The 56416-nt window shown below is 65.9% G+C and carries 50 protein-coding genes and 1 tRNA gene (2 of these 51 cut by a window edge); 33 read left to right on the top strand and 18 right to left on the bottom strand.

What is annotated here, in order from left to right; translation table 11 throughout:
- From ABD050_RS11825 to ABD050_RS11865, 9 genes are all read left to right on the top strand, one after another.
- Window positions 1-232: the end of an RNA polymerase sigma factor gene (locus tag ABD050_RS11825; protein WP_343889542.1), read on the top strand. It extends 314 nt beyond the left edge of the window; the window shows 232 of its 546 coding nt (coding positions 315-546); its start codon lies beyond the left edge, outside the window; its stop codon occupies window positions 230-232.
- Between the two features lie 244 nt (window positions 233-476).
- Window positions 477-2288 carry a vWA domain-containing protein gene (locus ABD050_RS11830; RefSeq protein WP_343889543.1) on the top strand — a complete coding sequence of 604 codons (1812 nt, stop codon included), beginning with the start codon at window positions 477-479 and terminating at the stop codon, window positions 2286-2288.
- A 198-nt stretch (window positions 2289-2486) separates the two neighbouring features.
- On the top strand, window positions 2487-3647 hold the full coding sequence (locus tag ABD050_RS11835; RefSeq protein ID WP_343889544.1) for a tetratricopeptide repeat protein: 1161 nt from the start codon (window positions 2487-2489) through the stop codon (window positions 3645-3647).
- 185 nt (window positions 3648-3832) lie between these two features.
- Window positions 3833-6694, top strand: a complete 2862-nt coding sequence (locus ABD050_RS11840; RefSeq protein ID WP_343889545.1) for a TonB-dependent receptor domain-containing protein — start codon at window positions 3833-3835, stop codon at window positions 6692-6694.
- Between the two features lie 169 nt (window positions 6695-6863).
- Complete coding sequence (gene htpG / locus ABD050_RS11845; RefSeq protein WP_343889546.1) at window positions 6864-8747, top strand: molecular chaperone HtpG; 1884 nt, start codon at window positions 6864-6866, stop codon at window positions 8745-8747.
- 59 nt (window positions 8748-8806) lie between these two features.
- Window positions 8807-9190 carry a VOC family protein gene (locus ABD050_RS11850; protein ID WP_343889547.1) on the top strand — a complete coding sequence of 128 codons (384 nt, stop codon included), beginning with the start codon at window positions 8807-8809 and terminating at the stop codon, window positions 9188-9190.
- A gap of 64 nt (window positions 9191-9254) precedes the next feature.
- On the top strand, window positions 9255-9941 hold the full coding sequence (locus tag ABD050_RS11855; RefSeq protein WP_425542444.1) for a peptidylprolyl isomerase: 687 nt from the start codon (window positions 9255-9257) through the stop codon (window positions 9939-9941).
- Between the two features lie 111 nt (window positions 9942-10052).
- Window positions 10053-12623 carry a TonB-dependent receptor gene (locus ABD050_RS11860; RefSeq protein WP_343889548.1) on the top strand — a complete coding sequence of 857 codons (2571 nt, stop codon included), beginning with the start codon at window positions 10053-10055 and terminating at the stop codon, window positions 12621-12623.
- Between the two features lie 90 nt (window positions 12624-12713).
- Complete coding sequence (locus ABD050_RS11865; RefSeq protein ID WP_343889549.1) at window positions 12714-13244, top strand: superoxide dismutase family protein; 531 nt, start codon at window positions 12714-12716, stop codon at window positions 13242-13244.
- Window positions 13245-13250: 6 nt separating this feature from the next.
- Here ABD050_RS11865 and thpR read toward each other — a convergent pair whose 3' ends face one another.
- Window positions 13251-13793: an RNA 2',3'-cyclic phosphodiesterase gene (gene thpR / locus ABD050_RS11870; protein WP_343889550.1), complete on the bottom strand. Its 543-nt coding sequence runs from the start codon at window positions 13791-13793 to the stop codon at window positions 13251-13253.
- Window positions 13794-13974: 181 nt separating this feature from the next.
- Here thpR and ABD050_RS11875 point away from each other — a divergent pair, with 181 nt between their 5' ends.
- The 5 genes from ABD050_RS11875 (at window position 13975) to ABD050_RS11895 (ending at window position 17296) form a co-directional block, all read left to right on the top strand.
- Window positions 13975-14718 (top strand): Bax inhibitor-1/YccA family protein, encoded by a 744-nt coding sequence (locus ABD050_RS11875; protein ID WP_343889551.1) that lies wholly within the window; start codon window positions 13975-13977, stop codon window positions 14716-14718.
- 98 nt (window positions 14719-14816) lie between these two features.
- Window positions 14817-15596, top strand: coding sequence for a transglutaminase-like domain-containing protein (locus tag ABD050_RS11880; protein WP_343889552.1), 780 nt, complete (start codon window positions 14817-14819; stop codon window positions 15594-15596).
- 108 nt (window positions 15597-15704) lie between these two features.
- Window positions 15705-16094, top strand: coding sequence for a GlcG/HbpS family heme-binding protein (locus tag ABD050_RS11885; RefSeq protein WP_343889553.1), 390 nt, complete (start codon window positions 15705-15707; stop codon window positions 16092-16094).
- Between the two features lie 81 nt (window positions 16095-16175).
- Window positions 16176-16484, top strand: a complete 309-nt coding sequence (locus ABD050_RS11890; RefSeq protein ID WP_343889555.1) for a hypothetical protein — start codon at window positions 16176-16178, stop codon at window positions 16482-16484.
- A 260-nt stretch (window positions 16485-16744) separates the two neighbouring features.
- Window positions 16745-17296, top strand: a complete 552-nt coding sequence (locus ABD050_RS11895) for a hypothetical protein (protein ID WP_343889556.1) — start codon at window positions 16745-16747, stop codon at window positions 17294-17296.
- Between the two features lie 40 nt (window positions 17297-17336).
- Here the strand turns inward: ABD050_RS11895 and ABD050_RS11900 are convergent, their stop codons facing one another.
- The 3 genes from ABD050_RS11900 to ABD050_RS11910 form a co-directional block, all read right to left on the bottom strand.
- Entirely contained in the window at window positions 17337-18059 is a 723-nt protein-coding gene (locus ABD050_RS11900) for an extensin-like domain-containing protein (protein ID WP_343889557.1), read from the bottom strand.
- A complete protein-coding gene (locus ABD050_RS11905) occupies window positions 18059-18817 on the bottom strand; it encodes an NUDIX hydrolase (RefSeq protein WP_343889558.1) in 759 nt (252 codons plus the stop codon). The genes ABD050_RS11900 and ABD050_RS11905 overlap by 1 nt, the downstream gene beginning before the upstream one ends.
- Window positions 18818-18923: 106 nt before the next feature.
- A complete protein-coding gene (locus tag ABD050_RS11910) occupies window positions 18924-21872 on the bottom strand; it encodes a TonB-dependent receptor (protein ID WP_343889559.1) in 2949 nt (982 codons plus the stop codon).
- A 200-nt stretch (window positions 21873-22072) separates the two neighbouring features.
- On the opposite strand from ABD050_RS11910, the gene agaR reads away from it, so the two are divergent.
- On the top strand, window positions 22073-22852 hold the full coding sequence (agaR, locus tag ABD050_RS11915) for a transcriptional repressor AgaR (protein ID WP_343889560.1): 780 nt from the start codon (window positions 22073-22075) through the stop codon (window positions 22850-22852).
- 1 nt (window position 22853) lies between these two features.
- Here the strand turns inward: agaR and ABD050_RS11920 are convergent, their stop codons facing one another.
- Window positions 22854-23921, bottom strand: coding sequence for an amidohydrolase family protein (locus ABD050_RS11920; protein ID WP_343889643.1), 1068 nt, complete (start codon window positions 23919-23921; stop codon window positions 22854-22856).
- Window positions 23922-24108: 187 nt separating this feature from the next.
- Between ABD050_RS11920 and ABD050_RS11925 the strand changes: the two genes are divergently transcribed.
- From ABD050_RS11925 to ABD050_RS11945, 5 genes are all read left to right on the top strand, one after another.
- Complete coding sequence (locus tag ABD050_RS11925; protein WP_343889561.1) at window positions 24109-26202, top strand: glycoside hydrolase family 36 protein; 2094 nt, start codon at window positions 24109-24111, stop codon at window positions 26200-26202.
- Window positions 26199-27116 (top strand): EamA family transporter, encoded by a 918-nt coding sequence (locus ABD050_RS11930; RefSeq protein WP_343889562.1) that lies wholly within the window; start codon window positions 26199-26201, stop codon window positions 27114-27116. The genes ABD050_RS11925 and ABD050_RS11930 overlap by 4 nt, the downstream gene beginning before the upstream one ends.
- Window positions 27117-27187: 71 nt before the next feature.
- Window positions 27188-28471, top strand: a complete 1284-nt coding sequence (locus ABD050_RS11935) for a D-tagatose-bisphosphate aldolase, class II, non-catalytic subunit (RefSeq protein WP_343889563.1) — start codon at window positions 27188-27190, stop codon at window positions 28469-28471.
- Window positions 28464-29606 (top strand): SIS domain-containing protein, encoded by a 1143-nt coding sequence (locus ABD050_RS11940; RefSeq protein ID WP_343889564.1) that lies wholly within the window; start codon window positions 28464-28466, stop codon window positions 29604-29606. The genes ABD050_RS11935 and ABD050_RS11940 overlap by 8 nt, the downstream gene beginning before the upstream one ends.
- Window positions 29603-30544 (top strand): N-acetylglucosamine kinase, encoded by a 942-nt coding sequence (locus tag ABD050_RS11945; protein ID WP_343889565.1) that lies wholly within the window; start codon window positions 29603-29605, stop codon window positions 30542-30544. The genes ABD050_RS11940 and ABD050_RS11945 overlap by 4 nt, the downstream gene beginning before the upstream one ends.
- Window positions 30545-30671: 127 nt before the next feature.
- Here the strand turns inward: ABD050_RS11945 and ABD050_RS11950 are convergent, their stop codons facing one another.
- Both ABD050_RS11950 and ABD050_RS11955 read right to left on the bottom strand, forming a co-directional pair.
- Window positions 30672-31529, bottom strand: a complete 858-nt coding sequence (locus ABD050_RS11950; RefSeq protein WP_343889566.1) for a hypothetical protein — start codon at window positions 31527-31529, stop codon at window positions 30672-30674.
- A gap of 211 nt (window positions 31530-31740) precedes the next feature.
- Window positions 31741-31816: transfer RNA gene (locus ABD050_RS11955), tRNA-Ala, on the bottom strand.
- Between the two features lie 250 nt (window positions 31817-32066).
- Here ABD050_RS11955 and ABD050_RS11960 point away from each other — a divergent pair.
- Window positions 32067-33059, top strand: a complete 993-nt coding sequence (locus tag ABD050_RS11960) for a DUF2171 domain-containing protein (RefSeq protein ID WP_343889567.1) — start codon at window positions 32067-32069, stop codon at window positions 33057-33059.
- A 163-nt stretch (window positions 33060-33222) separates the two neighbouring features.
- Here ABD050_RS11960 and ypfJ read toward each other — a convergent pair whose 3' ends face one another.
- The gene (ypfJ, locus tag ABD050_RS11965) at window positions 33223-34134 is read right to left on the bottom strand and encodes a KPN_02809 family neutral zinc metallopeptidase (protein WP_343889568.1); all 912 of its coding nucleotides are present in this window, start codon (window positions 34132-34134) and stop codon (window positions 33223-33225) included.
- A gap of 143 nt (window positions 34135-34277) precedes the next feature.
- Between ypfJ and ABD050_RS11970 the strand changes: the two genes are divergently transcribed.
- Genes ABD050_RS11970 through ABD050_RS11980 form a run of 3 tightly spaced genes read left to right on the top strand, consistent with a single transcriptional unit; the run spans window position 34278 to window position 37029 of the window.
- Window positions 34278-35435: a patatin-like phospholipase family protein gene (locus ABD050_RS11970; RefSeq protein WP_343889570.1), complete on the top strand. Its 1158-nt coding sequence runs from the start codon at window positions 34278-34280 to the stop codon at window positions 35433-35435.
- Between the two features lie 20 nt (window positions 35436-35455).
- The gene (locus tag ABD050_RS11975) at window positions 35456-36241 is read left to right on the top strand and encodes a 3-hydroxybutyrate dehydrogenase (RefSeq protein ID WP_343889645.1); all 786 of its coding nucleotides are present in this window, start codon (window positions 35456-35458) and stop codon (window positions 36239-36241) included.
- 59 nt (window positions 36242-36300) lie between these two features.
- A complete protein-coding gene (locus ABD050_RS11980; RefSeq protein ID WP_343889571.1) occupies window positions 36301-37029 on the top strand; it encodes a DUF4893 domain-containing protein in 729 nt (242 codons plus the stop codon).
- A gap of 10 nt (window positions 37030-37039) precedes the next feature.
- Here the strand turns inward: ABD050_RS11980 and ABD050_RS11985 are convergent, their stop codons facing one another.
- On the bottom strand, window positions 37040-37984 hold the full coding sequence (locus ABD050_RS11985) for a cation diffusion facilitator family transporter (protein ID WP_343889572.1): 945 nt from the start codon (window positions 37982-37984) through the stop codon (window positions 37040-37042).
- A gap of 88 nt (window positions 37985-38072) precedes the next feature.
- Here ABD050_RS11985 and ABD050_RS11990 point away from each other — a divergent pair, with 88 nt between their 5' ends.
- The 4 genes from ABD050_RS11990 to ABD050_RS12005 all read left to right on the top strand — a co-directional run bounded on the left by ABD050_RS11990 (window position 38073) and on the right by ABD050_RS12005 (window position 42098).
- Entirely contained in the window at window positions 38073-38318 is a 246-nt protein-coding gene (locus tag ABD050_RS11990) for an AbrB/MazE/SpoVT family DNA-binding domain-containing protein (RefSeq protein ID WP_343889573.1), read from the top strand.
- Between the two features lie 30 nt (window positions 38319-38348).
- On the top strand, window positions 38349-38711 hold the full coding sequence (locus tag ABD050_RS11995; protein ID WP_425542446.1) for a type II toxin-antitoxin system death-on-curing family toxin: 363 nt from the start codon (window positions 38349-38351) through the stop codon (window positions 38709-38711).
- A gap of 267 nt (window positions 38712-38978) precedes the next feature.
- Window positions 38979-40361: a helix-turn-helix domain-containing protein gene (locus tag ABD050_RS12000; RefSeq protein WP_343889575.1), complete on the top strand. Its 1383-nt coding sequence runs from the start codon at window positions 38979-38981 to the stop codon at window positions 40359-40361.
- Between the two features lie 141 nt (window positions 40362-40502).
- On the top strand, window positions 40503-42098 hold the full coding sequence (locus ABD050_RS12005; RefSeq protein ID WP_343889576.1) for an isocitrate lyase: 1596 nt from the start codon (window positions 40503-40505) through the stop codon (window positions 42096-42098).
- A gap of 60 nt (window positions 42099-42158) precedes the next feature.
- On the opposite strand, the gene ABD050_RS12010 is transcribed toward ABD050_RS12005, so the two are convergent.
- Window positions 42159-42608 (bottom strand): hypothetical protein, encoded by a 450-nt coding sequence (locus ABD050_RS12010; protein ID WP_343889578.1) that lies wholly within the window; start codon window positions 42606-42608, stop codon window positions 42159-42161.
- Window positions 42609-42796: 188 nt separating this feature from the next.
- Between ABD050_RS12010 and ABD050_RS12015 the strand changes: the two genes are divergently transcribed.
- The gene (locus ABD050_RS12015; protein WP_343889579.1) at window positions 42797-43237 is read left to right on the top strand and encodes a polyketide cyclase; all 441 of its coding nucleotides are present in this window, start codon (window positions 42797-42799) and stop codon (window positions 43235-43237) included.
- Here ABD050_RS12015 and ABD050_RS12020 read toward each other — a convergent pair.
- From ABD050_RS12020 to ABD050_RS12040, 5 genes are all read right to left on the bottom strand, one after another.
- Entirely contained in the window at window positions 43232-44596 is a 1365-nt protein-coding gene (locus tag ABD050_RS12020) for a carbohydrate porin (RefSeq protein WP_343889580.1), read from the bottom strand. The two genes, ABD050_RS12015 and ABD050_RS12020, sit on opposite strands and share 6 nt — an antisense overlap.
- A 128-nt stretch (window positions 44597-44724) precedes the next feature.
- The gene (locus tag ABD050_RS12025; RefSeq protein ID WP_343889581.1) at window positions 44725-48141 is read right to left on the bottom strand and encodes an acyl-[ACP]--phospholipid O-acyltransferase; all 3417 of its coding nucleotides are present in this window, start codon (window positions 48139-48141) and stop codon (window positions 44725-44727) included.
- Between the two features lie 24 nt (window positions 48142-48165).
- Window positions 48166-49035 (bottom strand): DUF6999 family protein, encoded by an 870-nt coding sequence (locus tag ABD050_RS12030; RefSeq protein WP_343889582.1) that lies wholly within the window; start codon window positions 49033-49035, stop codon window positions 48166-48168.
- The gene (locus ABD050_RS12035) at window positions 49028-49717 is read right to left on the bottom strand and encodes an iron-containing redox enzyme family protein (RefSeq protein WP_343889583.1); all 690 of its coding nucleotides are present in this window, start codon (window positions 49715-49717) and stop codon (window positions 49028-49030) included. Before ABD050_RS12035 ends, ABD050_RS12030 begins: the two co-directional genes overlap by 8 nt.
- Window positions 49714-50856 carry a 3-oxoacyl-[acyl-carrier-protein] synthase III C-terminal domain-containing protein gene (locus tag ABD050_RS12040; RefSeq protein WP_343889584.1) on the bottom strand — a complete coding sequence of 381 codons (1143 nt, stop codon included), beginning with the start codon at window positions 50854-50856 and terminating at the stop codon, window positions 49714-49716. Before ABD050_RS12040 ends, ABD050_RS12035 begins: the two co-directional genes overlap by 4 nt.
- Window positions 50857-50973: 117 nt before the next feature.
- Between ABD050_RS12040 and ABD050_RS12045 the strand changes: the two genes are divergently transcribed.
- Window positions 50974-51582, top strand: a complete 609-nt coding sequence (locus ABD050_RS12045) for a TetR/AcrR family transcriptional regulator (RefSeq protein ID WP_343889585.1) — start codon at window positions 50974-50976, stop codon at window positions 51580-51582.
- A 461-nt stretch (window positions 51583-52043) separates the two neighbouring features.
- On the opposite strand, the gene ABD050_RS12050 is transcribed toward ABD050_RS12045, so the two are convergent.
- Genes ABD050_RS12050 through ABD050_RS12060 form a run of 3 tightly spaced genes read right to left on the bottom strand, consistent with a single transcriptional unit; the run spans window position 52044 to window position 53486 of the window.
- Window positions 52044-52997, bottom strand: coding sequence for an aldo/keto reductase (locus ABD050_RS12050; protein ID WP_343889586.1), 954 nt, complete (start codon window positions 52995-52997; stop codon window positions 52044-52046).
- Window positions 52994-53185, bottom strand: coding sequence for a hypothetical protein (locus tag ABD050_RS12055; protein WP_343889587.1), 192 nt, complete (start codon window positions 53183-53185; stop codon window positions 52994-52996). The genes ABD050_RS12050 and ABD050_RS12055 overlap by 4 nt, the downstream gene beginning before the upstream one ends.
- A 22-nt stretch (window positions 53186-53207) precedes the next feature.
- The gene (locus tag ABD050_RS12060; RefSeq protein WP_343889588.1) at window positions 53208-53486 is read right to left on the bottom strand and encodes a hypothetical protein; all 279 of its coding nucleotides are present in this window, start codon (window positions 53484-53486) and stop codon (window positions 53208-53210) included.
- Between the two features lie 202 nt (window positions 53487-53688).
- Here ABD050_RS12060 and ABD050_RS12065 point away from each other — a divergent pair, with 202 nt between their 5' ends.
- The 3 genes from ABD050_RS12065 to ABD050_RS12075 form a co-directional block, all read left to right on the top strand.
- Window positions 53689-54648: an ArsR/SmtB family transcription factor gene (locus ABD050_RS12065; RefSeq protein WP_343889589.1), complete on the top strand. Its 960-nt coding sequence runs from the start codon at window positions 53689-53691 to the stop codon at window positions 54646-54648.
- Window positions 54645-55586, top strand: a complete 942-nt coding sequence (metF, locus tag ABD050_RS12070) for a methylenetetrahydrofolate reductase (RefSeq protein ID WP_343889591.1) — start codon at window positions 54645-54647, stop codon at window positions 55584-55586. Before ABD050_RS12065 ends, metF begins: the two co-directional genes overlap by 4 nt.
- Window positions 55587-55699: 113 nt before the next feature.
- Window positions 55700-56416 carry the 5' portion of a homocysteine S-methyltransferase family protein gene (locus ABD050_RS12075; protein ID WP_343889592.1) on the top strand. The gene runs 330 nt beyond the window's last position, so 717 of the gene's 1047 nt are visible here — the first part of the coding sequence; its start codon is at window positions 55700-55702; its stop codon lies beyond the right edge, outside the window.

The raw sequence follows: 56416 nt of genomic DNA on the forward strand, positions 1-56416 counted from the left end.
GGCCGGGCTCGCGCGCGGGCCGGACGGGCGCGACCTGCATGACGCGATCTGGGTGAGGAGCGCGATCGCGCGGCTCAAGCCGGCCTATCGCGAGGCGGCGGTGCTGGTGGCGGGCCAGCAGCTCACCCATGGCGAAGCGGCCGAGATATTGGGGGTGGCTGAATCGACCGTGTCATGGCGGATGCACGAGGTACGGCGGATGCTGTCGGGTGGCGGGGAGGGCGGGGGGTAATCCTCTTTGCTTCCCCGGCGAAGGCCGGGGTCCGGTTGGGGGACGTTAATGCCGACCCGCACCGCCCGTTTTCTTCTGTCTCCCAACTGGGTCCCGGCCTTCGCCGGGAAAGAAGGAGGGCGAAAATCCCGGGTAGCGCTCTCTATCCGGAAAATATTTTACGCAGGACCCAAGGATATCCCGCCCACCCGCGTCCCAGTGACATGCGGACGATAGCGCGCCGCTGTCACCAGGGAGAATATCCATGCCCCGTTTACGCCAGGCACTCACGACCGGGCTGGCCGTCATGCTCGTTTCCTGCACTCAATCCGACAACAGGGCGCCCGCCTCAGCATCGGGAACGCCGGCTCCGACGCAGGAGGAGGCCGACGCGAAGGATATCGTCGTGACCGGCGCGCGTGCGAATGACGAGGACGCGCCGAGGGTGCGCAAGGAGAGACGGGCTGACCGGATGGCCTATGCACCGCCTCCACCGCCGCCGTTGCCGCCGTTCGTCTCGGCGCCGTCGCCGGTCACCGGCATGACGATGCCGATGGCCAGTGTGCAGGGTTATGTGGCGCGCACCGAACCGCGCCCGCCCGTCGCCTATCACGATGTCGGTCGCGACAAGTTCACCGCCGCGCCCGAGAACCCCTTCAAGGTGGCGCGCGAGGAGCCGGTTTCGACCTTCTCGATCGATGTCGACACTGCCTCCTACAGCTTCGTCCGCGCCTCGCTGAACCAGAATGTCCTGCCGCAGCCGGCCGCGGTGCGGACCGAGGAGCTGGTCAATTATTTCCCTTATGACTACGCCGCCCCGCGCAGCGCCGAGCAGCCCTTCACCACCAATGTCGCTGTGTTCCCCAGCCCCTGGTCGCCGGGGCGCCAGCTCGTGCGGATCGGCATTCGCGGCTATTCGATCCAGCACGCGACCCGCCCGCGCGCCAATCTCGTCTTCCTGATCGACACATCGGGGTCGATGTACGCGCCGAACAAGCTGCCGCTCGTCAAGCAGTCGCTCGACATGCTGGTCGACCAGCTCGACGCCAATGACCGGGTCGCGATCGTCACCTATGCCGGCGTCGCCGGCACGGCGCTCGAACCGACCCGGGCCAGCGAGAAGACGCGGATCAAGGCGGTGATCGACGGGCTCGGCGCGGGCGGCAGCACCGCGGGTGCCGAAGGCATCCGCCAGGCCTATGCCTTGGCCGAGCAGAATTTCGATTCCGCCGGCGTGAACCGGGTGATCCTGACCACCGACGGCGACTTCAATGTCGGCATCACCAACCAGGACGAGCTCAAGGGCTATGTCGAGCGCGAGCGCGGCAAGGGCGTGTTCCTGTCAGTGCTCGGCTTCGGCATGGGCAATTACAATGACGCGATGATGCAGGCGCTGGCGCAGAACGGCAACGGCGCCGCTGCCTATATCGACACCGTCAACGAAGCGCGAAAGACGCTGGTCGACGAAGCGAGCTCGACATTGTTCCCGATCGCCAAGGACGTGAAGATCCAGGTCGAGTTCAACCCGGCGGCCGTCTCCGAATATCGGCTGATCGGCTATGAGACGCGGATGCTCAACCGCGACGATTTCAACAACGACAAGGTCGATGCGGGCGATGTCGGATCGGGCCAGACGGTGACCGCTTTGTACGAAGTGGTGCCGGTTGGCGGGCCGCGCACGATCAGCGATCTGCGCTATGCGACCCCCGCACCGCCCGCGGGTCTCGATGACCGGTGCGCGCCATGCGGCGCCGCGATCAGCGAGCTCGGCTTCGTCAAGATCCGCTACAAGCTGCCGAAATCGGACACGAGCCGGCTGATCTCGATGCCGATCAATCGGGCAGCGACGGTCGCCCGCTTCGAAGATGCGCCGCGGGATGCGCGGTTCGCGACCGCGGTCGCCGCCTTTGCCGAGCTGCTCCGCGGCGGCAGATATAGCGGGGCGATGCGTTACGACGATGTGCTGAATATCGCGATCGGCGCGCGCGGCACCGATGAATTCGGCTATCGTTCCGAGTTCATCCAGCTGGTGCGGGCGGCCAAGGCGGCGGAGCCGATCGCGCGGCTCGGAGAGTGACGCCGGGAGCGTGAAGGCGTGGGCGGCGGCGCCGGGTTGCCGGTGCCGCCGCTCCGTCAGGACGGTTTTGGATCATGGCTTCGACGGACGCGCAATTCCGACTATAAGGTTGGCCGATGCCTTTGCCGTCTTCCCGTAGCACGATCGCGTCGCCGCTCAGCCAGGACGCTGCAGGCGACGCTTGCCGGGGGCGCGTGAGTGGCTGACGACAACGTCGCGCCGTCGCTGCCCGAACCGCCGCCGCCGCACCCGGGGCGGCGGGAGGCGGCGATCGAAGCGGCGCTGCAGCGCTTCGACGCCCGGGGGAGGCCGCCGCGCGCCGCTCAGCCCAGGCCGGCGGCGCGGCCGTCCTCATGGTGGACCGAGATCAGCCGGCCTCACTTCGGCGCGCTGGTTTCAGCCGCGCTGGTTGTCCTGATCGGCGCGCCGCTGGCCTGGATATCGCTCGAACGCGGGCACCCGGTCATCAGCGGCGAGGTGCCGGTGCCCGGCTCGTCAACCGCTCCCGCCGCCCCGGCCGCGCCTGGCCCGAGCGCGCCCGGGCCGATCGCGGGGACGGTGCCGCCGGTCCCAACCGCCCCGGCCGCCCAGCAAGCGACAAGAGCAGCACCGCCGCCCTCTCTGCCTCCGCCGCCTCCTCCGCCTCCGCCTCCTCCTCCGGCACCGCCGTCGCTTGCCGACGCTGCGCCCGGGGCCGAGCCGAGCGCGGGCATGCCGGCGCAGGCTGTACCGAAAATGGCGGGGCGAGTGGCGGAGGCCGGGCGCTATACCGCCAATGATTCGCGCAACGACAGGTTTGCCGCGCCAGCGCCGCCGCCGCCCCCTGCCGCCGCGGTGGCGCCGCCCATGGCGATGGCGAAAGCCGAGAGCGAGGAAGGCGCGAGCGGCGATATCGTGGTGACGGGCGCGCGGGCCTCGCGACGGCGGGATGCGGGCCGCGGCGACTGGAACGCCTGCACGCTGGACGATCCGAAGCGCAGCCTGAGTGGCTGCAGGAGCCTGATCAACCCCGGGGCGAAAGGAGCTGCCGGGCAGGCAGCGGCGCGTGTTTCCGACGGGTTGTCGCTTGCCTGGCAGGGCGACATGGACGGCGCGATCACTGCCTTCGACCAGGCGATCGCCCTTCAGCCGCGGCTTTCGATCGCCTGGCTCAACCGGGGGCTCGCCTGGCAGCGCAAGGGCGATCTCGACCGCGCCATCGCCGATCTCGACCAGGCGGTGCGCTACGCGCCCGATGCGGCGCGAGGCTATTATCATCGCAGCCTTGCGCTGCGCGAGCATGGCGACCGCCGCCGCGCCGCCGCCGACGAGGCGCGCGCCGTCGATCTCGATCCGGATTATGAGGCGGTGGTGCGCTGAGCGGGGGCGCCTGACGACCGATCGGCCCGATAAGACCAGATCGACATGCATGTGTCACCCGCGGGGCACAGTCCCCCGAAGAACGCCCACCCCGGCCCTTTACCGCTTGCAATTCCCGGGCTTTGTTTCACTTTCGAGACAACCAGGGGGGGATGTTTCGGGGGCGTGATTCAGGGGATGAACTCATGCACGACATCAAATTGGCTAAACTCGCCGGCATCGCAACGCTGGCACTCATTGCAGGGCTTTCGGCTGTGCCCGCGCAGGCGCAGGAAACACCGGCGGCCGACAGCACAGCGCAGGGAACAGCGCCGGTCGACGATGTCGTCGTCACCGGATCGCGCATCCGCCGCAGCCCGCTCGACCAGGACAAGCCGGTCACCACGGTGGACGAGGCGGCGATCGCCAAGACCGGCCTGAGTTCGATCGCCGATGTGCTGCAGCGCCTGCCGAGCGCTGGTGGCGGGCTCAACACCAAGGTCAACAATGCAGGCAATATCGGCGGCCCGCCTGACGGCACCGGCGTCAGCTCGGGATCGGCCGAGATCGACCTGCGCTATCTCGCCGCGAAGCGGACGCTCGTGCTGGTCGACGGCCTGCGCTTCGTCAACGGCTCGGCGGCCGGCGGCATTCCCGCCTCGGTCGATCTCAACGAGCTGCCGACCAACATGATCGAGCGGATCGAGGTGCTTCAATCGGGCGCGTCGCCGCTTTACGGTTCGGACGCCGTCGCGGGTGTCGTCAACATCATCACCAAGCAGGCCCAGGTCGGGCTGAAGGCCTCGGCCCAGTTCGGCACCTATCGCCAGGGCGACGGCCATACCCAGAATTACGAGGCGAGCTACGGCATCCAGGCGCCGGATTCGGGCACTTCGGTCGTCTTCGGCGGCTATTATACCAAGCAGGAGGGGGTGAAGACAGCTGACCGCTCGACGTCGCAATTCCCGACGCCCGGCGCGACGAGCTGCGCCGCGGGCGGATGCTCGAGCGCGATCCCCAATGGTCGGTTCGACGTTCTCGGCATGAGCCTGACCCTGAAGGCGCCGGTTGCCGGCAAGCCGGTCTATCCGACCGATTTCAAGAATTATTCCTCGGCGACCGACTCGTTCAACTTCGCGCCGTACAATTATCTGCTGACACCGTCGGAGCGCTATGGCGGCTTCTTCAACTTCAAGCAGGCGCTGACCGACAATATCAACATGCGGGTGAAGCTGGTCTACAACCATCGCCATTCGCGCACCGAGGCGGCCTTTCTCCCGCTGTTCATCGGCCCCGATGCCGGCAACGGCAATCTGCTCGACACGATCTCGGTGGACGTGACCAACCCGTACAACCCGTTCGGCGTGACCTTGTCCTCGGGCGCTGACGGCACCCCGGCCAATTATTCGACGATCAGGCGCCGCTTCGTCGAGGGCGGGCAGCGCATCTTCACCCAGAATGTCGACACCATGTCGGCGACCATGACCTTTGACGGCTCGTTCCATATCGGCGACCATAAATGGTATTGGGACGTGAACGGCGTGTACGGCATCAACGACGCGCACCAGATCTTCACCGGCAACCTCAATGCCGCCAAGCTGACTCAGGCGCTCGGGCCCGTTTCGGCCTGCACCGCGCCTTGCGTGCCTTTCAACATCTTCGGCGGCGCCGGCTCGATCACCAAGGCGATGCTCGATTTCGTCACCTTCGACGAACGCGACAGGAGCTCGCAGCGGCTGGCCGATTTCACCGCCAACCTGTCGGGCGACCTGTTCGAGCTGCCGGCGGGGCCGGTGGGGATCGCGATCGGCTATGAGCATCGCGATCAATATGCCAGCTATGATCCCGATCCGATCATCGTCGCCGGGCTCGGCGCCGACGTGCCGACCAGCCCGGCGCGCGGCGGCTTCAATGTCGACGAATTCTACGGGGAGCTGCACGTCCCGATCCTCAAGGAGATTCCGTTCATCGAGAAGCTCGAGTTCGACGGCGCGGTGCGCCATTCGAACTATTCGTCGTTCGGCAGCAACACGACCTTCACGGCATCGGGCCTGTGGAAGCCGGTGCCCGACCTGCTGTTCCGCGGCGGCTATGCCGAGAGCCTGCGCGCGCCGAGCATCGGCGAGCTTTATGCCGGGCTGTCGCGCTTCGACGCGACGATCAACGATCCCTGCACAAGCGCGGCCGGCGGTTCGTTCCAGACCAATGCCACCGTTCGGGCGAACTGCATCGCCAATGGGGTGCCGGCCAATGGCAGCTATGCCGAGCCGCAGGGCGGACAGCTCGGCGTCTTCTCGCAGGGCAACACCGCGCTGAAACCGGAAACCGCGGTGACCTGGACAGCGGGCGGCGTCTACAGCCCGTCCTGGGCGCGTGGCGGCTGGGCGAGCGCGCTCAGCCTCGAGGTCAATTATTACAGCATTGCCCTCAAGAACGCGATCGACTCGGTGCCGGCGACGCTCACGCTCACGCGCTGCGCGTTCGACGCCGATCCGATCAGCTGCGCCGCGATCAAGCGCAACTCGAACGGCAGCATCGCGGGCATCAATGGCCGGTTGCTCAACCTAAACGCCATCAACACGGAAGGCGTCGATGCCTCCTTCATCTATCGCTCGCCCGAGTTTTCGGGTGGGACGGTCGGGCTGACGGCCAACGCCGCCTGGCTGATCAGGTATGACGTGCTGCCACCCGCCGATCTCGGCTCGCCGCCGGTGAAGCTGGCGGGCACCGAGCGCGGCAGCCCGGACCAGGCCTATCCCCGGTTCAAGCTCAACGCGACGATCGACTGGTCGACCCGGGCTTATGGAGCGTCGTTCACCGGCCGCTATATCAGCTCGGTCGCCGAGCGGGACGGCGTGCACCGGATGGGCAGCACCTTCTATGGAGACATCCAGCTTTATCTTTCGCCGAGCTGGATGGACAATCGCTGGCGGTTGACGCTCGGCGTCAACAACCTGTTCAACAAGAACCCGCCGGCGTGCTTCACCTGCGACAGCGCGAACTACGATCCGACCACCTATGACGTGCCGGGCCAGTTCGGCTATGCGCGCCTGTCCTTCGGCCTCTGAGGCGGAAGGGCGATCTGCAAAGGGCCGGGCGTAGGGACCACGCCCGGCCCCTTGTTTCCACTTTCCCGTGACGCCGGCGCCCGCTCCGGCGACGCGATCGTCTTGAAACTATGCGAAGCCCCGGCCATGTGGCGTCCTGATTTTCCCTTCGGAGAATATTGGGCCCATCATGACCATCGCACCTGACGCTGCCCCCGAAACCCGCTCGTTCGAAGCCGATGTCGCCCAGCTGCTCAAGCTGATGGTGCACTCGGTCTATTCGGACAAGGACGTCTTCCTGCGCGAGCTGATCTCGAACGCGGCCGATGCCTGCGAGAAGCTGCGCTACGAGGGTCTCGCCGACCCGTCCCTGCTTGGCGAGGACGGTCAGCCGCGCATCACCGTGACGCTCGATGCCGAGGCGCGGCGGCTGACGATCGAGGATAACGGCATCGGCATGAGCGAGGCCGAGATGGGCGAGGCGCTCGGCACGATCGCGCGCTCGGGGACGAAGGCGTTCATCGAGCGGATCGCCGGATCGAAGGACGCCGAGGGCAGCCAGCTGATCGGGCAGTTCGGGGTCGGCTTCTATTCGTCCTTCATGGTGGCCGACACGGTGGAGGTGGTGTCGCGCCGCGCGGGCGCCGACAGTGCGGCGGCCTGGTCGTCGGATGGCCTCGGCACCTACACGATCAAGCCGGTCGAGGTCGCCGACGCGCCAGCGCGGGGCACGCGGGTCGTGCTGCACCTGAAGGAGGATGCGGCCAGCTATACCGAGAGCTTCACCGTCGAGCGGACGATCAAGGCGCAGTCGGCCCATGTCCCGGTGCCGATCTTCCTGAAGGACAAGCCCGACGCCGAGCCGAAGCAGATCGCTGACGGCGCGGCGCTCTGGACGAAGCCGAAAGCAGAGATCACGCCGGAGGAATATACCGATTTCTACCGCAGCGTCGCCGGCCAGTTCGACGCGCCGGCGCTGACCCTCCACTACCGCGCCGAAGGGCTGCACGAATATTCAGTGCTGGCGTTCATCCCCGAAATGCCGCCGTTCGACCTGTTCGATCCTGACCGGACCGGGCGGATGAAGCTCTATGTGCGCCGCGTGTTCATCACTGACGAAGCGCAGCTGCTGCCGCGCTATCTGCGCTTCGTGCGCGGGCTGGTCGATTCGAACGACCTGCCGCTCAACGTCTCGCGCGAGATGATCCAGGAAAGCCCGGTGCTCGCGGCGATCCAGAAAGGCGTGGCGAACCGCATCCTCTCAGAACTCGACAAGCTCGCGGCGAGCGATGCCGAGCGCTACCTCAAGATCTGGGATGCCTTCGGCGCGGTGCTCAAGGAAGGGCTGTACGAGGATTATGCCCGGCGCGAGACCCTGCTCGGGCTGGCGCGGTTCAGGACGACGGCGGGCAGCGAATGGCGCTCGCTCGCCGACTATGTCGCAGGGCTTAAGGAGAACCAGACGGCGATCTATTACGCGACCGGCAGCGATCTCGACCGGCTCGCCGCCTCGCCTCAGCTCGAGGGATTCCGCGCGCGGGGGATCGAGGTGCTGCTGCTGACTGACCAGGTCGACAGCTTCTGGGCGCCCTCGGGCATCGATCATGGCGGCAAGCCGTTCAAGTCGGTGACCCAGGGGCTTGCCGACCTCAGCCTGATCCCGCTGCCGGAAGGGCAGGCGCCGGCCGCTGAGGCGTCGGGCGAAGTGACCGGCTTCATCGATTATGTGAAGGCGACGCTCGGCGACGCGGTCTCCGACGTGCGCCCCTCGGAGCGGCTGACCGAGAGCGCTGTCTGCCTGGTCGCGCCCGAGCATGGCATGGACCGGCAGCTCGAGAAGCTGCTGGCCGGGGCGGGGCGCCTCGACATGGCAGCGAAGCCAGTGCTCGAGATCAACCCCCGCCACGCGCTGATCGAGCGGCTGAGCGCGCTGGGAGAGGCCGATCCGTCGCTGCGCGAGGATGCCGCGCACCTGTTGTTCGACGAAGCCAGGATCGCCGACGGCGAGCTGCCGGCCGACCCCCGCGGCTTCTCGGCGCGGCTCGCGCGCGTGCTGGGGCGGGCGATCGGCTGACCGGCCGGGCTTGACCCGTCTCCCCCGCTGGGCGAGCGTGCGCAGCGAAGGAGACAGGAATGTACAGCCACATGATGGTCGGCAGCAACGACATCGCCCGATCGAAGCGCTTCTACGACGCGCTGTTCGGCGCCATCGGGGGAAAGCCGGCCCTGGAGGACGACCGGGGACGCCTCATCTACATGCACAATGGCGGTGTCTTCATGGTGACCACGCCGATCGACGGCGCGCCGGCCGCGCCCGCCAATGGCGCCACGATCGGCTTCGCGATGGAGGGCCCCGCCCAGGCCGATGCCTGGTACCGGGCCGGCGCCGAGAATGGCGGCAGCCCGATCGAGGATCCGCCCGGGGTTCGCGAGGGCGGATTCGGCGCCTTGTATCTCGCCTATCTGCGCGATCCGGACGGCAACAAGCTGTGCGCGTTGCACCGCATGCCGGCCTGATCGGACGGCGGACGTCCGGCAGGCGCTTGCGCGGGGTGGCGCCGGCCTTTAGCGCCGGGGCACCATGATCCTGCCGGAGTCGTCGCCGATGCGCCCGTTCCTTTTCGCGCTGCTCGCGCTCGCCGCCGCTTCCGCCGCCCCGGCTGCACCCCAGCCAGCGTCGAAGCCGGCGCCGGGCATGGTGCGGGTCCGCATCGTCACGTCCGAAGGGCCGATCGTGCTTGCGCTCGACGCCAGGCATGCGCCGCTGACCACGGCGAATTTCCTTGCCTATGTCGATGACGGCCGCCTCGACGGCACGACCTTCTACCGCGCTGCGCGCAGCAAGGGCGCGCCGAAATTCGGCTTCATCCAGGGCGGCGTCGGCACCGATGTGCGCCGCTTCCTGCCGCCGGTGCCGCTCGAGCCGACCAGCCGGACCGGCATCCGCCATCTCGATGCCACCGTCTCGATGGCGCATGGCGACAACCCCAATTCAGCGACGGCCAATTTCACGATCAGCGTCGGCGCCGACCCGAACCTCGACGCGAAGGGTAGCCGCCTCGGCTATGCGGCGTTCGGCCATGTCGTTTCGGGGATGGATATTGTCCGCAAGATCCTGGCTGCGCCCGCCGGCGGCGGCACTGGCTCGATGCGCGGGCAGATGCTGGTCCATCCCGTACGGCTGATCAGCGCGCAGCGCCTGGATGGCGTCGCCAAGCCCTCGGGTCACGTGAAGCCCTGGCTGCTCGGGCGGCCGGGCGGGAGATGAAGTAGCGGAACGCAACCTTTTTTGCGTTGCAACAACAGTGTCATCATATCGCAACCGAAGCGACGCGGTCTCCGCCTAGGCCCCCGGCAACAGACAAAAGGGGCCAGTAACATGACGATCCGCTCGACGATTCTCACGCTCGGCTGCTGCCTGCCGGCGCTGGCACTCGCCGCCGCCGCGCATGCGCAGACCGCGCCAGAGGCTCCATCGGCGGCGCCCGCTGCGCCGGAAGCAGGCGAGGGCGACATCGTCGTCACGGCTCAGTTCACCCGGCAGGGCGCCCTCGAGGTGCCGATGGCGCTGACCGCCTATTCAGGCAGGTTCCTCGACGATTACGGCATCACCGATTTCGAGAAGCTGTCGCGCTATGTGCCGGGCTTCGTGGTGCAGAACCAGTCGCCGAACAATCCCGGCTTCGTGATCCGCGGCATCACTTCCGACAGCGGCCAGGCGTTCGTCGAACCGCGCGTCTCCGTCAATCAGGACGGCGTGTCGATCTCCAAGGCGCGGGGCTCCTATGTCGAGCTGTTCGACATCGACCGGGTCGAGGTCGCCAAGGGGCCGCAATCGACTCTCTATGGCCGCGGCGCGCTGATCGGCGCGGTCAACATCGTCGAGGCCAAGGCCGATCCGCACGCCTTTTACGGCTATTTCTACGGCAGCTACGGCAATTTCAACGCGTACCGTGTCGACATGACGGCCAATGCGCCGATCACCGACACGCTTGCGATCCGGCTCGCCGGCCGGATCAAGAAGCGCGACGGCTATGTCAAGAATCTGCTGGTGGCGGGGAGCGACCAGGATTTCGATTCCGTCGACACCCAGGCGGGGCGCGCGTCGCTGCGCTGGCAACCCGGCGCGCTGACCGTCGACCTGATCGGCAATTATCAGGAGGATCACCCCAACGGCACCTCGTTCAAGTCGATCGCCTATAACCCGACCGATCCGGTGACGGGCGCGGTGATCGGCGATCGCGGCCGCAATTCGGGCGCGGCGCTGGCGCCGCAGCCGGGGTTCGAGCATGGCGCGCCGCTCGGCCTCGACCGGACGGTCTGGGGCGTGACCGGCATCGCCAATTACGAGATCGACGATCACTGGTCGATCAATGCCCTGGGCTCGTACCGTCGTTTCAAGGCGCTCGAGATCTTCGATGCCGACGGCATCTCGCTGCCGGCGCTGACCGCGGCGGAAGACGCGCGGGGCAACCAGACCATGGAAACGCTGAGGCTCTCCTACAAGAGCGACCGGCTGAGGGCGTTTATCGGCGGCACCTATTTCCACGAGGATGGTTCGCAGCGCACGCCGGCCTCGTTCGACGAGCGCGTCGCGCTGGCGCGGGTGGCGGGCGTGCTGAACGGCGGCGGGCTGATCCCGGGCAGAGCGGCGGACGATCCCGCACCGCTGAGCGTGCTCGCCAATCCGGGCTTCGATACGCTGCTGCTGCAGGGCGTCGCGGCCGCCAGGGGTGTTGCGCTGAACGGCGCGACCGCTGCCGGGATTGCCGCGAATCTCAAGGCCAACCACCTCGAAAGCTCGACGAACTTTGCCCGCACCAACAGCGTCGACGTCTTCGCTGACGCGACCTTCCATGTGACCGACCGGTTCGAGCTCGGCGGCGGCGTCCGCTACACGCATGACGACAAGTCGAGCGGAATCACCGCGGCGGTGCTCAACGGCCGCTCGATCCTGGGCGGCTTTATCGGCGCGCTCGGCCTGCCCTCTGCACAACGCGACGCGCTGCTCGGCGCGCTGGCGTTGCCCGGCGCGGTACTCAACACCCTGCCGGCGAGTGTTGTGCCCTATTTCGGGCTCGGCCTGCAGCCGACGACCGGCAACGGCACACGATTCGACCAGGATCTCAGCGACGGCGGCCTCACCTGGCGCGCGACCGCGCGGTACGCGCCGAGCGCCGATGCCAGCATCTATGCGACCTATGCGAGAGGCCGGCACCCCAAGGTGCTGAGCGTCGGCGCGCCGAGCGTGCCCTATGGCGCAGTCAGCTTCCAGGTGCTGCCGGCGGAGACGGTCGACAGCTATGAAGCCGGGGTGAAGACGGCGCTCGCCGACCGCAAATTGTTCGCCGACGGATCAGTCTATTATTACCAGTACAGCAACTTCCAGACGACTCAGCAGGTCAATACCCAGTTTGTCACGATCAATGCCGGCAAGGCCGAGAGCTACGGGTTCGAGGGCCAGCTGCGCTATGTTCCGTTCGAGGCGCTCAGCCTGTTTGCGACCTATGCCTATAATCACGGCCGCTTCACCGAGGGCGCGCGCAAGGGCAACCAGTTCCGCCTCTCGCCCGATCATGCCGCCTCGGCCGGCTTCACCTTCAAGCAGCCGGTCGGGCCGGGCAAAATCGATCTCACCCCGAGCGTGACCTGGCAGTCGAAGACCTTCTTCGACGACGACAACGACAAGCCGAGCCTGCAGACGCAGAATCTCATCCCCGATCTCGTCCAGGACGAATTCCAGAACAGCTATGCGCTGGTCGATGCGCGGCTCGGCTTCGAGCCGGCGAACGGTGTGTGGCGGATCGAGGGGTTCGTCACCAACCTGCTCAACAAGAAATATATCAAGGATGCGGGCAACACCGGCGATGCGCTCGGCCTGCCGACCTTCATCGCCGGCGAGCCTCGCTTCTACGGAATCTCGCTGACGGTGCGCAGCGGCGGCAAGTGAGGCGCGTCATTGATAGGGGGGCGCAGGATCCGCGTTGCGCAATCGCCGGTTCGGGTCCAGCATCGCCACTTGGCACGAAGGAGATTGGGCATGCGAATCCTGGGCTTGGGAACGATGGCGCTGATGCTGGCGCTCGGTGCCTGCCATGACGACGTGCGCACCGGCGCGCCGGTCGCGAACGGCGCGCGGGCGGTGGCTCTCTTGCACGGCGCCGACGGCGCCGCGGCGGGGCAGGCGACGGCGACCGAGGTCGCCGGCGGCCTGCGCTTCACGATCGACGTAAAGGGCCTGCCGCCCGGCACGCACGGCGCTCATGTCCACACGATCGGCACCTGCACCCCGCCCGATTTCGCGAGCGCGGGCGGCCATTGGAACCCGACCGGCATGAAGCACGGCTCGATGAACCCGCAAGGGCCGCATGAGGGAGACCTGCCCAATCTCGTCATCGGCACTGACGGACGCGGCGCGATCGGCATCACCATCCCGGGCGCCACGATGGCCGGCTTGCTCGACGGGGACGGATCGTCCTTGGTGGTCCACGCCAATCGGGACGACATGATGACCGACCCTTCGGGCAATAGCGGGCCGCGCATCGCCTGCGGCGTGTTTGCGGCGGGATAATCCCGCTCAGCCCAGCGGCCAGCGTTCGACCACCTCATAGCGTGCCGCCTCGCCACCGAGATGGCTCTCGAACAGCGTCAGATAGTCGAGGCGGAATACCGGACTGGACAGCGCGGCATGGGTGGCGAGCCATCGCTCGATCTCGGGGCCGAAGCCTGCATTGCGGCTCAGCCGGGCAAGGGTGATGTGCGGAAGATAGGCGCGCCCCTCGGGCGCCAGGCCAACCCGGATCAGCGCATGGTCGACCTTGCGGTGAAGGGCGGCGAGCGCATCATGGGGCGTGACGCCCGCCCAGAGCGCATCGGTGCGGCCCTTCTTCTCGAACCCGCCGACGCCCGCCAGCGCGACCTCGATCGGCGCTGCATGGACATGGCCGAGCGCCAGCACGATCTCCTCGGCTGCCCGGCGATCGACCTCGCCGATATAGCGCAGCGTGAGATGGATCTGCTCGTCGTCCTGCCAGCGCGCGCGCGGTACGCCCTCCATCGTCGCGGCAAGGTGAGCGCGGATCGGCGGCGGCGGGCGCAGGGCGACGAAGAGGCGGTGCATCGGCCGACTCTATCGCGCTGCTCCGGCTTGTCATCCCGATACCGACAGCGCGGCGGCACCGCGGGGGCTGGTGTATTGACCCTTTATGACACCGCTGCGCCGGATTCGCTTGAAAACCCTACCGCGAAAGCCGATATTCCCGTTATCCGGCATGATGCCGGGTCAAAGGAGCTTTTTCGCAATGGCTAACTGGTCCGACCCACGCTCAGGCGCGACGCGGTTCGCGACGGCCTCGGGCGCGCATTCCGAGGCATTCGACGCGGGTCTTCGCCGCTATATGCTGTCGGTCTATAATTTCATGTTCTCCGGGATCCTGCTGACCGGCCTGGTCGCCATGTTCTTTTCCTGGGGCGGCGTGGATTCGCCTGCCGCGCACATCCTGACCGGCGGCGGTCCGCTGCGCTACCTGATCATGTTCGCACCGCTCGCCTTCGTGTTCGGCATGAGCTTCGGCGGCGCCCGGATGTCGTCCGGCGCATTGCAGGCGATGTTCTGGGGCTTCGCGGTGGCGATGGGCCTGTCGCTGTCGACTGTGTTCCTCGTCTATACCGGCACCTCGATCGCACAGGCCTTTTTCGCGACCGCCGCGTCGTTCGCGGGCCTGAGCCTCTATGGCTACACCACCAAGCGTGACCTGTCGGCGTTCGGCACTTTCCTGGTCATGGGCCTGGTCGGGCTGATCGTGGCCATGGTGCTCAATATCTTCTTCCACTCGGGCCCGCTTGATCTCGTGATCAGCTTTGTCGGCGTGCTGATTTTCGCCGGCCTCACCGCCTATGATACGCAGCAGACCAAGAGCCTCTATGCCCAGGTCGCCGGCACCGGCGCCGAGCAGCATGTCGTGATCATGTCGGCGCTGAACCTGTATCTCGACTTCATCAACATGTTCCTGTTCATCCTGCGTCTGTTCGGCAACCGGAACTAGATCGCGGTCTGATCGCTTCAGGAAGAGGCCCGGCGGGGAAACCTGCCGGGCCTTTTTCATATCCTCGCCTGCCCGGCGAGGGCTTTACGGGAATTCGGATGCGCCTCGCGATCGACGTCATGCTCGACTATTGGATTGCCGAGCCGTGCGACGTGCTGTTGCTGGTCGAGGTGGCGGCGATGGCCGACCAGCGGCTGGAGCGCCAGAACCTCCATATTTATTCCCCCGAGCCGCTCGGCGCCGTCGCGGGCGAGGAGGGGATCGGCCAGCGCAGCTGGGCGCGGGGCGAGGGCAATTTCCGGGTTGAATATCAGGCGTTGGTGGCAATCGACCGCCTGGGCGTCGATCTCGGCGCGCTGCCGGCAACGCCCCTTCGCATGCTTCCGGCCGAGACAGTGCAGTATCTGCTGCCCAGCCGTTATTGCGAGTCCGACCGGTTCGAAGGGTTTCTCGGCCAGGAATTCGCCGGGCTCGAAGGCGGCGCGCTGGCGGCGGCGCTGAGCGAATGGGTGCGCGCGCACCTCTCCTATGAATCGGGTGCGAGCAGCGGCGTCACCACGGCGCTGATGACGTTCGCCGATCGCCGCGGAGTGTGCCGCGATTATGCGCATCTGCTGGTGGCGCTGGCACGGGCAGGCGGGATTCCGGCCCGGTGCGTTTCGGCCTATGCCCCCGGGGTCGATCCCCCTGATTTCCATGCCGTCGCCGAATTGTGGCTCGGCGGGGCATGGCGCCTGGTCGACGCGACCGGCATGGCGGCCCCGGCCGAACTGGCGCGGGTCGCAGTCGGCCGCGATGCGACGGACATTGCCTTCATGACCGTGTTCGGTCGCGCGACGATGAACGAGCAGCGCGTGTCAGTGACGAGGATCACCTGATAGCCCGGCCGTTGCGGGGCGGGCGCCGATGGTGATATTATAAGAAACCATGTGGCTGCCACCGGGGCGGCCATGTGGCGCTGCAGCGCCAGAATCGGAGATGTGGCGATGTACAGCAGCTTTTCCCTCGATTTCGACGACGCCAGCACAATCGCCGCGGCGTGTCTCGCGTCCACGCAGCAGCTGCGCGCGATGGTGAGCGTCGCTGTGGTGGATAGCGCCGGCCACTTGCTCCATTTCAGCCGGATGGACGGTGCGCGCGGCTTTTCGGTCGAGCTGGCGATGAAGAAGGCGCGGCTTGCCGCCAGCGTCGGCGTGTCCACCGCGACCATCGCGGCGATCAAGGGCGCCGCGGCCGCGCAAGCGACCGCCGGGGGCTTGCCGGTGTTGCTTGATGGGCAGTGCGTCGGCGCGATCGGCATTTCCGGGGCCTCGGCTCAGGTGGATGAGACGATTGCCGCGGCCGGCATCTCGGCGTTCGGCAGCCGCCGAACATGATCCGTCGCGCTCCGGCGCAGACGGCAGGAACGCTTCACCCTGCCCAGTCGTTCTATCATCGTAACAGCCAGGAGAGCGGCGATGACCGAGACCCAGAACCCGATCGACCAGAAAGCGCTCGACAGCCTGTCGGTGGCGCCGGGCGATCCTGAAGAGAATCAGGCGATCCACCACCCGCGCCAGGAAGCCGGGCAGGACGCCTCGATCGCGGAGCGCCTCGAGCGCAACCCGGAGAGCAAGGAAGCGCGGCTCGACGCGGCGCTGGACGAATCGATGGATGCGTCCGACCCGCCGTCCTCGACTCAGCCGGTGCACAGCCAGGAGCCGCCGGAATCGTCAGGATATGACGCAGCCGAAGAGGCGCGGCGCAAGGATCAGAAACCCGACTGAAGGCGCCTTCGCCTTCCTTTCCGCAATGCTATCGGCCCTTTTCCCATCCGGGAGGAGGGGCCTGGTTTGTGAATGTTGCGCAAGTATCGCACCTGTCCGCGCTTTTGATGCGGTGGACACCATTCGTCGCAACCTTTGTTGCATCGCAACACGAACTGTGATTCGATGCTGAATGCCGGACGACGGCGCGTTAAGGAGGCTGTTAACCATCTTGGCGCATCATCGCATCCGGTTCCACGATTGCGGGTGGGGTGAGTGTTATGGGTGCTCGTATGAAGCCGGCCAATGGCGCGATGACCTTGGCTGAAATGAAGGAATTCGCGGGGTTCAGTTCGGCGACCCAGCGTTATGTGCGGCGCTCGCTGGATATCGGGCTTGATCGCGACGATGCGATGAGCCGCTGGTCGCGCGATGTCGTCGAAGCCGCCAGCATCCGCGCCCAGGCCAGACTCTATGTCCGCCTTCCAGACATCCGCGCGATGATCCCCGATGACAGCGGCCTCGATTCAGTCGAACCGTTCCTCGCGCCGCTGACGACGGTGACAGCATTCGACCTCGGCCAGGGGCGGCTGACGACCTTCTCCGCCTATCGCTTCCTGTACGAGCGGCTGATCGGCGCCGAGATCCGGCCATGGCTGCCGGCGGCGTTCTGCGCGGCGGCGGCGCTGCCGCATCTCCATCCCGATCTGCGGCGGAAATTGCTGCAGTCGATCAGCGAAGCGGCTGCGACTGCGTCGGGCTGGTCGAACCGCCAGCCGGCCTTTTTCCCGAAATGGGTCGAGAAGGTTGAAGCGGCGGCATTGCCGAACTGACACATGATCGGCCCCTCCTCGCAGGGGAGGGGCTGGATCATTACCGGCAAGCCCGCCAGCCGAACTCCCCGCGTGCCGCCTGATCGAGGTGCAGGTGGTTCCAGTGCGCAGCGTTATAGTCAGGCGACAAGGTGGTCGCGAACAGCCTGCAGGCGCCGCTTCTCGCGTCGTGGAGGAAGGTCGCGTCCGGGCCTTTTCCTTTCCAGTCCCCGGCAACCGTGATGTGCCTGCCATCGGCAAGGCGGAAGCCCGCAATGTCGATCGCGTCGGCGGTCGCATGCTCGCTCCAGCTGCTTTCGCCGGCGATGCGGCGGCAATTATAGCTGCCATAATGCTCGATCGCGACGACGGGGCTGCCGAGCAGCCGGCGCGCGGCGGGTTGCACCACGTTCCATTCCCACATCGAAAGGCCCGCGGCGACCGGACAGGCCATGCCGACATCCCCGGGCATATAGGCAGCGCCCCGCGATCCGCCGGCATCGAAGCGGACGCCGTCGGCATAGCCGCAGACCCCGGCATGGAGTGGCGGCACGACGGTATAGCGAACCCCCGCCTTGCGAAGCAGCGCCCGGCATCTCGGGAAATCATGGCCGAGCCCCGCCAGCTTGCGACCCGTGAACAGGCCGGTCGGCTCGCCGAGATCGAGCTGAGTCCAGGGCAGGTCCTGCGGCCTGTCGCGCAGCGTCGCGAGCAGCACCAGGCCGAGGGCGAGGAGGATCGCGGCGATCGTCGCGCTGCCGAGCGTCAACCGCACAGCCCGCATCAGCCGCGCAGCGCGCTCGTGATCGGCTCAGCGGTTACTGGATAGCCGAGATCGCCCGGAATGCAGAGATGCGGGATGCCGTCGCGATCCTCGGCCCAAGGCGTTACAGTGCGGATCGGGTAGCGCGCCGCGTCGACGGCGGCTTCGTCGAAGCTGGCGAAGCCGGCGAGCCGTTCGAGATTACGGCGGGTCGGGAAGATGATCCGGACCCGGCCGGCATCGGCATCGTCGAGAACCGCCTGCGCGGTCGCCCAGAAGACGCGGACATTCTCGGTATCGTCGACGACAGGATCGGGCGCGTCCCCGGGCAGGCGGGCGAGATAGAAGCGGGTATCGAAGATGCGCATATGCGCGTGCGCCGGAAGCCACCGGGCGAAAGGGACGAGCGGATCGGGGTCGAGCGCGAGGCCGGCATCGTGCAGCGCGTGGCCGAGCGCAGCGCCGGCATGAAGCGCGGCGCGGACGGTGCCGAGCGTTTCGGCGTCGGGCGTCGGCACGAGGCCGATCGGCACGCCGACTTCCTCGATCGTCTCGCGGATCGCGGCGATGCGTGCGGCGATGTCGTCGGGGTCGCCGGGGAAGGTCAGCGCGAGCGCGCGGTCGCCCGGATCGATCCGCCCGCCGGGAAAGACCAGCGCGCCACCGGCGAACACCATTGCCTTGGCGCGCTCGACGAACAGCAGCTCGGGCGCGCCGCCGGTTTCGCGGAACAGGACAAGGGTGGCGGCGGGGATCGGGGAGGTTGCGGTAACGGGCATCGGCCCGGTGTAAGGACAGCCCGCGCGATTGTCATTCCCGCGCATTCGGGCCTTGCCCGGATCAGCAACGGGACGCCGCCTTTCGGGGGCGCCCGTCATCCGATCGTCAGAAGGCGAACCGGATGCCCGCCGTCAACGTCCGCCCATAGGCGCTGTAGCCAGCCCCGACGCTGCTGCTGGTGCCCGTCGCGCCCGAGGCCCAGATCGCATAGGGATTCTGGTTGAGATAGGTCCGCACGATCGCGTTGGTGAGGTTCTTCCCCTCGACATAGACCCGGAGCTGCTTGGTGATGTTGTACGACGCGCTGGCCGTCACCCAGTCATAGGATTTCGCATAGGCTGACCAGCCGGTGATCTCGGTGAAGGTCGCATAGACGAACGGGCTGGTGTGATCCCATGACACGCTCAGCGACACCGGACCGTGCTCGTAGAAGGGGTTGATCGAGAAGGTCGTCGGCGCGACGCCGGCTTCGGGGCCGGCATTCTGGCCATCGACCCGGGTTTCGCTCCAGGTGTGGGTGAACTGGGAGCGGATGCCGAGGCCGTTGGAGAGCATATGCTGCCAGCTGAGCTCGACACCGTAGATTTTCGCGGTGTCGCCATTGACCGGCTGGATCACGCTGAACAGCAGCGGCGCGCAGGCATTGCCGTTGAAGCAGCCGACCGCGCCGATATCGACTCCGTTCAGCTCGCGGGTAGTGATGTCGTTGCGCAGCTTCTTGCCGAACAGCGCGACCGAAATCATGTCGTTCGGATGGTAATACCATTCGAGCGACGCATCGAGCTGCCAGGCAGTGATCGGCTTGAGCGATGCGTTGCCGGCATAGGAGACGACATAATCCTGGTTGATCGCATTGTCGGTTTCGGTCGGTGCGAGCTGGTTGAGGTTCGGGCGCGACACCACCTCGGCGACGGCCGCACGCAGCTGGAGGCGGTCAGTGATGTGGTAGTTCAGGTTCGCCGAGGGCAGCGCCAGGGTGTAGCTGCCATGCTCGACCAGCGCGGTAGGCGCCGAATAGTCGACGACGCCGGCGTTGGTGGGGTTGGCGGTGTCGGCGACCGTCACCTTCAGGATGTTGTCGACCGCGGTGGCGGCGGTGGTGGTCGTATGGACGAGGCGCACGCCGATGTTGCCGGACCAGCGCGGCCCGCCGAGCGTGGCCTGGAGATAGCCAGAGATCGTCTTCTCGCGCACCACATAGGAATTCACCGCATTATATTGCGGCAGGGTGGCGGAGAAGAGATAGGTGCCCGAACCCGCCGTGTAGTTGGGCGTGCCGTCCAGCGTCTTCAGGCCGGCGAGGAGAGCCGGGATGTCGAGCAGCACCTGGGTGTGCGGGAAGCTGCCGCCGGCGCCCGCGAAATAATTCGGGAAATTGAACGTGGAGATCACGTTCGCGCCCATCGAGGCAAAGGTGATCGGGGCCGGCTGGCCGTCAAGCGTGTTGTAGAGCGAGCTGTACTGGTTCGATCCGCCGGTCCAGTCGTTGCTGATGTCGCTGCGCGACTTGGAGCGGGTGACGTAATTCACCCCGACGTCGAGATGCTTGAGGATGCCGTCGAAAGCCCAGGTCGCGTCGAACTTCGCGCCTGTTACCGTGTCCTCGATCGAGTATCCGGACAGGCCGACATAATGGGTGCTCCAGAGGCTCTGGTTGTTGAGCCGGCCCGATGCCAGATCAGTCGCATAGTCGCTGCCGTCCGGCAGCGTGACGCTGATATCGGGCATGGCGTTCTTGTTCGCGCTATAGGTGATGATGTTCTGGTTATAGGGCGTCGGCGAGACGAGACCGGCAGTCACGAATGCATCCTGGCCGCCTTCGGGCCGGCTCGCGTGCGAGCGATAGACGTCTCCCTTCAGCGTGAGGCGCGGAGTGGCCTCCCAGGTTCCGTTGAGGCCGATCAGATAGGTGTTCACGGTGCGGTCGATCGTCTGGTTGACCACCTCCGGCGTGAAATTAGTGCCGGTGAATTTGGTGATGATGCCGTCGTTGATGGTGACGTTCGACCATTCCGGATTGCCGTTCTGGTCGTAGGTGAAATTGGGATAATAGGACTGGTTATAGGCGACCTGGGGGTCGCGCAGCCTGGTGTACATGCCGTCGATCACGATGTGGAGCGTGTCGCTGGGCTTCCATTCCACCGCGCCCGTGACCGCGAAGCGCTTCTTGCGATCGACGACCGAGCCGAACTGGATGCAGCACAGGCCGACAACCGGCTGCGCGCCGGGCGGTACGACGCCACCGGCGGTGGCCGGCGGCCAGACGCCCGGATTGTTGGGATCATAAGTGGCGTAGTTCAGCGAGTCAGTGCGGAACTTGGTGTCCGAATAGACGATTCCGACCAGGAAGCCGAGGGTCTCCGCCTTGTTGGTGTCGCTGACGAAGCCCGAGACCTTGAAGCCCTTGTCATGCGACATGTCGTTGTAGCTGCCCTCGCCGCGCACGACGGCGTGAAAGCCGGGATGCTCGAACGGCCGGGCCGAGCGCAGGTTGACGGTGCCGCCGATACTGCCTTCCTGGGCGGAAGCCTCGGGTGACTTCAGCACATCGGCGCCGGAAATCACGTCGGACGGCAGGATGTCGAAGGCGAAATCGCGGCCGTCATCGTCGGTGGCGAGGATTCGGTCGTTCAGCGTGGTGATGTTGTATTGCGAGCCGAGCCCCCGCACGCTGACATATTGGCCCTCGCCACCGGTCGTGCGGTTGATCGTGATGCCGGTGATGTGCTGGAGCGAGTCCGCCACATCGCTGTCGGGGAAGCGGCCCAGCTCGGTTGCGTTGACTGAGTCGACCACCACGGCCGAGTCCCGCTTGATCCGGAGCGACTTGTCGAGGCTGCCCCGGATGCCGGTCACGACGACATCCTGCTGCGTCCCGCCGTCGAGGACGGCGCCGGTCGAATCGGGCGCCGCGGCGGACGTCTGGTTGCCCGTCTCGGTCGGGAGCGCGGGTTTTTCCGCAGCCGCCTGGGCAAGGCAGGGCATCGCCACCAGCATCGCGAGACCGCTCGTGCCCGCCAGTTTAGCCAGACGCACCTTCACTGCGTGTGCCATCGTCAATTCCCCTTGTCCGCCCCCGCCTCGCGGAGGCCATCCCTGATCGCGCCTGTTTCGCTTTGACGCGAAGTTTCGCAACATTGCTATCGCTTAGTCGCAATACCTGTCAAACCGAAATTAAACGAAACCATAAAAGGGCCGATTGATAGCGGTTGGGCAAGTTGATACAGAGAGGGCTTGAAGCCGGGATTTAATGCTTGTCAGTCACACGCGATACCAGCGAACGCCGCCAGATCATCACCACGCTCGTCCGTGAGCGGGGCAGCGTCCAGGTCACCCCGCTGGCCGAGCGCTTCGGGGTGTCGATGCAGACGATCCGCAAGGATCTTCACTATCTCACCCAGCGCGGCGTCGCCGAGCGTTCCTATGGCGGCGCCATCCTCGCGGGCACGGTCAACGTCACGGCCGAGCCGGCGGTCGAAGCCAAGCGCTCGATCCACAGCGAGGAGAAGAGCCGGATCGGCCGGCTGGCCGCCGCGATGGTGTCGCCCGGCGAATCGATCGTGCTCGATTCGGGCACCACGACCCTCCAGATCGCCCAGCATCTGGCTGACGACGAGGACATCACGGTCCTCACCAACGATCTCGACATCCTCGCCGTCCTGGCCCGCAAGGACCGGATCAACGTCGTGATGCTGGGGGGCGCCCTGCGGCGCAAGAACCGGGCTTTCTACGGTGCGCAGACGGTGGGGGCGCTCGACGATCTGCGGGTCGACAAGCTCTTCCTCGGCGTTGACGGCTTCGATATCGAATGCGGCATCACCACCCATTACGAGCCCGAGGCGATGCTGAACCGCAAGATGGTCGAGGCGGCGCGGGAAGTGATCGCGGTGACTGACAGCTCCAAGTTCGGCCGGGTCTGCCTTCACCGCATCATCGACATCGCCGAGATCGACGATCTGGTGACTGACGAAACCGTGCCGGACACGATCCGGGCGGCCGGGGACCGGCTCGACTTCCGCATCCACCGCGCCTGAGTCAGCTCCCGAGCCGGAAGACCCGGCGGGCGTTGCGATAATAGAGCTTGTCGATCACCGTGCGCGGCAAGGCGAGGCCCTTTACGTCGGCCTTGATCGCGCCGACATGCTCGCTGCCGTCCGTCGCCAGATAATGCCAGTCGGAGCGCCAGGCATCGTCAGCTTCCTTGGCGAAATCGCCGGTCGCCGGCGGATTCTGGGCGCGCGCATTGGGGTCGGGCGGGTTCTGGGTGAGGTCCGTCCCGTACATCAACCTGTCCTGATATTTCAGGAAGAAGGCGCGCACCTTGCCATAGTCGTCGCGCGACTGCGCCTGCACCTGCGTGATGCGCGCGGCGATATCGACAGTCGCATTGGGGAAACGATCGAGGAATTTGGCCAGCGCGTCCACGCTCCACTCGAGGCTCGCCATATGTGCGCCGACGAAGGAGAGGTGCGGATGGCGGGCCACGAAACGGTCGCGCGCCGCCATCAGGCTCTCGTAGCTCGGCTCCTCCGGGTGGAGATACATGTAATATTCGGGATGCTCGCGGAAATAGCTGCGGTCATTGTCGGTCGACATCTGGTCGAGCGGCAGCCAGCAATTCTTCGGCTCGCCCTGATGCGCGATCAGCGGGACATGCCGCTCCTCGAGATGCTTCATCACCCCGTCGAAGCGCGGATCGTCGAGGAAGATGCGCTTGCCCTCGGGATCCCGCTCCACCATGCCGATATTCTTCCACACTTTCACGGCGACGGCGCCCCTGGCCAGCGCAGCGTCGATCGCCGCGTTGGTCCGCTCGGTCCAGCCCGGCGTGCCGAAGCCCTTCATCGAGAAGGTGGTTGCATAGTGGAAGCGCCCGGGATCGGCGGCGCGCTTCTTCTCGGCGATCGCCGCCTGGAGAGGCAGCGGCGGAAAGTCCGGATAATCGACGTTGATCGACAGCAGCTCGAAGCCGTCCTTCGCGGCGATTGCAAGGAAGGCCTGGTCATCGACATTGGCGTGCACATGCGCGTCCAGCTTGGGCACGCGCGCGAAATCCGCGTCGGCATAGGTCGATTGCGCGTGCGCGGAGGCGGCCAGCATCATTGCCACCAACCACGCAGAAAAGGGCCGTCCGACCTTCATGGCAATCACCTCCGAATGAAAACGAAATGAAACGCGCCAATATGTTGCGTTTTTGGTTTGCGTTGCTCGGGCCGATCAGGCAAGTCTTTTCCGCACGCGGCGCGTCGGACATCGAACGCCGCCGGATGCGACCGGGAGGAGCCTCGTGATGCACAGCCCCGTGACACGCCGCGGCGCGATTAGCCGCCTGATGGCGGGCGGAGCCCTGCTGACGGCCGCGATCGCCCCCGCCCGGCTCTGGGCCCAGGCTGCCGCCGCTGCGCGTCTCTCGGACGGCACGCTGACGATCGAGGTCGATTCAGCGATGCGATCGAGCCTCTCGATGGGGTCGCTGGCGTTGACCGCGACCGACGCGGCCGACGCGTTGCGCCTCGACGATCACAGTATCATCGATCGCTTCCTGCTCCTCGACCAGAAGGCCGAGGCGGTCTCGGGCGACCATGGCGCCGGCCGGCGGCATGTCCTTCGCGGTTCAGCCGGGGGGCGGATCGAGAAGCAGCAGACCTTCACCTTTCTCGATCGCTACCCTGGCCTTGCGCTGATCGAGACCCGCTACCGCAACACCGCCGACACGCCGCTCGCCATCGCCGGCTGGCATGCGGCCACGCACGATCTCCTCGCGCATCCCGACGGCGCGTGGAGCTTTGCCGGCGCCTCCTATCCGGATCGCCGCGACTGGATCCAGCCGGTCAGGGCCGGCTTCCAGCAGCTCAATTTCATGGGAATGAACGGTGCCGATTATGGCGGCGGCACGCCTGTCGCGGTGGTCTGGCGGCGCGACGCGGGCCTCGCCGTCGGGCATGTCGAGACAGTGCCCAGGCTGGTGGCCTTCCCCGTCGCCGCCCAGCCGACCGGGACGCGGATCGGCATGACGGGCGCGGAGGCGGTCCTGCTCGCGCCCGGCGAGGCGCTGACCCTGCCTACCGTTTTCGTCATGGTCCATGGCGGCGACCATTTCCGCCCGCTCGACGCCTATCGCCGGATCATGGCCGAACGCGGCCTCGCTGCCCCCGCCGTCCCCGAAGCAAGCTACGCGCCGATCTGGTGCGCCTGGGGCTATGAGCGCAACTTCACGACGGAGCAGATCCTCGCCACGCTGCCCAAGGCCAGGTCGCTCGGCCTTGAATGGGCGGTGCTCGACGACGGCTGGCAGACCTCCGAGGGCGACTGGAAGGTCGACCGCGGCAAATTCCCGGGCGGCGACGCCGACATGAAGGCCTTTGCCGATCGGGTGAAGGCGGCTGGCATGAAGCCCCGCCTGTGGCTCTCGCCGCTCGCGGTCGATCCCGGCACTGACCTGCTCCGCGACCATCCCGACATGCTGCTGCTCGATCGCGACGGCGCCGCGCAGAATGTGAGCTGGTGGAACAGCTTCACGCTTTGTCCGGCCTATCAGCCCACCATCGACTTCTTCCGGGGGCAGGTGCGCCGGATCGTCGGCGACTGGGGCTATGAGGGGCTGAAGCTCGACGGCCAGCATCTCAACGGGGTCGCGCCCTGCTACAACCCGGCGCACCGCCACGCCCGGCCCGAGGAATCCTATGAGAAGCTGCAGGATTTCTGGAAGGTGCTCTATGACGAAGCAATGGCGATCAACCCGCAGGCGGTGATCGAGATCTGCCCGTGCGGCGACAGTTTCGCCTTCCACAACATCCCGGCGATGAACAACACGCCGGCCTCGGACCCCGAATCCTCCTGGCAGGTCCGGCTGAAGGGCAAGACGTTCAAGGCGCTGATCGGCCCGTCCGCGCCCTTTTCCGGGGACCATGTCGAGCTCAGCGACCGGCATGACGATTTTGCGTCGAGCTACGGCATCGGCGCCATCCTCTCGACCAAATTCACCTGGCCGAAGGATACTGACCATCCGACCGACACTCTGCCCCCCGGCGGCTTCGTGCTCACCCCGCAGAAAGAAGCGCTCTGGCGCAAATGGATCGCGCTCTATCGCGCGCGCATGCTGCCCAAGGGGCGGTATCTCGGCGGGCTTTACGATATCGGCTTCGACAAGCCCGAGGCCCATGTCATCGCAAAGGACGGGCGTCTCCACTACGCGTTCTACGCCGACAGCTGGGACGGGCCGGTCGCCCTGCGCGGGCTCGACAGGCGCCGCTACCGCCTCACCGACGCCTTTGCCGGGCGTGCGCTCGGTACCGTCAGCGGGCCCGACGCCACCCTTGCGGCCAGCTTCACGCATTTCCTGCTCGTCGAGGCCGAGCCAATCGAAGGACCCGCCACCGCATGACCGCTTCCTCCTCGTCGGGCCGGGCCTGGCTGTTCAACGCGCTCGCCACGGTGGTGCTCTGGGGCATATGGGGCGCCTTTTCGGGCCTGTCCTCGGAGCACGGCTTTCCCGAGACCCTGGTCTATTGCGTCTGGGCGCTCACCATGATTCCGCCGGCGCTCGTCGTGCTGGCGCAAAGCGGCTGGAAGCTCGACCGCAGCCCCCGCGCGATCGCCTATGGCGCGGCGGTCGGCCTGCTCGGGGCGGGGGGACAGATGGTGCTGTTCTACGCGGTGACGCGCGGGCCGGCCTATCTGATCTTTCCGATCATCTCGCTGTCGCCGGTGGTGACGATCGCTCTCTCCTTCCTCTTCATGGGCGAACGCACCGGAAAGCTCGGTATCCTCGGTATCGTGCTTGCATTGATGGCGCTGCCCACCTTCGATTTCGCGCCTACCGGCGGCGCGGCGGAGAGCGCGAGCTGGCTGATCCCCGCGCTCGTCGTGATGGCGTGCTGGGGCGTGCAGGCCTATTTCATGAAATCGGCCAATCACATCATGTCGGCCGAGAGCATCTTCTTCTACATGATGCTGACCGGGCTGCTCCTGATGCCCGTCGCCTATGCGATGACGGACTTCAGCAAGCCGATCAACCTGGGCGCTGACGGGCCGTGGCTGGCGGCGGCCATCCAGGTGCTGAACGCGATCGGCGCGCTGACCCTGGTCTTCGCCTTTCGCTACGGCAAGGCGATCATCGTGGCGCCGCTCACCAATGCCGGCGCGCCACTCGCCACCGCGCTGATCTCGCTCGCCATCCTGGGCGTCGTGCCCGGGACGCTCAAGATCATCGGCATCATCCTCGCGCTGACCGCGTCGCTCCTGCTCGCGATCGAGCCCGACACGGTTGATGCGTCCGCCGAACCTGTCACCATTTAAGTTTCTTTTTATTTCGTTTTGTTGCCTTCTAATGGTCAAGGCACTATCGGGACGAAGGGAAAGGAGCCTTTGTGCAGCTGATTCGGGATATCATCGACCGCCACAAGCGCGGCGAGCGCGTGGGCATCACCTCGGTCTGCTCAGCTCATCCGCTCGTCATCGAGGCGACCTTTCGCCATGCGCAGCGGCGCGGCCAGCCCGTCGTGCTGATCGAGGCGACCTCCAACCAGGTCAACCAGGATGGCGGCTATACCGGGATGGTCCCCGCTCAGTTCCGCGCGTTCGCGCAGGGCATTGCCGAGCGATGCGGCTTTCCGCCCGCGCAGCTCATCTTGGGCGGGGACCATCTCGGCCCCAATGCCTGGACGAGGCTGCCGGCCGCCCAGGCGATGGACAAGGCCGAGATCATGGTTGCCGACTATGTTCGCGCCGGGTTCCGCAAGATCCATCTCGACTGTTCGATGAGCTGCGCCGACGATCCCGTGCCGCTGCCCGAGCCCGTGATCGCCGAGCGCGCCGCGCGCCTCGCCCGCGCGGCTGAGAGTGCCTATGAGGGGGATCCGGCAGACGCGCCCGTTTACGTGATCGGTACCGAGGTCCCCGTGCCCGGCGGCGCTGCGGAAGACCTTGACGAACTCGCCGTTACCAGCCCGACGGCCGCGATCGCCACGCTCGACATGCATCGCAGGCTGTTCGCCGAAACCGGCCTCTCCCACGCCTGGGACCGCGTCGTCGCGACCGTCGTGCAGCCCGGCGTCGAGTTCGACCATGACCGGGTGATCGATTATCGCCCCGAGGCGGCCGCCTCCCTCAGCCGCGCGATCGAGCGCGTCGATCATATCGCCTACGAAGCGCATTCGACCGACTATCAGACCGGGGCAGCGCTTGCCGCGCTGGTGCGCGATCATTTTGCGATTCTGAAGGTCGGCCCCGGTGTCACCTTCGCGTTGCGCGAGGCACTTTGGGCGCTCGACGCGATCGAAGGCGAAACCGTCGGCGAAGGGCGGCGCGCCCGGCTGCGCGAGACGGTGATCGCGCGCATGAAGGCCGAACCCGGTAACTGGCAGCGTTATTATCACGCGACCGGCGCCGCGCTTGACCTCCAGCTCCAGTACAGCCTCAGCGACCGCATCCGCTATTACTGGCCCGACCCTGCGATCGTCGCGGCGCAAAAGGCCCTGTTCGACAATCTGCGCGCCGCGCCGCCGTCGCTGCCGTTGCTCAGCCAATATCTTCCGGTGGCCTATGCCGCCGTCCGCGCCGGCGAGGCCAGCCTCGATCCGGTCGATCTCGTTGTCGCGCATATCGGCGCGACCCTCGACGCCTATCATGGAGCTTGCCACCCCGATGTCTGAAATCCTGTCCGCTCCCGCCCCGCAGGTCGGGAACGCCGAAAGCTGGACGCGCCGCGAAATCCTCCAGCAACCCGAGACGCTGCGCGCCACCCAGGCGTTGCTCCGCGCGCGGCAGGCGGCGATCGAGGCGTTCCTCTCGCCGCTGCTCGCACGCAACGACCTGCGCATCGTCCTGACCGGCGCCGGCTCGTCAGCGTTCATCGGCGACAGTCTCGCGCCGTGGCTGTCCATGGTGATGGGCCGCTCGATCGAAGCGATCGCGACCACCGATATCGTCAGCGCGCCGGCGCTCCACCTGAGAGCGGGCGCACCGACGCTGCTGGTTTCGTTCGGCCGTTCGGGCAATAGCCCGGAGAGCGCTGCCGCGGTGGATCTCACCGAAGCACTGGTCGATTCGCCCCATCACCTCATCATCACCTGCAATGCCGAGGGAGACCTGGCGCGGCGCGCCGGCGCGAACACGCATGTCGTCGTGCTGCCGGATGCGACTCATGATCGCGCCTTCGCGATGACCTCGAGCTTCACGGCGATGATGTTCGCCGCCCTTTCCATCTTCAGCGGCATCGCGACGATGGAGGCGCGCGCCGAGGTGATCGCGAAAGCGCTCGCCGACACGCTCATGGACGCCGATCAGCGCATGGCCGCGCTGGTCGAACACGGCTTCGAGCGCGTCGTCTATCTTGGCAGCGGTGCGCTCAAGGGCCTTGCCCGCGAGGCCTCGCTGAAGCTCCTGGAACTGACCGCCGGGGCGCTGGTCACTGCGTTCGACACGCCGCTCGGCTTTCGCCACGGACCCAAGTCGATCGTTACGGACCGCACGCTGATCGTCGTCTTCGTGTCGAACGATCCGCTGACCCGTCGCTATGATTGCGACATGATCGAGGAACTGCGCGCCGAGGCTCGGTGTGGCGCGGTGCTTGCCGTTTCCGCCCAGCCGATGGAAGGTGATGCGCTGCACATCCCCCATCTGGAAGATGCCGCCGATGCCGACCTCCTCATCCCCTTCATCCTGCCCGCGCAGCTGTTCGGCCTGCACGCGTCGTTGAAGCTCGGTCTCATGCCGGATACGCCCAGTCCCAGCGGCACGGTGAACCGGGTGGTGCAGGGTGTGCGCATCCACGCGATCGGGGCATGAGCGAGCGCCGCTACTTTCTGGGCGTCGACGGCGGCGGCACCAAGACCGAGTTCGTCTGCATTGACGGCGACCGGAAAGTCGTCGCGCGGATCGTCACGGGGACGACCTACCATCTTCAAGTCGGATTGGAGAATGCGACAAGCCTGCTGGCCCGGGGCGTGGCCGGGATCTGCCATGAGGCGGGCATCACGCCGGACGATCTCGGCTACGCCTTTTTCGGCCTGCCGGCGTTCGGCGAGGATGCCGTCGTCGATCCCCAGCTGGAGCAGGCCTGCGGCCGGATCCTGCACCATGGCCGCTACGCCTGCGGTAATGACATGATCTGCGGCTGGGCGGGGTCGCTGGGCTGTGAAGACGGCATCAACCTCGTCGCGGGAACCGGTTCGATCGGCTACGGCGAACGGCGGGGCCAGGCCGCGCGCGTGGGCGGTTGGGGCGAGGTCTTCAGCGACGAGGGTTCGGCCTACTGGATTGCGATCCAGGGCCTGAACGCCTTCACCCGCATGAGCGACGGACGCCTGCCGCCCGGTCCGTTGCATGCCGGGTTCAGGCGGGCACTCGGCCTGAGCAACGACCTCGAGCTGTGCGCGCGGATCATGGGCGAGCACGGCATGGCACGCGATGAGATCGCAGGGCTTGCGCCCATCATCTCCGAGGCAGCGGAGGCTGGCGATCCAGTCGCCGTCGCGATCCTCGACCGGGCCGGGCGAGAGCTTGCGGACATGGCGAAAGCCTTGCGCCATGCGCTCGGCTTCACAAGGGATGAAGCGCCCCGCCTGTCCTGGTCGGGAGGCGTCCTGACCGGAGAGCGCGCAGTCCGCGAGGCGCTCAAGCGCGCGCTTGCCCTGCACGGCGATTACTCATTGATTGAGCCACTGCATGATCCGGGAGTTGGTGCAGCTCTATATGCCCGGCATCTCGCAGTGACGAAGCGGTAGATCGAGCGCGAGGCCGCATAAAATGCACTTTTGATTGGTGGAGCTGAGAGTGACGTGCTCTCCTGAGTGCTATCACTCAGTTTTAGCCCTACCCGCACCTCTGGCGCCCTCAGTGTTTCGGTGCGGTTCATAAGCGGATACCGGGCCTGAGCACGACTTGGAAGATTAGCAGCAGAATGGCGAAAGCTATGATTGGTCGATAGACATCGATCATCTCCGGGTCGCCGCCCTCGATTCTGGGTGATGAAAGCGAAATGCCAAGCGTCAGCCAGCCGATACCGATGATATTGATCATCAACGGAATAGCGACGACTTCGATTGCAGATCGCGGCACGCGGAAAGCAATGCTCAGAAGGGCCGAGAGCAAGGCAGTTATAAGCAGCGGTGCCAAGCAAGCTCGCGTGCCCTCCATTGCGGATCGCGATATTGCCTTCGGAATATGTTGAGCCAGCGCGGTACCTGCACACCACATGCCGAGGACAGAGACTACCAGAAGGCTGAGCTTCATTGTGTTGCTGAAACCGAGATAGGCCAGCGCCCGGCCTACGTCGTTGCTCGGTACCATTGCTCCAACAGCGAATTGGGATAAGGACTGAAATAGTCCCTGGAATGCCATCCAGAAGGTAAATACCCGCCAGCTTGCGGATCGTAAGAGGGATGAATGCAGCATCAAAAGGGCGCTAACCCCACTGGTCAGGGTTGCGACCGCCCCTGTCCCCTGTAGAAGTTCCGATATTGGAGAAGAACCTATCCAGTCGTGGTCATTGTGATATAGGGTTGGAGAAAGACCAGGAGTAAGCGCCTTCGGTATAACCAGCCACAGTTCTTGCCAAAAAAAGGTCAGGTTGAATGCCAAGGCACACAATATGATGGAACCAAGTGGTGGAAGATGATGCGCATACAAAGGCGCGGGCTTGAGGCGACACATGCCGACGATCAGAGGGGCGAATCCCAGCCCGAGAATTAGCCAGATGAGAATCTCCATATCGCTCCTGCCTCGGTTGTCTGGCTTTCCTATAGGCTCGCGAATGGAAGAGTAAGTGATCGCTTTCGCAAAAAAATCATGGAAACCGATGAACGGCCGGCACCGGGCGCGTTCCTTTTGCAAGAGTGCGGAGGGGAGTATGGGGCTTGGAATGCGGGGCCAATCGGCCACTCTTCCTAAAAAGGAAGTTATTCAGTGTACTTCATTTGGTTGGTGGAGCTGAGGGGAATCGAACCCCTGACCTCTGCAGTGCGATTGCAGCGCTCTCCCATCTGAGCTACAGCCCCGCTCCAACCCGGCTTACGGTATTTCAGCCGAAGAGCGACGCCTCTAGCGGGCCTTTTCCGGTGATGCAACCGGCTCCCTCCATGGTTTGAAACATCCGCTGCGGCGAACCGCGCGGGGGGTACGGCGGAGCGCCGGTACGGACCCGTAACTATCGGAACAAACACGCCTTTCGACCTTTGTTGATGATACGAGCGGACGTGCGATCGGGCCATCCGCCGTAAGCCGAGAACATGTCGGAAGGACGCAATCATGGGTTACGAACGCTATCCCCGAGATTCCAACCTGGGCGATTATTATAACGACCAGACTCCAATGGACTATGGCCGGGACTATGGCTCGGGCCGCGACTACAGCTATTCGAGCGCGCGCCAATATCAGGCTGCGGGTGAGTTCGGCGGCGGCCGGGAGCGCAGCCGCGATGATGGACCGCGCGAGTACGGCCATTCGGGCTATGCCGAGCGCGAGCAGCGTGGGCTGAACCGCGGCGGCGGGAGGCGCTATGTGCGGGATTCGGGTTTCCAGGGCAGCTATGGGTCAGACGGTCATCGTTTCACCGATAGCGGCGACCGGGATTATGGCCGGGCGGATATGTATCGCGACCGGGGTCGCGCCCGCGACGATCGCGGCCGGCCGCAGGGCTATGACTATCAGCATCGCGATTTCTTCAGCCGCGCCGGCGATGAGGTCCGCTCCTGGTTCGGTGATGACGAGGCGGAGCGGCGCCGCGAGATGGACGCCCGCTACGACGAGCGCCAGGGCGGTTCCGGGCGCTATGGTCGCGATGATGATTATCACAGCTGGCGGCGGTCGCAGATCGAGGCGCTCGACCGCGATTATGACGAATATCGGGCCGAGAACCGGACCAAATTCGAAAACGAGTTCGGCAGCTGGCGCACCGAACGCCAGACCCAGCGCAGTTCGCTGTCGAAGGTCAGCCAGCACATGGAGGTGGTCGGCTCGGACGGCGAGCATGTCGGTACCGTCGACAAGGTCCAGGGCGACCGCATCCTCCTGACCAAAAATGATGCCGATGCCGGCGGTCGCCATCACTCGATCCCGTCGCGCTGGATCCAGTCGGTCGACGACAAGGTGACGATCCGCAAGACGGCCGAGGATGCCAGGGCGCATTGGCGCGACGAAGAGCGCGGCGCTTTCTTCGGCTCGGACGCCGGTCGTGGCGCCGACAAGGGCGACGCGACCGGCCCGCACATGCTGAACCGCAGCTTCTCGGGGACTTATTGAGCGGCCATCCCTCTTCCTTCGGGAAGGGGGCCGTCGCGCAGGCGGCGGATGAGGGTGGCCGGGCTTCTCCGAACGGCCACCCTCATCTTTTATCGAAGGCCTCCTTCAAGGGGGCGTGCACCGCTGGCCGTTGCCCAGCCTTGTGGCTAATGGTCGTCGACCGTCAAATCGCCCCTGAAAACGTGTCGCACTGCCCGGGATCGCCCGAGTCCAGTCCCCGCTTCAACCACGCGGCCCGTTCAGCCGAGGTCCCATGGGTGAAGCTGTCCGGCACGATGCGCCCCTGCGCTTCCTGCTGCAGCGTATCGTCGCCGATCGCATGCGCTGCAGTCATGCCTTCCTCGAGATCGCCAGGCTCGATCCGGTCGCGATTCTGCGCTGCCCAGACGCCGGCATAGCAATCAGCCTGGAGCTCTAGCCGTACCGACAGCTTGTTGCCCTCGGTGCGGCTGGCGTGCGCCATCTGCTGCTGGACCTGATCCGAGGTGCCGAGCAGATTCTGGATGTGATGGCCGAATTCATGCGCGATCACATAATCCTGCGCGAAATCGCCTTTCGCGCCGAAGCGGTTGGCGAGCTCGCCGAAGAATTCGGTGTCGAGATAGATGCCCTGGTCCTGCGGGCAATAGAAGGGGCCCATCGCGCTCTGTGCGGCGCCGCAGCCCGACTGGCCTTCGCCGCCGTAAAAGACGAGCTTGGGCTGAACGAAGCGCTGTCCGCTCTTCTGGAAGATCGCTGCCCAGGTCTTGTCCGCCGAGCTGAACGCATTGCAGGCTGACTTGCTCGCCGCATCGACCGTGCAGCTCGAGGCTGCGTCGGTTCCATGGCCCTGTTGCTGGCCGACCTGCTCGGTCGGTGCGGACAACTGGTTGCTTCCGCCACCCAGCAGGTTCAGCCCGCCGCCGAACACGGCGAACACAATCAGCAACACCACCACGCCCCCACAGCCGAACCGGCTGAACACCAGAGGCAAAAGCCCGAACAGCATGCCCCCGCCGCCGCCGCCGAAACCGCCGCCGCCCTGGCCGCGCTGATCCTCGACATTGATGTTCGGATCGAAATCGTCGAGCCGCATGGGCTTTGTCCCTCGGGATCGTTGCTGGTGCGGCATGAATGCGCGGCGGCCCGGGTGGTTGCAAGCCGGGTCCGGCGGGCGTCATGTTCTTTTCATCAAACTGTCGTTGATCCCGCCGCGCGGGCAGCGCATGGGGCGATGCGATGGCCGATGTCGAACCCGCTGCCAGGCCGAAGCGCCACGCCGATACCTTGCCCTTGCCCGACACGGTCGCGCTGGTCCTGCAGGGCGGCGGCGCGCTGGGCAGCTATCAGGCGGGCGTCATCGAGGGGCTCGCGTCGAGCGGGATCGAGATCGACTGGGTCGCCGGCATCTCGATCGGCGCGGTCAACGCAGCGATCGTCGCCGGCAATCCGCCGGACAAGCGGGTCGAGATGCTCAGGGCATTCTGGGATCTGGTCACCGGCGCGCTGCCGAGCTTTCCGATCTTCCCCAATGATCAGCTGCGCGAATGGCTGCACGAATGGTCGGCCGGCTTCGTGATGGCGACGGGCGTGCCCGGTTTCTTCACGCCGCGGGCAGTCTCGCCGATGTTCGCGACGCCCGGGACGCCCGAGGCACTCAGCTTCTACGATTCGGCGCCGCTCCGCGAGACGCTCGATTCACTGATCGACTGGGATTTGCTGAACAGCGGCCCGGTGCGGCTCTCGATCGGCGCGGTCGATGTCGAAAGCGGCAATTTCACCTATTTCGATACGACTGAAACGCGGATCGACGCGCGCCACATCATGGCCTCGGGCGCCCTGCCGCCGGGCCTGCCGCCGATCGAGATCGATGGGCGCTTCTGGTGGGACGGCGGCCTCGTCTCGAACACGCCCCTGACTCATGTGCTCGATCACCAGGTCGATGAGCTCCTCGTCTTCCAGGTCGATCTTTTCGCCGCGGCGGCCGAACGGCCGAGGACGATCATGGACGTCGCCGCGCGCGAGAAGGAGATCCGTTTCTCGAGCCGGACGCGGCAGGTTTCCGATCAGGTCATGCGCCTCCGCAAGGACCGCGAGATCGCGCGCAAGGTGATCGCCAAGCTGCCCGAGGCGATGATGCAGGATCCCGATGTGCGCGCGCTGGTTGCCTGCTCGGGCGAGCAGCCGGTCAATCTCGTCCAGCTGATCTACCGCACCAATGCCTGGGAGGGCGGCTCGCGCGACTTCGAGTTCTCCGCCCGCACGATGCGCGAGCATTGGCAGGCGGGGCAGGAGGCAGTGAACGAAACCATGGCGAATGCGCGGCTGGTCGCGGCGAACATCGAGACCGGCAAGAGCGCAGCCTTCGATCTCACCGCGCGCCCGCCGACCCTGTAACCTCAACGATGGAGACCCCCATGTTCCTCAAGGGCAAGAGCGCAATCATCACCGGTTCCACCTCGGGCATCGGCCTTGCCTATGCCAAGGTGTTCGCGGCCGAAGGCGCGAGCGTCGTCATCAACGGCTTCGGCGATGCCGCTGCGATCGAGAAGGAGCGCGCCGCGCTCGAGGCGACCAGCGGCGCCAGGGCGCTGTACGACGCCGCCGACATGACTGATCCGGCTGCGATCGCCGCGCTGGTCAGGCGCTGCCATGGCGAGCTCGGCGGGCCTGATATCATCGTCAACAATGCCGGCATCCAGCATGTCGCGCCGATCGAGGATTTCCCGGCCGACAAGTTCGAGGCGATCATCAAGATCAACCTCACCTCGGCCTGGTACATGATGCAGGCTGCCGTGCCTTATATGAAGGCGGCGAAATGGGGCCGGATCATCTCGACCGCCTCGGCGCATTCGCTGGTCGCGAGCCCGAACAAGAGCGCCTATGTGATGGCCAAGCACGGCATTGCCGGCCTGACCAAGACGATTGCGCTCGAAACCGCGACTGACGGCATCACCGTCAACTGCATCTCGCCGGGCTATGTCTGGACGCCGCTCGTCGAGGGCCAGATCCCCGATACGATGAAGGCGCGCGGGCTGACCCGCGAACAGGTGCTCAATGATGTGCTGCTCTCGGCCCAGCCGACCAAGGAGTTCGTCACCCCCGAACAGGTCGCCGCGCTGGCGCTGTTCCTGTGCCGCGACGAGGCGAAATCGATCACCGGCGCAAATCTCTCTGTCGATGGCGGCTGGACGGCCGCCTGACGCTTGGCAAGTCCGCCCCGGCGTGGTTAGCTGTGGTGCGAACAGAAAGAACCGGTCGCTTGAACAGAATTTTCCCCGTCACGAGGCTCATCACGGCGTTGTGCGGGTGCGCGCTGTTGGCGGGGTGCGGCGGCAAGACGCACAAGCGCGCGGAGATCGCCGCGCCGCCGCCAGCGCCTATGGTCGAGGCGCCGGCGCCCGTTTCGCCGCCGCCGCCTTTGTCAGTGAAAAAGGCAAGCATGGACTGGCACCGGGTCGCGACCGATCGCGATCGCGAGCGGCTGCGTACCTGGCGCGATGCCTGGATGACCGCGCTCGCCAGGGTGCGCGCCGCTGGCCAGGATGCGGCGCTCAGTGCCCAAGGGCCCCTGTTCGATCCCGATCACGCGCTTGACGGCACCCCGCCGCCGCCGGGGCGCTATCGCTGCCGGGTGTTCAAGCTTGGCGCCAACGGTGCAGCGACCCGCGATTTCACTGCCTATCCGCCCTATGAATGCCGGATCGCCGATGAAGGCGAAGCATCGAGCCTGTACAAGATCGGTGGGTCGCAGCGGCCGGTCGGGCTGCTTTTTCCCGATGGCCAGGCGCGCCAGATCTTCCTCGGGACGATGATGTTCGGCGACGAGACCAAGCCGATCGACTATGGCCATGACGAGGGCCGCGACATGGCCGGCTATGTCGAACGCGTCGGCGAGAAGCGCTGGCGGCTTGTGCTGCCCTGGCCCAGGTTCGAATCGATCCTCGACGTGGTCGAACTGGTGCCGTCGGACGAGCCGGCCAAGCCTTAGGAGCCCGATCTCAAGCGACAGGCCTCAGCACCGACGCATCCTCGCGCCGTTCGGGACGGATATAGATTGACGAAAGCATCGGCATCGCCGCCTTCAGCTCAGTCTCGATCTCCTCGATCAGCCCCTCCGCCTCACCCATTGTCAGCGCATCGCGGAAATCGGCGCTGATCGCGACGAAGATGCTTTCCGGCGCGGTGTGGATGGTGCGGACATGGTTGACTGACGTGATCTCCGGCCGGGCCTCGACGATCGCGCGGACCCGGTCGACGATCACCGGATCGGCGCCCTCGCCGATCAGCAACCCCTTGGCTTCGCGCGCGAGCAGCGCGGCGACCAGGGCAAGCAGCAGGCCAATCGCGATCGAGGCGACGCCGTCGATCCGCGGATCGCTCCAATATTGGCTGGCCCACACGCCGATCGCTGCAATGACGAGGCCGGCAAGCGCTGCGCTGTCCTCGAACAGCACGATGAAACCGGCCGGATCCTTCGATTTCCGTACCGCCTCCCACCAGCCGCCCCTGCGATTGGCGGCAGCGAATTCGCGCATTGCGAAGAACCACGAACTACCCTCCATGGCGAAGGCGATACCGAGCACGGCATAGTTGACCACCGGGTCGCGCAACGGCTCGGGCTCGCTGATATGCACCGCTCCCTCGTAGATCGAGACGCCAGCGCCGACCCCGAAGATCAGGATCGCGACGACAAAGCTCCAGAAATACAGCTCGCGGCCATAGCCGAACGGGTGCGCCTCGTCGGGTGGTCGCCGCCCGCGATGCTGGCCGTACAGCAGCAGCACCTGGTTGAGGCTGTCGACGATCGAGTGGAATCCCTCGGTCAGCATCGACGATGAGCCCGAGATCGCCGCCGCAATGAACTTCGCGACCGCGATGCCGAGATTGGCGGCAAGCGCTGCAAAGATGACGAAATTGGAGCCGCCTTGTTTCGTTGCCGACATGCGTGGCTCCTTTCTACCCGCCATATGCTGAGGAGCACGAGCGCACCAGCGGTTGAAACGATCCGCAGGTCGATGTTATAACAACCGTATGAACATGCCTTTCAAGACCGCGAAGAAGCTCAAGCTGATCAAGATCGGCAATTCAATGGGCGTCATCCTCCCCAAGGAGGTGCTGGCAAAGCTAGGCGTGGAAGCGGGAGATTCAGTCGATGTGAGCGAAACGCCCGACGGGTTTCACATCCAGCGCCATGACGAGGGCTTTGCTGAACAGATGGAGGTTGCGCGCGCAGTGATGAAGCGTCGCCGCAACGCCCTCCGCGAACTCGCGAAATAGCCGATGGCCCATGATTGGCGATGGGTCGACATGGCCGTCGCACTTGCCGCACATAACGAGCAGCTTGCCGAGCATGGTGGCGCTGTGGGCGTGCGCGACATGAGCCTGCTCGAAAGTGCAATGGCCCGCCCGCTGAACCTCGTGGTCTATGAGGATCCCGACATTGCCGATCTCGCGGCGAGCTATGCCTTCGGGATTGCGCGCAACCATCCGTTCGTTGACGGCAACAAAAGGACAGCGGCGGTGGTGAGCGAAACCTTCCTGCTGCTCAACGACCATCAACTCACGTGCAACGACGTCGAACTGGTCACCAATTTCCTCGCGCTCGCGGCTGGGGAGCTCACCGTCGAGGCGCTTGCTGCGTGGTTCCGGGAGCATGGCAAAGCGGCCTGAACGGAAATGCCCGCCGGAGTCACCTCCAGCGGGCATCCTTTCCTCCCCAGGAAACTCTCCAGGCGCCGCCATTGCGGCTTCCTATCCTGCGCGGCTCGGCACTGGAGTCGCTGTCGGATCCGATATCCGCGAACGCAGGGCCGGGTTAGGCTCGGCCTCGCATGGCGAAGGTCGTGTTGTGGTGGCCGCCCCGCCGCAGGGTGTATTCCTGTAAAGAGTTGACAACGCCGGGCCGACAGGACTTGTTCGGTTCAAAGGAAGGGCAAGATGGCCGATCGCAAATTATTCGCCGGGCACGCGGTGCGCCGCCTGCGCCGCCAGGCCGGCCTTACCCAAGCGGCCATGTCGGACATGCTGGCGATCTCGCCCAGCTATCTCAACCTCGTCGAGCGCAACCAGCGACCGCTCTCGGCGTCGCTGCTGGTGAAGCTCGCCGAAAGCTTCGATTTCGATCCGCGCGCGCTCGCGGCGGGCGAGCCCGGTGGCGGCGATGCGGCGATGCGGCGGCGGCTCGCCGACCCGATGTTCGCCGATCTCGAGATCGACCGCAACGAACTCGAGGAATGGCTGGCCGGCGCGCCCGGCGGGGCAGAGGCGTTCGCGCGCGCCTATGACCGGCTCGGTTCGGGCGCCGGCCCGGCCGAGGCAAGCGACCCGATGGCCGAGGTGCGCCGCGAGATCGAGCGCTGGCGCGGCTATTTCGGCGATCTCGACACCGCTGCCGAAACGCTGGCCGACGAGCTTCGGCTCGGCGCGGGTGATCTCTACGGCGCGATCGCCGAGCGGCTCCGGGTCAAGCACCAGCTCACCATCCGCATCCTGCCGGTCGATGTGATGCCCGATCTGCTGCGCCGGCTCGATCTTCATGCCCGGCAATTGCAGTTGAGCGAGACGCTCGATCCGGCATCGCGCACCTTCGCCGCTGCCTTCCAGCTCGGCCAGATCGAGGCGCGTGGCGAGATCGAGGCGCTCGCGAAAGGGGCCGGTTTCGCCGATCGTGCCGCCGAGCGGCTCTTCCGCCGCCACCTCGCCAGCTATTTCGCCGCAGCGGTGATGATGCCCTATGCCCGCTTCCTGCGCGCCTGCGAGGCGACCGGCCATGATCTCGAGCTGCTCCAGCGCCGCTTCGGCGCCGGCTTCGAGCAGGTCGCCCACCGCCTCACGACCCTGCAGCGCGTCGGCGCGCGCGGTCTGCCCTTTTTCCTGGTGCGGATCGATCGCGCCGGCCAGGCCTCGAAGCGCTTTTCCGGCGCGAGCGGATCGCCGCTGGCCGAGGCCGAGGGGCGTTGTCCCTTATGGCGCCTGCACCACGCCTTCGATCGGCCGGGCGTGCTGGCCGTGCAACTGGTCGAGCTCGAGGACGGCGCCCGCTGGCTGACCATGGCGCGGACGGTGACACCGCAGGGCCGTCGCTACGGCGCGGTGCCGGCTGAGTTTGCGGTCGGGCTCGGCATCGCGGCTGACCTCGGCGGCGGGCTGGCGGTCGCGCGGGGGCTTGACCTGAGGGGTGAGGCGACGCCGATCGGCCTCGGCTGCCGCGCCTGCCAGCGCAGCGCCTGCCCGCAACGTTCCGCCCCGCCCCTCGGCCGCGCCTTGCTGATCAACGACCGCGAGCGCGGCGTCTCGCCCTTCACCTTTGGTGGCGACTGAAATTGTCATTTCTTTACTGAATGACTCATGTTTAAAGTGGATATTGACAGCTAGACCCTGCGCCGAAGGCCTTGTGGCACGGCATCGGTTGTAAATCTCGTTACAGAACTCGCAACGCCTACACCGAAGCGAGGACAAGCCGTGACCTATCAGGACCATATCGCCACCACCCGCCAGCTCATCCAGGGCAAGAACGGCGCCTGGGACGGGATCGACGCTGAATCCGTCGCCCGCATGCGGTTGCAGAACCGTTTCCAGACCGGTCTCGACATTGCCCGCTACACCGCCGCGATCATGCGCCGCGACATGGCGGCCTATGATGCCGATCCCGCCAACTACACCCAGTCGCTCGGCTGCTGGCACGGTTTCATCGGCCAGCAGAAGATGATTGCGATCAAGAAGCATTTCGGCTCGACCGAGCGCAAATATCTCTATCTCTCGGGCTGGATGATCGCTGCGCTCCGCTCCGAATTCGGTCCGCTGCCCGATCAGTCGATGCACGAGAAGACCAGCGTCCCGGCGCTGATCGAGGAGCTCTACACCTTCCTGCGCCAGGCCGATGCCCGCGAACTCGGCATGCTGTTCCGCGAGATCGACGCGGCGCGCGCGGCCGGCAACCAGATCGAGGAGCAGCGGCTACTCCACGCGGTCGAGAACTACCAGACTCATGTCGTCCCGATCATCGCCGATATCGATGCCGGTTTCGGCAATGCCGAAGCGACCTATCTGCTCGCGCGCAAGATGATCGAGGCGGGCGCCTGCGCGCTGCAGATCGAGAACCAGGTCTCGGACGAAAAGCAGTGCGGCCATCAGGACGGCAAGGTCACCGTGCCGCACGAGGACTTCCTGGCGAAGGTCCGTGCCTGCCGCTACGCGTTCCTCGAACTCGGCGTCGAGGACGGCATCATCGTCACCCGCACGGATTCGCTGGGCGCAGGCCTCACCAAGCAGATCGCGATCAGCCACACCCCGGGCGATCTCGGCGACCAGTATAATGCGTTCCTCGATTGCGAGGAGATCACCCCCGAGAACGGCGTCAGCGGCGATGTCATCATCAACCGCGACGGCAAGCTGATGCGGCCGAAGCGCCTGCCGTCGAACCTCTACCAGTTCCGCCCCGGGACGGGCGAGGATCGCTGCGTGCTCGATTGCATCACCTCGCTCCAGCACGGCGCCGACCTGCTGTGGATCGAGACCGAGAAGCCGCATATCGAGCAGATCGCCGGCATGGTCGACCGCATCCGCGCGGTCGTCCCCAACGCCAAGCTGGTCTACAACAACTCGCCCTCGTTCAACTGGACGCTCAATTTCCGCCAGCAGGTGTTCGATGCCTGGGCGGCTGAGGGCAGGGACCTGTCGGCCTATGATCGCGCCCGGCTGATGAGCGTCGATTATGACGGCACCGATCTCGCCGACGAGGCCGATGAGCGGATCCGCACCTTCCAGGCGGATAGCGCGAAGCGGGCCGGCATCTTCCATCACCTCATCACGCTGCCGACCTATCACACCGCCGCGCTGTCGACTGACAATCTGGCGAAGGAATATTTCGGCGAGGCCGGCATGCTCGGCTACGTCAAGGGCGTGCAGCGCCAGGAGATCCGCCAGGGCATCGCCTGTGTGAAGCACCAGAACATGTCGGGCTCGGACATCGGCGACGACCATAAGGAATATTTCGCCGGCGAGGCTGCGCTGAAGGCCGGCGGCGCGCACAATACGATGAACCAGTTCGCTGCCTGAGCTGCGCTTCGGTCACGACGGGAATCGTCGTGACCGAAGCGGGCCGCGACGCGGTCGGGGTTACAGAGGCCCTTGCCAGGGCTTCCAGCTGATCTGGGTGATGCCCGGCGCGTCCGAATTATATTCGACAAAATGCCAGGCGGGCGTCGATGAAAAGAGCGTCAGGCTGTACGAGCTGTTGCTCTGGTCAGTGAAAATCAGTTCGAACCGTCCGGAATCGAATCCTGACGGGCCCTGGCCATAAACCCATATGCAATAGCCATATTTGGCCGGCAGCGGCGCGCGGTTGCTGACATAGGCCTGGGAGATCGACGCGTCGCTCGGTCCGACCACGCACTGTGACAGATCCGTGTTCCCGTTGATGGCAAGCCAGCCGCCCTCGGGCAGCAGCGGCGCGGTGCCCTGCGCCGATCCGTAGGTTTGGCCACAGTCGTTCGAGGAAAAATTCGCGCCGGTGCTGGTCGGCTGGTCGACCGGGGCGCTGTCGCTGACGGCGTGGGTATCGCTCAATATTGCCTCCTTGCGGGGGGAAGACGTGACGGGAAGGACGGGCACATGTGCCCGAATCCGGCGCGACGAAGCCACGGGCCGATGGCGCGCGCAAACCGATATCATGGTTAAACATCCGGACCTTGTTCTATCTCTTCGGACGGCGGCCGCTATGGCTGCCGCAGGCCATTTATATCAGGAACGCCGCCATGCTGCCCGCCCGCACTTACAGTGTCTCGATCAAGCGCGATTGGCGCGCGCTGTACGAACAGATCTGGCGCCCCGACTATTTCGCGCACTGGGCCTCGGGGTTGGCCGAGTCCGAGTTCCGCGAGGACGGCGATGCCTGGGTTGCGACCGGCCCCGAGGGCCCGATCCGCATCCGCTTCACCCCGCATAACGACTATGGTGTGATGGATCATGTCGTCGAAGCCGGCGACGGCATCGCGATCCATGTGCCGCTGCGCGTGATCGCCAATGGCGAGGGTGCCGAGGTGATGCTCACCCTGTTCCGCCAGCCCGACATGGATGATGAGAGGTTCGCGGCTGACGCCCGCTGGATCAACAAGGATCTCTCCCGGCTCAAGGCGCTGATCGAGCGCGGGTCGGCCGACGGCCGGAACGGGGACGGTTCCCGTTCGCCCCTATAAACGAAGCGAGGTCCGCAGGCCGAGCACCACTGCGTTCGGCGGCGGGCGTGACGCGGCGATTCCGTCGAGCAAGGCGGCGGCGGGGTGCAGGACGAACTGGACATTGGGCTGCAGATAGAAATGCGCGCCGAACTTCAGCTGCCAGGTCGCTTCGACCACGCCTTCGAACCCGGGCGCATCGAGCGGTCCGCCATCGGCCGCTGAGCGTTCGCTGAGCAGCGATCGCAGCCGCGGCGAAATCCGGGCGACAGCAATGCCGACACCAATAGTATCGCCGGGGCGGGTGCGGAACGGCGCGGCCAGCGAGAGCCCGGCGTCGAGATAAAGGTCGATCGGGTTGCGGTCGGCAGGGCTTGCCGACGCGCGCATGAAGCCGTGCAGCGCGCGGGCGCCCGACTTCCACAGCCGCGCATCGGCCATGGCATAGACCGCCAGGTCGCCGCGATGCTCGAGCGGAATTCCGGTCGATGCCGGCGCCGCCAGCGAGCCGCCATGATCGTCGAGGCCGAGGTCGTCGAACGAATCGGTATGCATCCAGCCGCCCAGCGTCAGCGCCCATGCCGGATCGTCCCCCGATGCGCTGCGCGACACTTCGCCGATGACGAACGGCCGCTTCGCAAAGCGGAACCCGTTGAACCCATGCAGGTCGCGCCGCTGCGGGTCGCCCGAGCCGGGCCCGGCCGGGTCGCCGGCGAAGACCGCCAGCCGCACGGTCAGGCCGTCGCCCGGCATGGCGGCAAGGCGGAGGCCGGGCGCCGCCAGCGGATAGGCCGGGCCGCCGCTCGGCAGGTCAGTGGCGAAGCTGGCCGGCCAGCCGAAGGTCGAATTGACGAACAGCCCGGCGGTCGGGCTGATCGCGAATTCCTGGCCCGCGGTGAACTGCCCGACGCGCAGCGTTGCCCGCGCGCCGAGCTTCTGCTCCACCCACAGGTTGAACAGGCGCGCCGCCGGTTCCGCTTCCAGGCCGCTGACGGTCAGCACATTGCCCACCCGGCTGCCCGAAAGGCCGGTACCGCTGATGAAGTGAACGCTGACATGCGCCGATGCGCCGTGCCAGCCGATCAGCCGGTCGAGATCGGCATCGCCGATCAGGCCGATGCGCTGGAGATACGCCGCCCCGCGATCGGCGCCACCGGCGAGATCGGCATTGGCGTCGCTGTTATAGGTGAGCGCGCCGGTGATCGCGGCCTGGCGGCGCTTCAGCATTTCGCCGTTTTCTTCCTGATGCTGGACATTCTGGGGCATCGCCGCCTGTTGCGCCTGCGCCCCGGGGCCGGCCAGGGCTGACACGCAGCAAAAGGCCGCCCCGATCACGGCGCTGCGCCGGCGATGGTGAACGATGCGCATCCGTGGCGACATGATCCGAGCCCCTTGCCGGCGTGATCGCGCCGGAACGGGTGCAATTCAACTGCCGGCCGCGCGGGAAGACGAAAATTCACGACTGTCGGGCGATTTTTCGCGCTCCGGCATGGCGACTGGAACCAGCGTCACTCAGCCGCCAGCACCCCCATCGTCACATAGTCGAGCTTGCCCGTGCCCAGCACCGGAAGCGCCTCGACCACGCGCACGTCGCGCGGCAGCGCCAGCTCGGCGATGCCGTTCGCCTTGCCCCAGGCAAGCAGTTGCGCGGCCTTGGCGCCCTGCTGCGTCGTGAACAGCACCAGCTGCTCGCCCTTCTTCGCATCAGGTCTTGTGACCACGGCATGCTCGGCGCCCGGCCACACCGCCATGGCATAGCCTTCGACCGCGGGCAGCGAGACCATCTCGCCGCCGATCTTGGCGAAGCGCTTGGCCCGTCCGCGGATCGTCACGAACCCGCCCGCGTCGATCGTCACGATATCGCCGGTGTCGTGCCAGCCATCCTCGGGCGGTTGCAGCGCGCCCGGCGCATCGGCCTTCATATAGCCGGCCATGATGTTCGGCCCGCGGATCGACAGCCGCCCGCCACCCTTGCCGTCGGCAATCTCGATGCCCGGCACCTCGTCGAGCTTCGCCTCGACCCCCGGCAACAGCCGGCCGACGCTGCCGCCGAGATAATACATCGGCGTGTTGACCGCGATCACCGGCCCGGCCTCGGTCGCGCCATAGCCTTCGAGGATGCGCAGCCCGAACTTGTCCGCATAGGCGCGCCTGGTCTCGTCGCGCACCCGCTCGGCGCCGGCGAAGATGTAGCGCACCGAGTAGAAGTCATAGCTGTGCGCCATCCGCGCATAGCCGGACAGGAAGGTATCGGTGCCGAACAGGATCGTCGCGTTGGAATCATAGGCGAGCGCCGGCACGATCCGGTAATGCAGCGGGCTCGGATAGAGCAGGGTGCGGATGCCGGAGAGGATCGGCAGCAGGGTGCCGCCGGTCAGCCCGAAGCTGTGGAAGACGGGCAGCGCGTTCAGCACCAGGTCGCTCTCGTTGAAATCGATCCGCGCCGAAAGCTGCAGGCAATTGGCGAGCAGATTGCGGTGGGTGAGCACCACGCCCTTGGGCAGCCCTTCCGAGCCGCTGGTGAACAGGATCACCGCTGCGCTGTTCGGCGAGATCAGCCGCCGGCGGTGAAGCCTTCCGGCGACCCTGGAGGAGGCGAGCGCGCGAAGCTTCGCGCCCATGCCGATCGTGGCGGCAATATCCTCGAGATAGAGGATGCGTCGCCCCGCCGCTTCGAGCGCCTCGATCACCGGCCCGAGCTTGGCCTGCTCGACAAAGGCCCGCGCGGTGACGATGCTGTGCACCTCGGCGGCGACGCAGGCTGCCTTCAGGTTGGCGGCGCCGGCGGTATAGTTGAGCATCGCCGGCACCCGCCCGATTGCCTGCAGAGCGAAGAAAGTGGCGACCACGCCCGAGATATTGGGCAGCATCACGCCGACTGCCTCGCTCGGCCGGGTCACCCCCTCGAACACGCGGCCAAGCGCCATGCTGCCGGTGACGAGCCGCTTGTAGGTCAGCGGCTCGCGCTTGATGTCCTCGACCACGCCGACCCGACCGCCATGCACGTCCTTCGCGTCGAGCAGCGCCTGGAACAATGTCCGGTCGATGTCCGATGTCGCGAAGATCATCTCGCTCATCACATCGTATAATTGCCGTCCGGCGATCGCCCGCCGCGCCCGCCCGCTCATCTGTCCTTCGATGACGAAGCGGCGCGGCGGCAGGATCGTCAGGCTGATCTGCGGAAACCAGCGCAGCCGCACCTTGCCCTTCAAATAGGAGAAGGGCGTGAACTGGGCCCCGTCGATCCGCACCGGTACGATCGGCGCATCGGCCTTGTCGGCGACCATGCCGGGCCCGTCGAAGATCTTCATCAACGCGCCGGTGACGGTGATCCGTCCTTCCGGGAAGATCACGAGCGTGTTGCCGGCCTTGACTGCCTTGACCATCGCCTTGGCCGCCATCGGGTTGGTCGGGTCCACCGGAAAGGCGCGGAACAGCTTGAGCGCAGGCTGGATCCACCACAGCTTCACCACCTTGCTGTGCACCGCGAACACCGGCTTGCCGGGCAGGAAGGCGGCGAGCAGCAGCCCGTCGAGCCAGGAGACATGGTTGACCACCACCACCGCGCGCTCGCCCGGCTGCGGCATGTTCTCGGCGCCGTTCACTTCGATTCGGTAGAGGAATTTGAGCGTGCCGCGGACGATCGACTTGATCACCGTCTCCGGGAGCAGCCAGCAGCTGATCAGGGCGACCGACAGGGTCGAGAACCCAAGGGTGCCGATCACCCCGGGGATTTTCAGGCCGCGCGCCTGCAGAATCCCAATCACCAGGACCAGCAGCACCATGACAAGGGCGTTGACGATATTGTTGGCCGCGATGATCCGCGATCGTTCCTCGGGCGCGGTCGCCGTCTGGAGGATTGAATAAAGCGGCACGACGAACATGCCGCCGAAGAAGGAGATGCCGACCAGCTCGAACAGCACCACCCAGCTGCTGACATGAGTCAGGAATTCGCGCCAACCCACCGTCGTTGCCGGGGTCGGATAGTGCCGGGTGGTGAGCCACAATGCGATCATGAAGCTGGCCATCAACAGGGCCGAGATCGGCACGTACCTGGCCGACACCTCGCCCTTCAGCAGGCGGTTGACCATCACCGAGCCAAGCCCGACCGAGACCGAGAAGACGATCAGCAACAAGGTCGCGACGCCTTGGGTGCCGCCCAAGCTGCCCGTGACCAGCGGCAGGAAATTGGTCGCGAGGATCACGCCGACCGCAAAGAACCAGCTGATGCCGAGGATCGACAGCCACACACCAGTGCCCTTATGGGCCGCCTTCAGGATCTGCCAGGTGCTGCGAAACGGGTTGCGGTCGATCGAAAGCCCGGGCGAAGCGGGCGGGGCGGGCAGGATCGCCCAGCTCGCGGCAAAACCGACACATGCAAGTGCCGTCGCAATCAGCCCCGCTTCCCAGACCGGCACCACACCGGTGAACGCGAGCAGCTGTCCGCCGAGAATCGCGAGGAAGGTGCCGGCCTCGATCAGGCCGGTGCCGCCCATCACCTCGTTCCGGTGAAGGTGCTGCGGCAGGATCGAATATTTGACCGGCCCGAAAAAGGTCGAATGCATCCCCATCATGAACAGGGCGGTGAGCAGCAGCGGGACCGACTGGAACCAGAATCCGGCCAGCCCGATCGACATGATGCAGATCTCGGCAAACTTGATGATGCGGACGAGCCGCGCCTTGTCGGTCGCGTCGGCAATCTGCCCGGCCATCGCCGAAAAGAGGAAATAGGGGAGGATGAACAGCCCGTTGGCGATGTTGCCGAGCTGTGCGACCTTCTCCGGCTGGCCTTTGAACAGCGTGAAGGTCGCGAGCGTCAGCATCGCGAACTTCAGGACGTTATCGTTGAACGCGCCGAAGAACTGGACGACGAACATCGGCGCGAAGCGCCGTTTCGCGAGCAGCGAGAAGTCAGGTGCCGACATTGGTTCTTGCTCCCGGGAAGTCTGTTAAAGCCTGACGGCCTGGCGCGCTTTAAGTTCGCGCAGGAAACCGTGCAGTATTTCGGTCGAAAGGCCGTGCAGCATCAGCCGGAACCCGGCCCGCAAGGTCGAGAAGGGCACCAGCGGATGGCGGTTGTTGATCATCGCCAGGTGCCGATCCTCGCCGGTAAGCCGCGCCGCGTAAAGCCCGATCGTCTCGTCGAGCTGAAGAGAGTTGGACGCGCGCCAGAAATCGCGGTCGGTCAGCAACAGCGCATAGGCTGGCGTATAGATTTCGATCGCGGTCTGCAGGTCGATCACGTTGAGCCACCCGGCCGGCAGCGGATCGAGTTCGATCTCGTCTGCGATCGCCGAGAAATCGAGCCGGGCGACCGGACGCAGCGTCGCGCCACGCCGGTCCATCTCGCGATTCAGCGCGATCAGGAAATTATAGATATTAAGGTCATGCTTCAGGAACAGATTGTCGCGCACATCCTCGATGCAACTGGGCCGCATCGGTTCGAGGTCGGGATGGAAGCCCGGCGTCGCATTGTCCGAAATGAAGCGGAGTATCTGCCCGCCGAGATGGAAATGGCGGAGAATCAGCCGGTTCGCATCGGGCGTGAGGAAATGCCGCATCCCGAAGGCGATCGAGCGGTGGAGCAGGCGCGGCGCATGCGGCCAGCGCGGACTGACGATATGCACGAGCTGCGCGACGACGATCATCGTCCGCGCGAGCGGTCGCACGATCGGCAGCAGGAACTGCCGGCTGCGCGACGTCTGGTCGCGGGCGAGCGCTGCCTTGGCCTCGCGGTCGAGCGGCAGCGAGCGGTCGAGCGTCAGCGCGAGCCAGGGATCGGGGTCGCGCGGGTCGACTGGCTGGGCGGGATCAAACATTGTCGATCTCCTCGAGCTGAAGCCGATAGAGCCGCGCGACGATCTTGGCATGGCGGACAATGTCGTCGGCCACGCGCGCGTCGCTGACGGCGAGCGCAAGCGCCCGGTCGAACATATCGAGATGGTCCCCGTCATTAGCGCCATGATAGGCAAGGAAACTTACCGCTTCGTCGCCAAGCCCGAGCTGCGCCTTGATTGCCTCCGACCAAGGCCCGGCCAGCCGCTCGCCAAGCCCCTCGATCACGAACATCGCGCCGAGCAGCCCGACCGGGTCGGCGCGCGATGCCGCCTGGTACATGAAGGCGGACAGCGCCTCGGAGCCGATATTCTTGGGCGCCGACCGGATTTCCTCGGCCTGCCCACCCGCCGCGACATAATTGTCCTCGAGCAACCGGTAGTCGCGATGCTCGGCCACCGCATGGCGGACGAACAGCGAGCGCAGCTCCTCATGCTCCGGCCCCAGGTTCGACGCCGCGCGGCTGATCCAGCGGCTGCCCTCGACCACCTGCTGGCGCAGATTGACCAGGAGGCGGCGATATTCCTCGGCCCGCATCCGCTGTCCGAGCATCCGCGCGATCAGCGGCACCTGGACGAGCGCGCTTTCGAAATCGATCCACACCCGCGCCAGCCCGCGATGGGTGGCCTCGACCAGATCGTTCCTCTCGAGAGTCATCCCACTCATTGCTTGTCTCCCACCACGGTAAGGCCGGCAAAGGCCATGATGCACTGCCCGCTCTCGGGCACTGCGCAGAGGATGCGCTGGCCCGGCTCGAGCCGGGCCGACCGCATCAGGTCGTCGATCAGGAGGAACAGGGCGGCTGCGCCGACATTCCCCTTGTCGTACAGGTTGGTGAACCAGCGCTCTTCGGGGATCATGCAGCCTGCTTTGGTTGCGAGCCGCGCCATCTCCTCGCGCAGGGAGTGCGCCGAGAAGTGGCAGAGGAACCAGTCGACCGCGTCCGGGTCGATCCGGCCCTCGTCGGTCAGCCGCATGAACTCGCCCATCCAGACCGGCAGCATCCGGTACAGCGCGTCGACATCCTGGCGGAGCTGGAATGCGCCTGCCTTTGCGGCGGCTGCACTGCCCCCCTCGACCAGGCTCCACGGCGTCAGCGCACCGTCGGTGCCGTGCACTGCGCCGCCGGTCATGCACGGCGCGAAACGGTCAGCGAAGGAGCGCAGCGAAATCCAGTCGATTCTCAGCGACAGGCCGTGCGCGGCGGGGCGATCCTCGATCATCAGCGCGGCGGCACCGTCGCTCAGCGTCCAGCGCAGGAACTCGGCATCGCCCGGCAAGGTGCCGTCGGCCTGCACCGTATCGGTGCCGCGATAATGCTCCGGCCTGAAATAGCGGCTGGAGAATTCAGCGCCGACCACGATCGCCGCCTGATGCTCGCCCGCCGCGACCTGAAGCGCGGCCGCCTTCAGCGCCATGACCGAGCTCGCGCAGACGCTTTGCAGGCTGGCAATCTCGAGCGGCGGCAGGCCGCTGTCGGCGTGCACGCCCGAGGCGAGACCGGGCACCATCAGGTCGTTCTGGGTCGTCGCGGTGGCAAGAAAGCCGATCCGCCCACGCGCCACCTCGGCACCGTCGATCAGTGACCGCACCGCCTGGCCGGCGAGCTTCGCCACCGTCCAGTCGCTGCTGCCGTCGGAACGGATCGCATAATGGCGGGTCCTGATGCGGTTCTGCCGCAGGGTCAGTCGACCGAAGCGTTCTGCCTCGGGCGACAGGCGGCCGATATGGTCGGCCATCGCCTCATTGCCGATCGGCGGCCCAGGCAGGCACTGCGCGGCGGCGGTCACGTAAACGGGCTGCATCGAAACAACTCCATTCCAGGTCCGGCGAATCACCGGACGAGGAGCAGATGGCAGAGAATTGAACAGTGTTCAATAAATAAATTAGACAGTGTTCAATTTTAACCCTATTTAGCCTTCATGGCACGCAGATCCGATCATTCCCGCGAACAACTGGAGGAGTTGATCCTCGCCGAGGCGCACGGCCTGATGGCCGAGACGGGCTATGCCCGCTTCTCGGCGCGCGAGGTGGCGAAGCGGATCGGCTATTCGATCGGCACCATCTACAATGTCTTCGGCAGCCTCGATGCGCTGCTGCTGGCAATCAACAGCCGCACCTTCGTGCTCTGGGCCGACTGGCTGCGCGCGAAGCTTGCGGTGGCGGGCGAAGATCGGATCGCCGCCCTGGTCGCCGGCTATTTCGATTTCGCCGCGCGCAACACCAATCTCTGGATGGCGATCTACGATCACCGCCCGCTGCCCGGCGCCGAGATGCCCGAGCCCTATCGCCGCCTGCGCGCGGGCCTGACCGGGATCGTCGAGCAGGAGGTCGCGCTTGTCCTGCCAGACGCCCGGCGCGGCGAGGCGGCGGCGCTGGCGCGCTCGCTCGTGGCGCTGGTCCACGGCCATTGCTTCTTCGCGCTCAACGGCACCTTCGCGCTGCTCGGCGAGGAACAGCCCGAGGCGGCGGCGCTCGCCCGGGTGTGGGAAGCGTTGACGGCGGCCGGCGCGGTGCGTGGGTCAGGCTGAAAAACCAACCAATCGGAGCAAGTCCGCGCAAAATTCTCCCTCTTCGCCGGCCTGCGCGGGGAAGCACGAAAGGAACCGGCGAACTCACCCAATGATTCAGATCCGGCATATCGTGCGCAAGACCGGCGTGCGTGAAACCTGATCCGGCGATCGCGAATGGCCAGGCTCGATTCAAGCCTGGCGGCGGTTGTGGGAGAGCGCGAGCAGACGGGATGCCGGACTGGTTTCCGCCCTGCTCTTTGACATGACCGTTTTTTGTCGGGCAACGGGCGCCGCTGTTATTCCGGCAGTCCCGCTGTTCCTGTCGCTGTTCCCCGCTGTTCCCGTCGCTGTTATTCAATAACAGCGGGATCGCACACAAGCCTTTGATAATGCTTGGTGAAATTGACGAGAAAATCCAACATAACAGCGGCGAAAATAAAAATGCCGATCAACAGCGGGGAACAGCGGGAAATCCCGGATCAGGCGCCTGCGTCGGTAAGCGCGTCGAGCTGTGCCGTGCTAAGCTCCACCTCCATCGACCCGAGCAGCTCCTCGAGCTGGGCAACGCTTGTCGCGCTCGCGATCGGCGCCGTGATCGAAGGTTGCGACCTGAGCCAGGCAAGCGCGATCTGGGCGAGCGTCGCGCCGGTTTCAGCAGCGACCTTGTCCATCGCCGCCAGCACCTGGCCACCCTTGCCCTCGAAATAGGCCGCCATCCTCGGGCCGCGCACGGCGCTTTTGCCGTAATCGGCCGGGCTGCGATATTTGCCGGTGAGGAAGCCGTTGGCGAGGCCGTAAAAGGACACCACGCCGATATTATGCTCGACGCAATAATCCTGGAGCTCGCCTTCGAACTTGTGGCGGCTGACCAGATTATATTCGGGCTGGAGCACGTGGTAATGCGGCAGGCCACGCGCCTTCGCCGCGTCATTGGCTGATTTGAGCCGGCGGGCATGGAAGTTCGAGGCGCCGAGCGCGCGGATCTTGCCCGCGTCGATCAGCTTGCCGAACGCAGCGAGCACGTCCTCCTGCGGTACCGCATCATCGTCCTGATGGGCGAAATAGAGATCGATCCGATCGGTGCCGAGCCGCTTCAGCGACTCCTCAACCGCCGCGGCAATCCGCGTCGGCGCGAGCTTCTCGCCGCCCTCGCCGGGAAGCATGCCGACCTTGGTGGCAATCTGGACCTTGTCGCGCTTGCCCGATGCCTTCAGCCATTCGCCGATGATGGTCTCGGATTCGCCGCCCTTGTGGCCGGGAACCCAGGCCGAATAGACATCGGCTGTGTCGATCATCGTGCCGCCGCCCGCGACGAATGCGTCGAGCACCGCGAAGCTCGTCGCCTTGTCCGCAGTCCAGCCGAAGACGTTGCCGCCGAGCACGAGCGGGGCGATGCGGAGGTCAGTCGCGCCGAGGCGGCGAAGCTTGGTCATTGCGGCTGTTCCTGGTCAGTCGAATTGGGGGTGACGGCGTTGATGTCGACGCTGTTGGCGTCGAGCATCGCTGCCGCATCGTTGAGCTGCTGTGCCTCGGCCGGGCTGGCGGTGCCGGGATCGGCGCTGTTGCAGCCGGCCAGGAGGAAAGCGGGAAGGAGCGGGAGCAGCGCGACAAGGGGTTTCATGGAAAACTCCTTCGTCGTCCGGTCATTCCTCGATCTCGTTGCCGGCGTCCTTCAGCGCCTCGCCCGCCTTGCCCCGCGCGGCATTGGTGGCGTTGCCGATCGCTGCCGCGCTGTTGTCCATCGTCGCCTCGGCCGATCCCAGCGCCTTGTCGGCGGCGGCGTCGGTATCGTTGACCGCCTCGCTCATTGTCGCATTGGCGTCGGCGGCGATCGTGTCGGCCGCTTCATTGGCCTCGTTCTGCGCCTTGGGGCTGCATGCCGCGAGGCTTGCGAACAGGGCAAGGGCGATGAATTTCTTCATGAGGCGGCTCCGATCGAGAGGGTGTTTCGTCAGTACCCAACGCTAGCCGATGCGGCGGCGGGGGTGCAAGGCGCTGGACCCTGCCACCCTCCAATGCCCTCGCCCCCGACTTGTTCCGGGTGACGGCGGTGAAAGGCTCTCTGGCATTCGTCGCCAAGGCGCGTTGACCTGATATAAAGATATCTTTATATCTCTATGAACCATGACGATCGCCCTCGACATCTTCCGCGCCCTTGCCGACGCGACCCGGTTGCGGATCCTCGCATTGCTGCGTTCGATGGAGCTGTCAGTCGGCGAGCTCGCCCAGGTGCTCGGCCAGAGCCAGCCGCGGGTCAGCCGCCATGTGAAGATCCTGTGCGACGCAGGCCTGGCCGAGCGCCGCAAGGAGGGCAGCTGGGTGTTCGTGGCGCTCGGCAAGGCAGCCAGGGTCGAGCCGGTGCTTGCGTCGCTCGACAGCTGGGGCAAGCTCGAGCCCGATCACTGGGCGGTCGCCGACGCCGCCCGGCTGGCTGCGGTCCGCGCTGATCGCGCTGCCTCCGCGGCAGGCTGGTTCGAAGCCAATGCCGGGCAATGGGATGCGATTCGCTCGCTCCACATCGCCGAGAGCGAGGTCGAGGCTGCGATGTCCACGATCCTGGGTGAGGCGCCGATCGGTCAGCTGATCGATATCGGCACCGGCACCGGGCGGATGCTCGAGCTGTTCGCCGCCCGCGCCGATCACGCGCTCGGCATCGATCGCAGCTCGGAGATGCTGCGGCTGGCGCGCGCCAAATTGTCCGAGCGTGGCCTCGCCAATGCCGAGCTCCGCCAGGCCGATCTCTATGCGCTGCCGCTCGGCGACGGCGCGGCCGACGTCGCGATCCTCCATCATGTCCTCCATTTCGCGCAGCAGCCGGGCGCCGCGATCGCCGAGGCGGCGCGTGTGCTGTCGACCGGCGGCCGGCTGCTGATCGCCGATTTCGCGCCGCACGACCGCGAGGAATTGCGCACGCGCGATGCCCATACCCGCCTCGGCTTTTCTGACGAGCAGATCGCGGCCTGGTTCGATTCAGCCGGCCTGATGCCGGCACGGACCGAAACGCTCAAGGGCGGTGAATTGACGGTGAAGCTCTGGCTGGCGCGCAAGGCCGGGCAAAAGATGCAGAAGGTAAAGGCGGCATGACGATCTCGGTTTCGCAGCTCGAAGAGGCGCGCCGCGCGCTCGATGCGCCCCTGTTCGCCGATGTCGCCGGCGATGCGGCGGTGTCGTTCGAATTCTTCCCGCCCAAGACGGCGAAGATGGAAGAGGCCCTGTGGGAGGCGATGAAGACGCTCGAGCCGCTCGCGCCGCGCTTCGTCTCGGTCACCTATGGCGCCGGTGGTTCGACCCGCGAGCGCACGCACGCAACCGTCGCGCGGATTCAGCGCGAGACAAGCATGGCGGCGGCCGCGCATCTCACCTGTGTCGAGGCGAGCAAGGCCGAGATCGATCAGGTCGCCGAGGAATATTGGGCGGCGGGCATCCGCCACATCGTCGCGCTGCGCGGCGATCCGCCGGTGGCGGGCACGAAATTCGCCGCGCATCCCGATGGCTATGAGAATGCGGCTGCATTGGTCGCGGGGCTGAAGAAGCTCCACCCGTTCGAAATCTCGGTCGCCGCCTATCCGGAATGCCATCCGGATTCGGCCGATGCGAAGGCCGATATCGACAATCTCAAGCGCAAGCTCGATGCCGGCGCGAACCGGGCGATCACCCAGTTCTTCTTTTCGCCCGAGGCCTATTTCCGTTTCCGCGACCGGGCCGCGGCGGCCGGGATCACCGCCGATATCGTTCCCGGTATCCTGCCGGTCTCGAACGTCGCGCAGACGCGCAAGTTCGCCGCGATGTGCGGGGCCGATATTCCGGACTGGATGGACCGGCTGTTCGAGGGCCTGGACGATCATCCCGCCGCGCGCCAGCTCGTCGCGGCGACGGTCGCCGCCGAGATGTGCCGCCGGCTTTATGCGGGCGGCGTGCGCGGCTTCCACTTCTACACGCTCAACCGCGCCGAGCTGAGCTTCGCGATCTGCCATCTGCTCGGGATCCGGGCGCAGGGGCAGGCGCGGGAAGCAGCGGCCTAGAATCCCAGCCGTCATGCCGGACCTGTCCCGGCATTCACTGTTCCGCGCTGCGGCCAGTGGAGAAGCGGCATTACGGACCCCGGAACAAGTCCGGGGTGACGAAGGAAGAGAAGATGAACGCACGCGAACGATTGCTGGCCGAAGCCGCCAAGCGCATCCTGATCACCGATGGGGCGTTCGGCACCGAGATCCAGAACTGGAAGCTGGACGAAGCCGATTATGCCGGCAATCTCGGCCTGGCCAGGGATCAGAAAGGCAACAACGACATCCTCGCGCTGACCAGGCCCGAGGTGCCGGAGACGATCACGCGCGAATATCTCGATGCCGGGTCGGACATCGTCTCGACCAACACGTTCAGCGCCAATGTGATCAGCCAGGCCGATTATGCCGCTGAAGGCCTGGTCAGGGAGATCAACATCGCCTCGGCGCGGATCGCGCGCCGCCTCGCCGACGAATATGCCGCGAAGGATGGTCGCCCGCGCTTCGTCGCCGGTGCGATCGGGCCGACCAACAAGACGCTGTCGCTCTCGCCTGACGTCAACGATCCCGGCTTTCGCGAGATCGACTTCGATTATCTGAAGACCGTGTACCGCGAGCAGATCGACGCCCTGCTCGAAGGCGGGGTGGATTTCATCCTGATCGAGACGGTGTTCGACACGCTCAACGCCAAGGCCGGCGTCATGGCGGCATTGGAAGCGGCTGACGATCTCGGCCGCGACGTGCCGATCATGCTGTCGATGACACTGACCGATCTTTCAGGCCGCAACCTGTCCGGCCACACCGTCGAGGCCTTCTGGCACGCGGTGCGCCACGCGAAGCCGATCACCATC

Source organism: Sphingomonas oligophenolica (assembly GCF_039522915.1).
GTDB classification, from domain to species: Bacteria; Pseudomonadota; Alphaproteobacteria; order Sphingomonadales; family Sphingomonadaceae; genus Sphingomonas; species Sphingomonas oligophenolica.

Excerpts from the sequence above, each read along its gene's own strand:
- htpG (WP_343889546.1), top strand. The coding sequence starts at position 6,864 with ATGACCATCGCACCTGACGCTGCCCCCGAAACCCGCTCGTTCGAAGCC.
- ABD050_RS11875 (WP_343889551.1), top strand. The coding sequence starts at position 13,975 with ATGGCTAACTGGTCCGACCCACGCTCAGGCGCGACGCGGTTCGCGACG.
- ABD050_RS11950 (WP_343889566.1), bottom strand. The coding sequence starts at position 31,529 with ATGGAGATTCTCATCTGGCTAATTCTCGGGCTGGGATTCGCCCCTCTG.
- ABD050_RS11880 (WP_343889552.1), top strand. The coding sequence starts at position 14,817 with ATGCGCCTCGCGATCGACGTCATGCTCGACTATTGGATTGCCGAGCCG.
- ABD050_RS11900 (WP_343889557.1), bottom strand. The coding sequence starts at position 18,059 with ATGCGGGCTGTGCGGTTGACGCTCGGCAGCGCGACGATCGCCGCGATC.
- ABD050_RS12025 (WP_343889581.1), bottom strand. The coding sequence starts at position 48,141 with ATGTCGGCACCTGACTTCTCGCTGCTCGCGAAACGGCGCTTCGCGCCG.
- ABD050_RS11855 (WP_425542444.1), top strand. The coding sequence starts at position 9,255 with ATGATCCTGCCGGAGTCGTCGCCGATGCGCCCGTTCCTTTTCGCGCTG.
- ABD050_RS11860 (WP_343889548.1), top strand. The coding sequence starts at position 10,053 with ATGACGATCCGCTCGACGATTCTCACGCTCGGCTGCTGCCTGCCGGCG.
- ABD050_RS11895 (WP_343889556.1), top strand. The coding sequence starts at position 16,745 with ATGGGTGCTCGTATGAAGCCGGCCAATGGCGCGATGACCTTGGCTGAA.
- ABD050_RS11970 (WP_343889570.1), top strand. The coding sequence starts at position 34,278 with ATGGCCGATGTCGAACCCGCTGCCAGGCCGAAGCGCCACGCCGATACC.
- ABD050_RS12035 (WP_343889583.1), bottom strand. The coding sequence starts at position 49,717 with ATGAGTGGGATGACTCTCGAGAGGAACGATCTGGTCGAGGCCACCCAT.
- ABD050_RS11865 (WP_343889549.1), top strand. The coding sequence starts at position 12,714 with ATGCGAATCCTGGGCTTGGGAACGATGGCGCTGATGCTGGCGCTCGGT.
- ABD050_RS11885 (WP_343889553.1), top strand. The coding sequence starts at position 15,705 with ATGTACAGCAGCTTTTCCCTCGATTTCGACGACGCCAGCACAATCGCC.
- ABD050_RS12015 (WP_343889579.1), top strand. The coding sequence starts at position 42,797 with ATGCTGCCCGCCCGCACTTACAGTGTCTCGATCAAGCGCGATTGGCGC.
- ABD050_RS12050 (WP_343889586.1), bottom strand. The coding sequence starts at position 52,997 with ATGACCAAGCTTCGCCGCCTCGGCGCGACTGACCTCCGCATCGCCCCG.
- ABD050_RS11905 (WP_343889558.1), bottom strand. The coding sequence starts at position 18,817 with ATGCCCGTTACCGCAACCTCCCCGATCCCCGCCGCCACCCTTGTCCTG.
- ABD050_RS12020 (WP_343889580.1), bottom strand. The coding sequence starts at position 44,596 with ATGTCGCCACGGATGCGCATCGTTCACCATCGCCGGCGCAGCGCCGTG.
- ABD050_RS11850 (WP_343889547.1), top strand. The coding sequence starts at position 8,807 with ATGTACAGCCACATGATGGTCGGCAGCAACGACATCGCCCGATCGAAG.
- ABD050_RS11830 (WP_343889543.1), top strand. The coding sequence starts at position 477 with ATGCCCCGTTTACGCCAGGCACTCACGACCGGGCTGGCCGTCATGCTC.
- ABD050_RS11940 (WP_343889564.1), top strand. The coding sequence starts at position 28,464 with ATGTCTGAAATCCTGTCCGCTCCCGCCCCGCAGGTCGGGAACGCCGAA.
- ABD050_RS11990 (WP_343889573.1), top strand. The coding sequence starts at position 38,073 with ATGAACATGCCTTTCAAGACCGCGAAGAAGCTCAAGCTGATCAAGATC.
- ABD050_RS11910 (WP_343889559.1), bottom strand. The coding sequence starts at position 21,872 with ATGGCACACGCAGTGAAGGTGCGTCTGGCTAAACTGGCGGGCACGAGC.
- ABD050_RS11975 (WP_343889645.1), top strand. The coding sequence starts at position 35,456 with ATGTTCCTCAAGGGCAAGAGCGCAATCATCACCGGTTCCACCTCGGGC.
- ABD050_RS11930 (WP_343889562.1), top strand. The coding sequence starts at position 26,199 with ATGACCGCTTCCTCCTCGTCGGGCCGGGCCTGGCTGTTCAACGCGCTC.
- ABD050_RS11945 (WP_343889565.1), top strand. The coding sequence starts at position 29,603 with ATGAGCGAGCGCCGCTACTTTCTGGGCGTCGACGGCGGCGGCACCAAG.
- ABD050_RS12030 (WP_343889582.1), bottom strand. The coding sequence starts at position 49,035 with ATGTTTGATCCCGCCCAGCCAGTCGACCCGCGCGACCCCGATCCCTGG.
- ypfJ (WP_343889568.1), bottom strand. The coding sequence starts at position 34,134 with ATGCGGCTCGACGATTTCGATCCGAACATCAATGTCGAGGATCAGCGC.
- ABD050_RS11920 (WP_343889643.1), bottom strand. The coding sequence starts at position 23,921 with ATGATGCTGGCCGCCTCCGCGCACGCGCAATCGACCTATGCCGACGCG.
- ABD050_RS12045 (WP_343889585.1), top strand. The coding sequence starts at position 50,974 with ATGGCACGCAGATCCGATCATTCCCGCGAACAACTGGAGGAGTTGATC.
- thpR (WP_343889550.1), bottom strand. The coding sequence starts at position 13,793 with ATGCACCGCCTCTTCGTCGCCCTGCGCCCGCCGCCGCCGATCCGCGCT.
- ABD050_RS12040 (WP_343889584.1), bottom strand. The coding sequence starts at position 50,856 with ATGCAGCCCGTTTACGTGACCGCCGCCGCGCAGTGCCTGCCTGGGCCG.
- ABD050_RS11985 (WP_343889572.1), bottom strand. The coding sequence starts at position 37,984 with ATGTCGGCAACGAAACAAGGCGGCTCCAATTTCGTCATCTTTGCAGCG.
- ABD050_RS12065 (WP_343889589.1), top strand. The coding sequence starts at position 53,689 with ATGACGATCGCCCTCGACATCTTCCGCGCCCTTGCCGACGCGACCCGG.
- metF (WP_343889591.1), top strand. The coding sequence starts at position 54,645 with ATGACGATCTCGGTTTCGCAGCTCGAAGAGGCGCGCCGCGCGCTCGAT.
- ABD050_RS12000 (WP_343889575.1), top strand. The coding sequence starts at position 38,979 with ATGGCCGATCGCAAATTATTCGCCGGGCACGCGGTGCGCCGCCTGCGC.
- ABD050_RS11890 (WP_343889555.1), top strand. The coding sequence starts at position 16,176 with ATGACCGAGACCCAGAACCCGATCGACCAGAAAGCGCTCGACAGCCTG.
- ABD050_RS11925 (WP_343889561.1), top strand. The coding sequence starts at position 24,109 with ATGCACAGCCCCGTGACACGCCGCGGCGCGATTAGCCGCCTGATGGCG.
- ABD050_RS11960 (WP_343889567.1), top strand. The coding sequence starts at position 32,067 with ATGGGTTACGAACGCTATCCCCGAGATTCCAACCTGGGCGATTATTAT.
- ABD050_RS12055 (WP_343889587.1), bottom strand. The coding sequence starts at position 53,185 with ATGAAACCCCTTGTCGCGCTGCTCCCGCTCCTTCCCGCTTTCCTCCTG.
- ABD050_RS11995 (WP_425542446.1), top strand. The coding sequence starts at position 38,349 with ATGGCCGTCGCACTTGCCGCACATAACGAGCAGCTTGCCGAGCATGGT.
- ABD050_RS11840 (WP_343889545.1), top strand. The coding sequence starts at position 3,833 with ATGCACGACATCAAATTGGCTAAACTCGCCGGCATCGCAACGCTGGCA.
- ABD050_RS12060 (WP_343889588.1), bottom strand. The coding sequence starts at position 53,486 with ATGAAGAAATTCATCGCCCTTGCCCTGTTCGCAAGCCTCGCGGCATGC.